Source organism: Pseudomonas sp. XWY-1 (assembly GCF_002953115.1).
Classification (GTDB): Bacteria; Pseudomonadota; Gammaproteobacteria; order Pseudomonadales; family Pseudomonadaceae; genus Aquipseudomonas; species Aquipseudomonas alloputida.
This window is the reverse complement of record NZ_CP026332.1, coordinates 5124905-5181323: the sequence shown is the minus strand read 5'-3', so window position 1 is coordinate 5181323 and position 56419 is coordinate 5124905. Positions and strand designations below refer to the sequence as shown.

47 protein-coding genes, 1 other RNA gene and 2 pseudogenes (2 of these 50 cut by a window edge) are annotated in these 56419 nt (G+C 62.4%); 25 read left to right on the top strand and 25 right to left on the bottom strand.

All coding sequences use genetic code 11. The features are described 5' to 3' along the window. A protein-coding gene (locus tag PRJ_RS24235) for a PhoH family protein (protein ID WP_014592526.1) crosses the window boundary here: on the bottom strand, window positions 1–963 show its 5' portion. It extends 36 nt beyond the left edge of the window; 963 of the gene's 999 nt are visible here — the first part of the coding sequence; its start codon is at window positions 961–963; its stop codon lies beyond the left edge, outside the window. A 256-nt stretch (window positions 964–1219) separates the two neighbouring features. On the opposite strand from PRJ_RS24235, the gene PRJ_RS24230 reads away from it, so the two are divergent. Continuing rightward, a complete protein-coding gene (locus PRJ_RS24230; RefSeq protein WP_003249769.1) occupies window positions 1220–1546 on the top strand; it encodes a DUF1820 family protein in 327 nt (108 codons plus the stop codon). Window positions 1547–1549: 3 nt separating this feature from the next. On the opposite strand, the gene PRJ_RS24225 is transcribed toward PRJ_RS24230, so the two are convergent. The 4 genes from PRJ_RS24225 to PRJ_RS24210 form a co-directional block, all read right to left on the bottom strand. Beyond that, complete coding sequence (locus PRJ_RS24225; protein WP_004576914.1) at window positions 1550–2095, bottom strand: tetratricopeptide repeat protein; 546 nt, start codon at window positions 2093–2095, stop codon at window positions 1550–1552. 244 nt (window positions 2096–2339) lie between these two features. Continuing rightward, the gene (gene hemL / locus PRJ_RS24220) at window positions 2340–3623 is read right to left on the bottom strand and encodes a glutamate-1-semialdehyde 2,1-aminomutase (RefSeq protein ID WP_010955406.1); all 1284 of its coding nucleotides are present in this window, start codon (window positions 3621–3623) and stop codon (window positions 2340–2342) included. Window positions 3624–3639: 16 nt separating this feature from the next. Continuing rightward, entirely contained in the window at window positions 3640–4263 is a 624-nt protein-coding gene (gene thiE, locus PRJ_RS24215; RefSeq protein WP_004576913.1) for a thiamine phosphate synthase, read from the bottom strand. Between the two features lie 13 nt (window positions 4264–4276). After that, a complete protein-coding gene (locus PRJ_RS24210; protein WP_104962613.1) occupies window positions 4277–5074 on the bottom strand; it encodes a hydroxymethylpyrimidine/phosphomethylpyrimidine kinase in 798 nt (265 codons plus the stop codon). Between the two features lie 265 nt (window positions 5075–5339). Between PRJ_RS24210 and PRJ_RS24205 the strand changes: the two genes are divergently transcribed. The 4 genes from PRJ_RS24205 to PRJ_RS24190 all read left to right on the top strand — a co-directional run bounded on the left by PRJ_RS24205 (window position 5340) and on the right by PRJ_RS24190 (window position 11491). Continuing rightward, a complete protein-coding gene (locus PRJ_RS24205) occupies window positions 5340–7328 on the top strand; it encodes a hybrid sensor histidine kinase/response regulator (protein WP_104962612.1) in 1989 nt (662 codons plus the stop codon). A gap of 302 nt (window positions 7329–7630) precedes the next feature. Next, entirely contained in the window at window positions 7631–9283 is a 1653-nt protein-coding gene (locus tag PRJ_RS24200) for an acyl-CoA dehydrogenase family protein (RefSeq protein ID WP_104962611.1), read from the top strand. 105 nt (window positions 9284–9388) lie between these two features. Continuing rightward, window positions 9389–10852 carry an AMP nucleosidase gene (gene amn, locus PRJ_RS24195; RefSeq protein WP_014592520.1) on the top strand — a complete coding sequence of 488 codons (1464 nt, stop codon included), beginning with the start codon at window positions 9389–9391 and terminating at the stop codon, window positions 10850–10852. Between the two features lie 6 nt (window positions 10853–10858). Next, window positions 10859–11491 (top strand): pseudouridine synthase, encoded by a 633-nt coding sequence (locus PRJ_RS24190; RefSeq protein WP_049586600.1) that lies wholly within the window; start codon window positions 10859–10861, stop codon window positions 11489–11491. Between the two features lie 113 nt (window positions 11492–11604). Here PRJ_RS24190 and PRJ_RS24185 read toward each other — a convergent pair whose 3' ends face one another. Beyond that, entirely contained in the window at window positions 11605–11808 is a 204-nt protein-coding gene (locus PRJ_RS24185; protein WP_104962610.1) for a DUF2788 domain-containing protein, read from the bottom strand. 53 nt (window positions 11809–11861) lie between these two features. Then, window positions 11862–12338 (bottom strand): Lrp/AsnC family transcriptional regulator, encoded by a 477-nt coding sequence (locus PRJ_RS24180; protein ID WP_003249795.1) that lies wholly within the window; start codon window positions 12336–12338, stop codon window positions 11862–11864. A 395-nt stretch (window positions 12339–12733) separates the two neighbouring features. On the opposite strand from PRJ_RS24180, the gene PRJ_RS24175 reads away from it, so the two are divergent. Further along, window positions 12734–13570 (top strand): DUF6515 family protein, encoded by an 837-nt coding sequence (locus PRJ_RS24175; protein WP_049586602.1) that lies wholly within the window; start codon window positions 12734–12736, stop codon window positions 13568–13570. 27 nt (window positions 13571–13597) lie between these two features. On the opposite strand, the gene PRJ_RS24170 is transcribed toward PRJ_RS24175, so the two are convergent. Further along, on the bottom strand, window positions 13598–14470 hold the full coding sequence (locus PRJ_RS24170; protein ID WP_104962609.1) for a cation diffusion facilitator family transporter: 873 nt from the start codon (window positions 14468–14470) through the stop codon (window positions 13598–13600). A 22-nt stretch (window positions 14471–14492) separates the two neighbouring features. Continuing rightward, the gene (locus PRJ_RS24165) at window positions 14493–14912 is read right to left on the bottom strand and encodes a hypothetical protein (protein ID WP_014592516.1); all 420 of its coding nucleotides are present in this window, start codon (window positions 14910–14912) and stop codon (window positions 14493–14495) included. 116 nt (window positions 14913–15028) lie between these two features. Between PRJ_RS24165 and hrpB the strand changes: the two genes are divergently transcribed. After that, window positions 15029–17557: an ATP-dependent helicase HrpB gene (hrpB, locus tag PRJ_RS24160; RefSeq protein WP_104962608.1), complete on the top strand. Its 2529-nt coding sequence runs from the start codon at window positions 15029–15031 to the stop codon at window positions 17555–17557. A gap of 69 nt (window positions 17558–17626) precedes the next feature. Here hrpB and PRJ_RS24155 read toward each other — a convergent pair whose 3' ends face one another. Next, window positions 17627–18145 carry a hypothetical protein gene (locus tag PRJ_RS24155; RefSeq protein WP_104962607.1) on the bottom strand — a complete coding sequence of 173 codons (519 nt, stop codon included), beginning with the start codon at window positions 18143–18145 and terminating at the stop codon, window positions 17627–17629. Window positions 18146–18231: 86 nt separating this feature from the next. Further along, window positions 18232–18888 (bottom strand): YciC family protein, encoded by a 657-nt coding sequence (locus tag PRJ_RS24150; protein WP_104962606.1) that lies wholly within the window; start codon window positions 18886–18888, stop codon window positions 18232–18234. Between the two features lie 166 nt (window positions 18889–19054). Between PRJ_RS24150 and PRJ_RS24145 the strand changes: the two genes are divergently transcribed. The 5 genes from PRJ_RS24145 to PRJ_RS24125 all read left to right on the top strand — a co-directional run bounded on the left by PRJ_RS24145 (window position 19055) and on the right by PRJ_RS24125 (window position 23521). After that, window positions 19055–19813, top strand: a complete 759-nt coding sequence (locus PRJ_RS24145; RefSeq protein WP_104962605.1) for a DUF2076 domain-containing protein — start codon at window positions 19055–19057, stop codon at window positions 19811–19813. A gap of 160 nt (window positions 19814–19973) precedes the next feature. Beyond that, a complete protein-coding gene (locus PRJ_RS24140) occupies window positions 19974–20453 on the top strand; it encodes an NYN domain-containing protein (RefSeq protein WP_004576858.1) in 480 nt (159 codons plus the stop codon). A gap of 9 nt (window positions 20454–20462) precedes the next feature. Then, window positions 20463–21074 (top strand): PolC-type DNA polymerase III, encoded by a 612-nt coding sequence (locus PRJ_RS24135; RefSeq protein ID WP_020192908.1) that lies wholly within the window; start codon window positions 20463–20465, stop codon window positions 21072–21074. A 139-nt stretch (window positions 21075–21213) separates the two neighbouring features. Beyond that, window positions 21214–22134 carry a drug/metabolite exporter YedA gene (gene yedA / locus PRJ_RS24130; protein ID WP_014592487.1) on the top strand — a complete coding sequence of 307 codons (921 nt, stop codon included), beginning with the start codon at window positions 21214–21216 and terminating at the stop codon, window positions 22132–22134. Between the two features lie 55 nt (window positions 22135–22189). Continuing rightward, window positions 22190–23521: a DEAD/DEAH box helicase gene (locus PRJ_RS24125; protein WP_003249817.1), complete on the top strand. Its 1332-nt coding sequence runs from the start codon at window positions 22190–22192 to the stop codon at window positions 23519–23521. A 105-nt stretch (window positions 23522–23626) separates the two neighbouring features. Here the strand turns inward: PRJ_RS24125 and PRJ_RS24120 are convergent, their stop codons facing one another. The 5 genes and pseudogenes from PRJ_RS24120 to PRJ_RS24095 all read right to left on the bottom strand — a co-directional run bounded on the left by PRJ_RS24120 (window position 23627) and on the right by PRJ_RS24095 (window position 30094). Beyond that, window positions 23627–24865, bottom strand: a complete 1239-nt coding sequence (locus tag PRJ_RS24120) for a TIGR03862 family flavoprotein (RefSeq protein WP_104962604.1) — start codon at window positions 24863–24865, stop codon at window positions 23627–23629. A gap of 148 nt (window positions 24866–25013) precedes the next feature. After that, a pseudogene (locus tag PRJ_RS24115) lies at window positions 25014–25856 on the bottom strand (histone deacetylase); the annotation flags it as partial. 554 nt (window positions 25857–26410) lie between these two features. Next, entirely contained in the window at window positions 26411–26983 is a 573-nt protein-coding gene (locus PRJ_RS24105; protein ID WP_104962919.1) for a recombinase family protein, read from the bottom strand. Between the two features lie 650 nt (window positions 26984–27633). Next, window positions 27634–29166, bottom strand: a complete 1533-nt coding sequence (locus PRJ_RS24100; RefSeq protein ID WP_104962602.1) for a hypothetical protein — start codon at window positions 29164–29166, stop codon at window positions 27634–27636. A gap of 250 nt (window positions 29167–29416) precedes the next feature. Continuing rightward, window positions 29417–30094 (bottom strand): histidine phosphatase family protein, encoded by a 678-nt coding sequence (locus tag PRJ_RS24095; protein ID WP_104962601.1) that lies wholly within the window; start codon window positions 30092–30094, stop codon window positions 29417–29419. Between the two features lie 180 nt (window positions 30095–30274). On the opposite strand from PRJ_RS24095, the gene PRJ_RS24090 reads away from it, so the two are divergent. From PRJ_RS24090 to PRJ_RS24070, 4 genes are all read left to right on the top strand, one after another. Beyond that, window positions 30275–30844, top strand: a complete 570-nt coding sequence (locus PRJ_RS24090; RefSeq protein ID WP_104962600.1) for a GNAT family N-acetyltransferase — start codon at window positions 30275–30277, stop codon at window positions 30842–30844. A gap of 149 nt (window positions 30845–30993) precedes the next feature. Further along, complete coding sequence (gene tesB / locus PRJ_RS24085; protein WP_014859384.1) at window positions 30994–31863, top strand: acyl-CoA thioesterase II; 870 nt, start codon at window positions 30994–30996, stop codon at window positions 31861–31863. Then, window positions 31860–32450 carry an HAD family hydrolase gene (locus PRJ_RS24080; protein WP_021784364.1) on the top strand — a complete coding sequence of 197 codons (591 nt, stop codon included), beginning with the start codon at window positions 31860–31862 and terminating at the stop codon, window positions 32448–32450. Before tesB ends, PRJ_RS24080 begins: the two co-directional genes overlap by 4 nt. Before the next feature lie 164 nt (window positions 32451–32614). Further along, window positions 32615–33625, top strand: coding sequence for an NAD(P)-dependent alcohol dehydrogenase (locus PRJ_RS24070; protein ID WP_064491234.1), 1011 nt, complete (start codon window positions 32615–32617; stop codon window positions 33623–33625). A gap of 71 nt (window positions 33626–33696) precedes the next feature. On the opposite strand, the gene PRJ_RS24065 is transcribed toward PRJ_RS24070, so the two are convergent. Beyond that, complete coding sequence (locus PRJ_RS24065) at window positions 33697–34398, bottom strand: FadR/GntR family transcriptional regulator (RefSeq protein ID WP_047603370.1); 702 nt, start codon at window positions 34396–34398, stop codon at window positions 33697–33699. Between the two features lie 259 nt (window positions 34399–34657). On the opposite strand from PRJ_RS24065, the gene PRJ_RS24060 reads away from it, so the two are divergent. The 3 genes from PRJ_RS24060 to PRJ_RS24050 all read left to right on the top strand — a co-directional run bounded on the left by PRJ_RS24060 (window position 34658) and on the right by PRJ_RS24050 (window position 39400). Next, a complete protein-coding gene (locus PRJ_RS24060; RefSeq protein WP_104962599.1) occupies window positions 34658–36010 on the top strand; it encodes an MFS transporter in 1353 nt (450 codons plus the stop codon). 19 nt (window positions 36011–36029) lie between these two features. Further along, complete coding sequence (gene gudD, locus PRJ_RS24055; RefSeq protein WP_020190861.1) at window positions 36030–37376, top strand: glucarate dehydratase; 1347 nt, start codon at window positions 36030–36032, stop codon at window positions 37374–37376. 632 nt (window positions 37377–38008) lie between these two features. After that, the gene (locus tag PRJ_RS24050; RefSeq protein WP_104962598.1) at window positions 38009–39400 is read left to right on the top strand and encodes an amino acid permease; all 1392 of its coding nucleotides are present in this window, start codon (window positions 38009–38011) and stop codon (window positions 39398–39400) included. 199 nt (window positions 39401–39599) lie between these two features. Here the strand turns inward: PRJ_RS24050 and PRJ_RS24040 are convergent, their stop codons facing one another. Next, entirely contained in the window at window positions 39600–40469 is an 870-nt protein-coding gene (locus PRJ_RS24040; RefSeq protein WP_104962597.1) for a LysR family transcriptional regulator, read from the bottom strand. A 239-nt stretch (window positions 40470–40708) separates the two neighbouring features. Here PRJ_RS24040 and PRJ_RS24035 point away from each other — a divergent pair, with 239 nt between their 5' ends. The 4 genes from PRJ_RS24035 to PRJ_RS24020 all read left to right on the top strand — a co-directional run bounded on the left by PRJ_RS24035 (window position 40709) and on the right by PRJ_RS24020 (window position 46356). Next, window positions 40709–42250 carry an MFS transporter gene (locus PRJ_RS24035; protein ID WP_104962596.1) on the top strand — a complete coding sequence of 514 codons (1542 nt, stop codon included), beginning with the start codon at window positions 40709–40711 and terminating at the stop codon, window positions 42248–42250. Between the two features lie 189 nt (window positions 42251–42439). Then, on the top strand, window positions 42440–42925 hold the full coding sequence (locus PRJ_RS24030; protein ID WP_104962595.1) for a hypothetical protein: 486 nt from the start codon (window positions 42440–42442) through the stop codon (window positions 42923–42925). Window positions 42926–43063: 138 nt separating this feature from the next. After that, entirely contained in the window at window positions 43064–45457 is a 2394-nt protein-coding gene (locus tag PRJ_RS24025; RefSeq protein WP_104962594.1) for a TonB-dependent siderophore receptor, read from the top strand. Window positions 45458–45618: 161 nt separating this feature from the next. After that, entirely contained in the window at window positions 45619–46356 is a 738-nt protein-coding gene (locus PRJ_RS24020; RefSeq protein ID WP_104962593.1) for a hypothetical protein, read from the top strand. A 99-nt stretch (window positions 46357–46455) separates the two neighbouring features. Here the strand turns inward: PRJ_RS24020 and PRJ_RS24015 are convergent, their stop codons facing one another. Continuing rightward, window positions 46456–47331, bottom strand: a complete 876-nt coding sequence (locus PRJ_RS24015; protein ID WP_104962592.1) for a WYL domain-containing protein — start codon at window positions 47329–47331, stop codon at window positions 46456–46458. Between the two features lie 119 nt (window positions 47332–47450). Between PRJ_RS24015 and PRJ_RS24010 the strand changes: the two genes are divergently transcribed. Further along, window positions 47451–47711, top strand: coding sequence for a hypothetical protein (locus PRJ_RS24010; RefSeq protein WP_070096287.1), 261 nt, complete (start codon window positions 47451–47453; stop codon window positions 47709–47711). Between the two features lie 304 nt (window positions 47712–48015). Beyond that, window positions 48016–48696: an EcsC family protein gene (locus tag PRJ_RS24005; RefSeq protein WP_003249877.1), complete on the top strand. Its 681-nt coding sequence runs from the start codon at window positions 48016–48018 to the stop codon at window positions 48694–48696. A 311-nt stretch (window positions 48697–49007) separates the two neighbouring features. Here PRJ_RS24005 and PRJ_RS24000 read toward each other — a convergent pair. The 6 genes and pseudogenes from PRJ_RS24000 to PRJ_RS23975 all read right to left on the bottom strand — a co-directional run. Further along, a pseudogene (locus PRJ_RS24000) lies at window positions 49008–49925 on the bottom strand (integrase arm-type DNA-binding domain-containing protein); the annotation flags it as partial. Window positions 49926–50112: 187 nt separating this feature from the next. Continuing rightward, window positions 50113–50504: a transfer-messenger RNA gene (gene ssrA, locus PRJ_RS23995) on the bottom strand. Window positions 50505–50603: 99 nt separating this feature from the next. Beyond that, complete coding sequence (locus tag PRJ_RS23990; RefSeq protein WP_104962591.1) at window positions 50604–50894, bottom strand: hypothetical protein; 291 nt, start codon at window positions 50892–50894, stop codon at window positions 50604–50606. A 474-nt stretch (window positions 50895–51368) separates the two neighbouring features. Beyond that, on the bottom strand, window positions 51369–54179 hold the full coding sequence (locus tag PRJ_RS23985) for an FAD-binding and (Fe-S)-binding domain-containing protein (RefSeq protein ID WP_104962590.1): 2811 nt from the start codon (window positions 54177–54179) through the stop codon (window positions 51369–51371). A gap of 75 nt (window positions 54180–54254) precedes the next feature. Beyond that, window positions 54255–55400: an FMN-dependent L-lactate dehydrogenase LldD gene (gene lldD / locus PRJ_RS23980; RefSeq protein ID WP_003249907.1), complete on the bottom strand. Its 1146-nt coding sequence runs from the start codon at window positions 55398–55400 to the stop codon at window positions 54255–54257. A gap of 62 nt (window positions 55401–55462) precedes the next feature. Further along, a protein-coding gene (locus tag PRJ_RS23975) for a lactate permease LctP family transporter (protein ID WP_010955372.1) crosses the window boundary here: on the bottom strand, window positions 55463–56419 show its 3' portion. Its footprint extends 714 nt past the window's final position; only the last 957 of its 1671 coding nucleotides appear in the window; its start codon lies off the right edge, out of view — the gene reads right to left on this strand; its stop codon occupies window positions 55463–55465.

Genomic DNA, 56419 nt, shown 5'->3' with positions numbered 1-56419 from the left:
GCGGGCTTCGAAGCGGTCGTAGGCTTCGACGATACGCTGAACCAGTGGGTGACGAACCACATCCTTGGGTTGGAAATGGGTAAAGCTGATCCCCGGAACGTCCTTCAGCACCTCGATGACGTGCGCCAGGCCCGACTTGGTGCCACGGGGCAGGTCGACCTGGGTGATGTCACCGGTGATCACCGCAGTAGAGCCGAAACCGATGCGGGTCAGGAACATCTTCATCTGCTCGAGCGTGGTGTTCTGGCTTTCGTCGAGGATGATGAAGCTGTTGTTCAGGGTGCGGCCACGCATGTAGGCCAGAGGGGCGATTTCGATCACCTGGCGTTCGATCAGCTTGGCCACGTGTTCGAAGCCGAGCATTTCGTACAGGGCGTCGTACAGCGGGCGCAGGTACGGGTCGATCTTCTGTGCCAGGTCGCCGGGCAGGAAACCGAGCTTCTCACCCGCCTCGACCGCCGGGCGCACCAGCAGGATGCGGCGCACCTGTTCGCGTTCCAGCGCGTCCACGGCGCAGGCTACGGCCAGGTAGGTCTTGCCGGTACCGGCCGGGCCGATGCCGAAATTGATGTCGTTGGCCAGGATTTCCTTGACGTAGCGCTGCTGGTTGAGCCCGCGCGGGCGGATATTGCCCTTGCGCGTGCGCAGCGACACGCTGACCTCGTTGACGGCCGGGTTGTCGATGTTCTCGACAGCCGACTCCTGGAGGTACAAGTGCACGGTTTCCGGTGACAGGTCGGTGGCCTTGGTCTCGCGATAGAGACGGCGCAGCAGCTGTTCTGCAGCGGAGGTGGTCCTGGGTTCGCCGATCAGTTCGAACTGATTGCCGCGGTTGCGGATCTCGATGGCCAGGCGCTGTTCGATCAGGCGCAGGTGCTCGTCGAACTGGCCGCACAAGTTGGCGAAACGGTGGGCCTCGAAGGGTTCGAGGATGAAACGATGGGGTTCTATGGGTGCGTTCAAGGTCGTTTTTAGCCGCTCGACGGCGATGGAGTTGAACTCAAGAATAACCCTTGAATGGCAGTGGCGAAAGCACTGAAACGATCAAGGGTTGGCTCAAGGTATATAGTGCCTGTTCTGGCCTCTTCGCGGGCATGCCCGCTCCCACAGGTACTGCACGGGTTTGAAGGTGGGTGCAATACCTGTGGGGCTTGCCCGCGAAGGGGGCGGTGCAGGTATGATCCCCGTCTTTTCTTACGCATGTGTTATCTGGCCAAACATGAGCAAACGCGAACCCGCCATCTATAAAGTGATCTTCCTGAACCAGGGTCAGGTCTTCGAGATGTACGCCAAGCAGATCTACCAGAGTGACCTGTGGGGCTTTCTGGAAATCGAGGAGTTCGTGTTCGGCGAGCGCTCGCAACTGGTCGTGGACCCGAGTGAGGAGAAGCTCAAGAGCCAGTTCGACGGAGTGGTCCGCAGTTTCGTGCCGATGCACTCGATTGTGCGCATCGATGAGGTGGAGCGCCTGGGCACGGCGAAGATCAGCGAGGCCAAGGGTGGAGGCAATGTGATGCCGTTCCCGATGCCAATGCCGGAAAAGTGACCTTCAGGGAAGCGGCGAGAACGGCGTGCGCCCTTCGGCGTTCTGCAGTTCGAGCAGGTACTTGCGGAAAATCTGGCCGAGCACCTGGGTGGCATGCTCCAGTTCGTCGCGGGGCATTTGCTCGGTCACTTCGTCGGCCATGTCCAGCGCATCTTCGGCGCCATTGACCGCAGCCATTTTCAGCAGGATGTAGGCCTGCACGTTGTTGGCCTTGACCCCTTCGCCATGGAAGAACATGGCGCCCAGACGGTATTGGGCGTCGGCTTGGCCCTGCAGCGATGCCTTCTGGAACCAGTCCAGGGCTTTGCCCAGGTTTTTTGGCGTTTGCGTGTAGTAATACTCGCCCAGTTCGAATTGCGCCTGGGCATCCCCCGCAGTCGCCGTCTGCTCGCAGGCCTTGAGGGCGTTTGCCAGGTCTTCAGGCTGAACGTTCAAGGTGCAGCGGCCCGTCGCCGGAATCAGCAACGAGTTACCGCCCTCCGCCAGGGCCAGCAGGGGCTGAAGAAGCAACAGGCAGCCCAGGGTCAGGGCGCGGCCGGTGCGGTTCATGGGGATCGACTTACCTCTGCAAAGCTGCGGCCAATGTCTCTGGTGGCACATTATGGGATAAGCAGCGCCAACCTTACAAAGTTTTACTCGAATTTCTGCTTGGTTGGGGAAGTCAGCTGATTGTGTGTGCGTAATTATTGCCTGGACCGGCCTCTTCGCGGGTGAACCCGCTCCTACAAAGGGGTGTCGCTTTCATGAGTGTAGGAGTGGGTTGGCTCACGAAGAGGCCGGTACAGGCTGGCCATCACTTCAGGGCAGCAAAGGCTTTCTCAGCCGCATCCAGGGTGATCTGCAGCTCCTTGTCGCCATGGGCGATGGAGGTGAAGCCCGCTTCGAATGCGCTCGGTGCCAGGTACACGCCACCGTCGAGCATCAGGTGGAAGAAGCGCTTGAAGCGCTCGGCATCGCTGGCCATCACGTCTTCGAAGGTGACGATATCGTCGGCGCCGCTGAAGTACAGGCCGAACATGGCACCGGCCTGGGTGGTGACGAAAGGCACACCAGCGGCATCGGCGCGTTGCTGCAGGCCGTCAAGCATGCGGCTGGTGTAGTCGGTCAGCTCGGCGTGGAAGCCTGGGCGGCTGATCAGCTTGAGGGTGGTCAGGCCGGCGGCCATGGCCAGCGGGTTGCCCGACAGGGTGCCGGCCTGGTAGACCGGGCCGAGCGGGGCGATGCAGCCCATGATTTCACGCTTGCCGCCGAAACAGCCGACCGGCATGCCGCCACCGACGATCTTGCCGAAGGTCGACAGGTCCGGCTTGATGCCGTAATGGCCCTGGGCGCCGCCGAGCGAGACGCGGAAACCGGTCATCACTTCGTCGAAGATCAGCACCACGCCATGCTTGTCGCATTGCTCGCGCAGGCCTTCGAGGAAACCCGGTGCCGGTGGTACGCAGTTCATGTTGCCGGCCACTGGCTCCACGATGATGCAGGCCACGGTCTGGCCAACTTCGGCCAGGGTCTTCTCGACGGCGGCGATGTCGTTGAACGGCAGGGTCAGGGTGTGCTTGGCGAAGTCCGCTGGCACGCCTGCCGAGCTTGGCACGCCTTGGGTCAGCAAGCCCGAGCCGGCTTTTACCAGCAGGCTGTCGGAGTGGCCGTGGTAGCAGCCTTCGAACTTGATGATGGCGTCACGGCCAGTGTAGCCCCGGGCCAGACGGATGGCACTCATGGTGGCTTCAGTGCCCGAGCTGACCATGCGCACCATTTCCATCGACGGTACGATCGAGCAGACCAGGTCGGCCATCTCGGTTTCCATGGCGGTCGGCGCGCCGTAGGACAGGCCGTGCTCCAGCTGCCTGCGTACCGAGTCCAGCACGTCCGGGTGGCCGTGGCCGAGGATCATCGGGCCCCAGGAGCCGACGTAGTCGACGTAGCGTTTGTCGTCCTCGTCAACGACATAGGCGCCTTCGGCATGCTTGAAGAACAGCGGCGTGCCGCCAACGCTCTTGAAAGCGCGGACTGGCGAGTTGACGCCGCCAGGGATGTGCTTCTGGGCTTGGGCGAACAGGGCTTCGGAACGGGACATGGAAGTATCTCTCGAATCAGGATGCGAACAAGGCGTTGAAGGCGCGGGCGCGGCGGGTGACTTCCTGCGCGCTGTCGGCACCGAACAAACCGTGGATCACCGCCAGCAGGTCGGCGCCGTGGGCGACCAACGGGGCGGCGTTGTCGAGGGTGATGCCGCCGATCACGGCGATCGGCAGTTTCACCTGGGCGCGGGCCTGCTCGAGCAGGCCGACGTTGGCAGCGGGCGCGCCCGGCTTGGTGACAGAATTGAAGAAGCGGCCAAAGGCCACGTAGCTGGCGCCTTCGCTGGCAGCCTGGGCGGCCAGTTCGAGGCTGGCGTGGCAGGTGGAGCCGATGATTGCCTGACGCCCGAGCAGTGCGCGGGCCGGGGTCAGCGGGCCGTCGGTCTGGCCCAGGTGCACGCCGACACCCAGGCGGGCGGCCAGTTCGGCGTCGTCGTTGATCAGCAACTGGGTGCCGTAACGCTCGCAGAGCTTCATCAGCCCTTCGGCTTCACGCAGGCGGCGCGCAGCATCGTCGCTCTTGTCGCGGTACTGCAGCAGACACACGCCGCCTTCCAGGGCCGCCTCGACATGGGACAGGAAACGGCCGGCGAGCAGCTGGCTGTCGGTGATGGCGTACAGACCGCGTAGCTTCATTGAAGGCCTCGTATCAGGAGCAGAAGTCCAGGGGCAGGCGGCGCGGCACGTATTGGCCCTTGCCCAGTTGCTCGGCGTCACGCAGCGTGCGCCAGGTGTAGTCCAGGGCGGTGCGCACGGCGCTTTCCAACTGCTCGCCGAGTGCCAGGCGGCCGGCCAGGGCACTGGCCAGGGTGCAGCCCGAGCCATGGTAGCTGCCCGGCAGGCGCTGGCAAGTCCAGGTGAAGTGCTGGCCTTCCTGGGTGTACAGGCGGTTGTGAATTTCGTCTTCGTCGCCGTGACCGCCGGTAATCAGCAGGTGTCTACAGAACGGCAACAGTTTCTCGGCACATTCGTCAGCGGTGCCCTCGGGCAGTTCGGCGAGGATGCGTGCTTCGGGCAGGTTCGGCGTGGCGATGGTCGCCAGCGGCAGCAACCGTTCACGCAGGGCGTAGCCCACTTCGTCCTTGCCCAGGCGGCCACCGCCACCGGCACGCAGCACCGGGTCGCAGACCAGTGGCAGGTGAGGGTGGACGGCCAGCAGTTCGGCGACGGTGTCGACCATCTCGATCGAGCCGAGCATGCCCAACTTGACGGCGGCCACCGTGGAGTCGGCCAGCACGGCATTGGCCTGGGCCAGCACCCACTCGCGGTCGAGCACGCGGAAGTCGGAAACGTTGACGGTATCCTGCACGGTCAGGGCGGTCACTGCAGGTGCAGCGTGGCAGCCTTGGGCGATCAGGGCTTCGATATCTGCCTGCAAGCCGGCGCCGCCACTGGGGTCGTGGCCGGAGAGACAGAGGACAACGGGGCGGGAGCTGTAGGTATTCATGGTCGGCGAGCTTACCACCAAACCTGTTTGGGCGGATCGTCCGACAAACGAGTTTTACTGATCGATCGGTCAGGTTGCTGATTGGTTTTCTATTGAAAGCATTGATTTAGAGCCTTTTCTTTGTGTTTTTATGTGGCCGATTGCCAGGTTGTGAGGCTATGCTAGAGTGCTCGGATAACTCGACAAACGGGTTCTGCAGGATCACGTCGTCTCAAACGGATGGGAGGCTACCGCGACGCGACCGGACAGGCCATGCTGGGGCTGTATGCGCTATTTGCTGATTGTGCTTCTGGGTTTGCTGCCCGTGCTGGCCGGAGCGGTCGATTTCGACGACGCTACCCGGCATCTTCCACTGGGCAAGGCCATGCAGGTTTATGAAGACCCCGATGGCAATGCCAGCATCGCTCAGGTCAGTGCCCCCGGTTTCGCCAAACACTTTCAGTCCCACCATGAGGATGTGCTGAACGCCGGTTACTCCACCTCGGTGTTCTGGCTCAAGGTCGAACTGCGCCCCACTGCCGCGCCCAACGCTGCTCCGCGGTCATGGCTGCTGGAGTTGGCCTACCCGCCGCTGGATCACCTCGAACTGTATCTGCCTGACAGCAGCGGCTTGTACCGCCTGGCGCAGCGCACCGGCGATGCCTTGCCCTACGACAGCCGGCAGATCCGGCAGAACAACTACTTGTTCGAACTGCAACTGCCGCCAGGCAAGGTGACCACCGCGTACCTGCGGCTGCACAGCCAGGGTTCGGTGCAAGCGCCGCTGGCGTTATGGTCCCCTGAAGCCTACCTGGAAGAGCAGCCCACGCGCCTGTATGTGCTGGGGATGATCTACGGCGTTTTACTGGTGATGCTGGTGTACAACCTGTTCATCTACCTCAGCGTGCGTGACGTCAGCTACCTCTATTACATCCTTTACATCGCTTCGTTCGGCCTTTACCAGGTCTCGGTGAACGGCGCCGGTGTAGCCTATTTCTGGCCAGACAGCCCTTGGTGGGCGAATGCCTCCACGCCTTTGTTCATTGGTGCAGCCGGCCTGTTCGGTTGCCAGTTCGCCCGGCACTTCCTGCAATTGGGCAGCCTCAACCGTGGCTTCGATCGCCTGTTGCAACTGCTGATGCTGGGGGGGGCGCTGGTCATGGTACTGGCGGTGAGCATGCCTTACGGCATTGCGCTGCGCATGGCCACGCTGCTGGCGCTGCTGTTCACCATAAGCGTCTTCAGCGCCGGCCTGTATGCCTGGTGGCGCGGCTTGCGAGTGGCGCGCTGGTTCATCATCGCCTGGACGGCGTTCCTGCTTGGCGGACTGGTCAACACCTTGATGGTACTGGGCTACCTGCCGAACGTGTTCATCACCATGTATGCCAGCCAGCTGGGTTCGGCCTTGGAAGTGGCCTTGCTGTCGCTGGCGCTGGCCGACCGCATCAACAGCCTGCGCGAGCAGCAGGCACAGACCTTGCGCGACACTGGGCGTACGCTGGAGCAATTGAACCTGCAACTGGCCAGGAGCAATCGCCTGAAGGACGAGTTCCTGGCCAGCGTGACTCATGAACTGCGCACCCCGATGAATGGGGTGATTGGCTCGCTCGAGCTGATGCACACCTTGCCGATGGGGGCTGAAATGGCTCAGTACCATCATACGGCAGTGGGGTCTGCCCAAGGCATGATGGATATGGTCGATGCCATTCTTACCCTGTCCGAATTGCAGGCCGGCCGCCTGCGGGCGCAGCCGGCACCGTTCAGCCTGCGCGCCCTGTTGCAGGGTTTGCGCGCCGGTTATGCCGGGCAGGCGCTGGGCAAAGGCCTGTACCTGAGCCTGGACATTCCGGCCGACCTGCCGGACGGGTTGCTCGGTGACGGGCAGAAGCTGGCGCACTGCCTGGGTTGCCTGGTGGACAACGGTTTGAAGTTCACCCATCAGGGCGGTGTGATGATCCAGGTGCGTGGCCGCCGGGTGGGGCCGGATGATCTGGCGTTGACCTTTACCGTCAGCGACAGCGGTATCGGTTTCGATGATCTGGAGCAGTCGACCCTGTACCAGCGGTTCTTCCAGGTCGACGGTTCGATGACCCGGCGGTATGGCGGATTGGGGATTGGGTTGTCGATTTGCCGGCAGATGGGGGAGTTGCTGGGGGCCAGATTGGCGCATGAATCGACGCGCGGGTTGGGTAGCCGCTTCGAGTTGAGTTTGAACATGGCGATTTCGCAGGCGCAGATGAGCCCGCACATGCTGCAGGCGCGGCGCTCGCTGTAGGAGCGGGTTCACCCGCGAAAGGGCCGGGTCTGCTGGCCGATATCCACCCACCGTTCACCGTTGCCGCCACCACCGTATTCGCGGGTAAACCCGCTCCTACACAGCACAGGTCGTTGTAGGAGCGGGTTCACCCGCGAAAGGGCCGGGTCTGCTGGCCGATATCCACCCGCCGTTCACCGTTGCCGCCACCTACGCGCGCGCACGCCAGCAACCACACGTTTAGTCATTAATACCCCTTTGACTACCCCGCAAGCAGTGCTTCACTGGGACTCTCAAGCCTACCCGGATCCAGGAGCCCCCCGATGAGCCTGCACCAGTACGCTGAAACCCACGAAGTCACCAACCAGCCGCCGCCGCTCGACGGTGCCAACCTGTACCGCCTCGACCTGCCCTTGCAAGAATGGTCAAGGCGTTTTGGCGCGGGCTGGGCCGAGTCGCGGATCGACGCCTATGGTGCCCTGGCCGGCGGCCCGCTGATGCAGGCAGGCTTCCTGGCCAACGCGCACAAACCCGAGTTCAGCAGCCACGACCGCTATGGCCATCGCATCGATCTGGTCGAGTTCCACCCGGCCTACCATGAGTTGATGCGTACCGCCGTCGAACATGGCCTGCCTTCTTTACCATGGGCCGAGCCCCGTGCTGGCGCCCATGTTGCACGGGCTTCGATGACCTACCTGCACAGCCAGGCCGAGGCCGGCACCGGCTGCCCGCTGACCATGACGTTTGCCGCCGTGCCGGCATTGCGCCTGCAGCCTGAGCTGGCTGAATACTGGCTGCCGAAAATCCTTGCCTGCGAATATGACCCGCGCAACATTGGCGACCGGCACAAGGCCGGGGTCACCCTGGGCATGGCGATGACCGAAAAGCAGGGCGGCACCGATGTGCGCGCCAACACTACCCGGGCCTATCCGGTCGGTGCGCCGGGCCCGGGGCAGGCTTATGAGCTGGTTGGCCACAAGTGGTTCTGCTCGGCGCCGATGTGCGACGCTTTCCTGACCTTGGCGCAAACCGAAAAAGGCCTGAGCTGCTTCCTGCTGCCGCGCCACCGCCCCGATGACAACCGCAACCAGTTCTATATCCAGCGCCTGAAGAACAAGCTGGGCAACAGCTCCAACGCCTCCAGCGAGGTGGAGTTCCGCGGTGCGCTGGCGTGGATGATTGGCGAAGAGGGACGCGGCGTGCCGACCATCATCGAGATGGTCGCCATGACCCGGTTCGACTGCATGGTCGGCTCCAGCGCACTGATGCGCCAGGCGTTGACGCAGGCGGCCCACCATTGCGCGCATCGCAAGGTCGGCGGGCGGGTGCTGAACGAGCAGCCATTGATGCAGAACGTGCTGGCCGACCTGGCCCTGGAAAGCGAGGCTGCGCTCGCCTTGAGCTTGCGCATGGGCCAGGCGCTGGAGCAACTGGACGACCCGCAACAGGCGCATTTTGCCCGGCTGGTCACGGCGGTGGGCAAGTACTGGATCTGCAAACGTGCGCCGGCCATGATCAACGAGGCCGCCGAATGCCTGGGTGGCGCGGGTTATGTGGAAGACAGCATTCTGCCACGGCTGTACCGCGAGGCACCGGTCAACTCGACCTGGGAGGGCTCGGGCAACGTGCAGTGCCTGGATGTGCTGCGGGCCTTGTCCAAGGAGCCGGGCGTACTCGATGCACTGTTTGTCGAGCTGGGTGACGGGCATGGCGACCCGCGCCTGGCGGCGCATATCGGCAACCTCAAGGGGGCGTTTGCCGACACCGGCGACATGCAGTACCGCGCGCGGCAACTGACCGAGGATATTGCCCTGGCGTTGCAGGCCAAGCTGCTGCTGGAGGCCGGGAATGCAGACGTCAGTGATGCGTTTATCGGCAGCCGCTTGGCCGGTGGTGGCCGGGTGTACGGGGCGCTGCCGCGAGGTGTGGATGTGATGGCATTGGTCACAAGGGCTACGCCTGCCTGGCCGCTGTAGCAGCGGGCTTGCCCGCGAATGAACCCAACACCGATCAATGGGGGTGTATTTAACCAAGAAGGCAGGCAAGATGGATCACATGCATGTCCAGACAGGAAGCACAGTGTGAGCCACGCTTTTGTAGTCGTTGATACCCCCGAACAGGCCGTCGACCGTCTGGCGGCCTTGCATGAACAGGCCACAGGTGCCCTTAGTCAGGCCCTGAAGCGTTACCTGAAGGACCGTACCGAGCCCGATACCGATGAGCGCGACCTGTTCCGCTACCCGGCACTGCGCCTGACCTACTACAGCCATGGCGAAGTCGCCGCCACCACCCGCGCCTATGCCAAGGTCCAGGTTGCCGGCACCTACAGCGTCACCGTCACCCAGCCCGCTGCGTTCCGTGGCTACCTGCTGGAGCAACTGCGCCCGCTGATGCATGACTACACTGTTACGGTAGAAGTCGGCGTCAGCGAGCAGAACATCCCTTATCCCTATGTGGTCGACCAGGGCGATGAGCTGGCCGGTAGCGGCATTACCGCTGCGCAGCTGGCGCGAGTGTTCCCCAGCACCGACCTGTCGGCGGCCACCGACAACATCGCTGATGGCCTGTACGACTGGGACCGTGCTGAAATCATGCCACTGGCGTTGTTCGATGCCGCGCGCGTCGACTTCTCGCTACGCCGCCTGGTGCACTACACCGGCAGCGACTGGCGCCATGTACAGCCGTGGATCCTGCTGACCAACTACCACCGCTATGTCGACCAGTTCATCAGCCATGGCCTGGAACAACTGCGTGACGACCCGCGCTTCGTGCGTATGGTGCTGCCGGGCAACGTCGTGATCGAAAAGGGCATGGATCATGGCGAAACCCAGGCCCTGGTGGCGAGCGTGGTCTGGCACCGCTACCAGATGCCGGCCTACCACCTGATCGCCGCCGACGGCGATGGCGTTACCTTGGTCAACATTGGTGTGGGCCCGTCCAACGCCAAGAACATCACCGACCACCTGGCCGTGCTGCGCCCGCATTGCTGGCTGATGATCGGCCACTGCGGCGGCCTGCGGCAGTCGCAGACCATCGGCGACTACGTGCTGGCACACGCCTATATGCGCCGTGACGGCATTCTCGACCGGGTCGTGCCGCCGAATATCCCGATCCCGGCCCTGGCCGAAGTGCAGATGGCCTTGCAGGAGGCCGCCGCGCAGGTCACTGGCGAGCGTGGCGAGCAGTTGAAAAAGCGCCTGCGCACCGGCACCGTGCTGACCTACGACGACCGCAACTGGGAGCTGCGCTGGGCTCAGGAACGCCCGCTGATCAACCTGTCGCGTGCCGTGGCGGTGGACATGGAAAGCGGCACCATTGCTGCCCAGGGCTACCGTTTGCGCGTGCCTTACGGCACCTTGCTGTGCGTGTCCGACAAGCCGCTGCACAGCGAGATCAAACTGCCAGGTTCGGCCAACGCCTTCTATAACCGGGCGGTCAGCCAGCACCTGAAGATCGGCATTGCTGCCCTCGACCTGCTGCGCACCGAGCTCAACTCGCTGCACTCGCGTAAACTGCGCAGCTTCGATGAGCCGCCGTTCCGCTGAGGATTCATGTCACTGCCACCCCGTAACAAGCCGCGCCGCCCTCAGGCGCGGCCTGCCGCCGGCCCGCGTCGCCAGGCCAAGGCGCCACCCGCCGAGCCGCGCCTGATCCTGTTCAACAAACCGTTCGACGTGCTGACCCAGTTCAGCGACGGTGAAGGGCGCGCGACGCTCAAGGACTTCATCGACATTCCGGGCGTATACCCGGCCGGGCGGCTGGACCGCGACAGCGAAGGCTTGCTGTTGCTGACCAACGATGGCGGGTTGCAGGCGCGGATTGCCGATCCGAAGCACAAGCTGGCCAAGACCTACTGGGTGCAGGTGGAGGGTGAGCCGAGTGACGAGCAGTTGCAGCGCTTGCGTGATGGCGTGGAGCTGAACGATGGGCCGACCTTGCCGGCTGAGGCGCGGCGCCTGGAAGAACCCGAACTGTGGCCGCGTAACCCGCCGGTACGGTTTCGCAAGAGCGTGCCGACCAGCTGGCTGGAGCTGGTGATTCGCGAAGGGCGTAACCGCCAGGTGCGGCGGATGACGGCAGCAGTGGGCTTGCCGACCTTGCGCCTGGTGCGCGTGCGGATTGGTGACTGGGCGCTGGATGGGCTGGAGCAGGGTTGCTGGCGGGAGGTCCCTGCCAGGCTTTAGTTCAGGTCAGGGCCTGTTCGCGGGCACGCCCGCTCCCAAAGTTACGGTGCAGTACTTGAAGGCAGCGCCCAACCTGTGAGAGCGGGCGTGCCCGCGAATGGCCCTGAAATGTTTTATACGCCTTCCAGAAACCCCACCACCACGCTTTTGATGATGAAGGCCAGCACCCCCAGGCCCAGCACGAAGAACAGGATCAGCGTCCCGAACTTACCCGCCTTGGACTTTTTTGCCAGGTCCCAGACGATGAAGCCCATGAAAACGATCAACACGGTGACCAGGATGATCATCATCCATTCTTCGAATACGGCGGGATCCATCGGTGTTCTCCAGGCGGGTTGAGCGTCCGATTATACGTCGGCTGGGCAAGCAATTAACGCAGGTGGGTCAATGGCAGCTCGGTGCTGGCCAACACCTGGTTGAGCACGAAGCTCGAGCGCACGCTGGTGACGCCTTCGATACGGGTCAGGCTGCCTAGAAGCAGTTTCTGGTAGTGGTCCATGTCCGGCACCACCACTTTCAACTGATAGTCGGCATCCATGCCGGTGACCAGGCTGCACTCGAGCACCTGTGGCAGGTTGCGGATGGCGGCCTCGAATGTTTCAAAGCGCTCCGGGGTGTGGCGGTCCATACCTATCAACACATAGGCGGTCAGGCTCAGGCCCAGCTTCTTGCGGTCGAGCAGGGCCACCTGGCGCGAGATATAGCCGTCGTCCTCCAGTTGCTTGACCCGACGCGAGCATGGCGATGGCGACAGGCCGATGCGTTCGGCCAGTTCCTGGTTGGAAATGCGCGCATCGCGCTGCAATTCGGCGAGGATGCTCAGGTCGTAGCGGTCAAGTTTGCTCATGGCATTTGCCTTTTCTGTTCGGATTGCTGCGAATTATCAATCCAGGGTGAAAAATTGCGCAAGTGCTATTTATCTGAGCAATCTTCGCAATCCTCTGTCGCAACCCGTCCGGTATCTTTATCACCAGAATCACTGCCCGGACATCAGTCCACGGCGACGCGCCCTAGGCGGGCGGTCGCGGCCAGCCATCCAACAGGATCTGCAGGCCCCCGGGCTACACACCCTCCAGAAGACGGTGTGAGGTGAGCCGGCGCCACAAGTGCCGAGCACGGACGACAATTCCTGAAGGGAGGCCCTGTGGCCTCCCTTTTTTCATGTCGGGAATTTTAATTGGCCTGTGTGGTGGGCACGGTAGACTGGCGTTGGTTGCAGTTTTTTCTACCGAGAGGAACACCATGACGTCGCGCATCTGGCAGTTGGCAGGTGTTGGTTTACTGGGTTTGAGCATCAGCCTTGGGGCCTTGGCTGAAGGGCCCGGCGAGGGGCACGGTGAACGTGGCCAGCAGGTGCAAGGTGAGGGTGGACCGGGGCGCTCGCTCAACTCGCGCGACGAAGTGCGCCAGACCCAACCGCCGCGCCAGGGGTATTACCAGGACATTCCTCGCCGTCACGGTGATGATCACCACTGGCAAACCGGTGGCCCGGGGCAACGGCCCGGTGGCGACTGGCAGGGGCGCCCGGATGGCCATGGCAATGGCTGGGGGCCTGGGCCGCAGTATCGCCCAGGGCACACGGTGGATCATTTTCCCGACCGCTACTGGAAAGTACCCTACCGGGGCGCTGACTATTTCTACTCCGGGGGTTACTGGTACCGCCCGCACGGGGGCCGTTACATCGTGGTGACCCCGCCGTACGGCGTGCGGGTCAGTTATCTGCCGCCTTATGCGCGGGAAGTGTGGTTGGGTGGTGCGCTGTTCTTTCTGGTGGCCGATACCTATTACCAGTACCTGGCAGACAGCCAAGAATATGTGGTGGTCAACCCGCCGGTCGGCGTGCCGTCGCCCGTGCCGGTGGCCCCGGCAAATGGCGGGTATGACGTGGTGGCTTATCCGATGTATGGCCAGGGTCAGGAACAGCAGGAGCAGGACCGCTACCAGTGCCATCGCTGGGCGGTGAGCCAATCGGGCTTCGACCCGGCGACGGCGACGTACGCACCGGCGGCCACTGTGCTCAGCCACTACCAGCGGGCGCTGGGGGCCTGTTTCAGTGGTCGGGGTTACAGCATCAACTGAACCCTGCAGGGGTAGGGATTAATTACCTCATACCGGGTCGGCGTGCACCATCACGTCTGCCTGTGGGTAACGCTGGCGGATCACCCGCGAGGCTTCCACGCACAAGCTATGCGCCTCATGCAGCGGCAGTTGCCCCGGCAGTTCCAGGTGCAGTTGCACAAACCACTGGTTGCCCGACACGCGCGTGCGCAGGTCATGCACGCCTTTCACGCCTGCAACGGCCAGCACCAGCGCGGTCATGTCCTCGCCAACATCGCCGGGTAAGGCCTTGTCCATCAGGATCGCCGTACTTTCGCGGGCAATCTGCAACGCACTCCAGAGGATGTAAAAGGCGATGCCCAGGCCGAACAGCGCATCCAGCTGCGGCCAGCCAAAACGCGTCAGCAACAGGGCCAGCAGAATGCTGCCGTTGAGCAACAAGTCAGAACGGTAGTGCAGGGAATCTGCCCGTACCGCAGTGGAGCCGGTGAGCCGGATGACCTTGTACTGCAGCGCCAGCAGGGCGACCGTCAGCACCAGCGACAGCAGCATCACCGCGATACCGATGGAGGTATCACCCAGCGGTTGCGGGGTGTACAGGCGCTCGACCGCCTGCACACCGATCAGCACCGCACTGCCACCGATGAACAGCGCCTGAGCCATACCGGCCAAGGCCTCGGCCTTGCCATGGCCGAACCGGTGATCGTCGTCGGCCGGGCGCAGGGCGTAGTGCACCGCCAGCAGGTTGAGGAACGAGGCCACGGCGTCCAGTGCCGAGTCGGTCAGCCCGGCCAGCAGGCTCACCGACCCGCTCAGCCACCAGGCCAGCGCCTTGCTCAGCACCAGGATGCTGGCCACCGCCAGGGACGCGCGCGTGGCCAGGCGGAGCAGGCGCTGGTGTTCAGCCGGGGTAGTGATCATCCGTGGTCAGTGTCCTTGTGGCTCAGGCTGCCGGGACCAGGCCCAGGCTGGCCAGTTGTTCGATGCTGCCGCGGTGCTGGATCAGCCGTGGGTCGTTCAGCGGCAGGCGCTGGCCCAGTTCGCTTTCCAGAATGGCCTGCAACTTCAGGTTGTCGACCTTGCCATCGGGGCTGACGGCTTCCTGCAGTTTGGCCGGGTCAACCTGGGCAGTGCGGCCACCTGGGTAGTAAATGGCGCCGGTGGCAAAGTCGATGCCGAAGGCAATGAGCCCAGGGATCACGTAGAAAAGGATACCGATGGCATCCATTGCAGCAACCACAGGGTCGATCTTGCCGCCGATCTGGCCGCGCCGGTCCGGGTAGAAAATGGTGCCGCAGGCCGTCAGTTGAGTCAGCAGGGTGGCGATGAGGGCGCCACCGATGACGCGGGTCGAGATGCGCATGTAAATCTCCGAGAAGGTGTTCAGCAGGACAAGCGAAGCGCCTGCACCTGATGTTAAGACCATGATAGAGCAGGCTGGGTTCGCCGTTATACTCGCGACACTGTTCGAGGACCACCATGATTTCATTACCCATTGATGCTGCCTTGCCCGCCCTGCGCCAGGCTCTGGAGAACCGTCACGAAGTGGTGCTTGAAGCGCCGCCCGGCGCTGGCAAGACCACCCGCGTACCACTGGCGCTGCTGCACGAACCGTGGCTGGCCGGGCAGACCATCCTCATGCTCGAGCCTCGGCGCCTGGCTGCGCGGGCTGCGGCCGAGCGGCTGGCCAGTGAGCTGGGCGAGCAGGTTGGGGAAACCGTGGGTTACCGCATCCGCCTGGACAGCAAGGTCGGGCCGAAAACCCGTATCGAAGTGGTGACCGAAGGCATCCTCACACGCCGCCTGCAAGCCGACTCGGCGCTGGAAGGTGTGGGCCTGCTGATCTTCGACGAATTTCACGAACGCAGCCTGGATGCCGATCTCGCACTTGCGCTGAGCCTTAACGGCCGCGAGTTGCTGCGTGACGACCCGCCACTGAAGATTCTGCTGATGTCCGCGACCCTGGAAGGCGAGCGCCTGTCGCGGTTGCTGGACGATGCCCCGGTGGTCAGCAGCGAAGGCCGCATGCATCCGGTGGATATCCGCTGGGGGCGGCCGTTTCAGCCAGGCGAATTCATCGAGCCACGGGTGGTGGACTGCGTGCTGCATGCGCTGGCTGACCAGGCCGGCAGCGTGCTGGTGTTCCTGCCTGGGCAAGCCGAGATCCGCCGGGTTCACCAAAGCCTTCAGGAGGCGCTGGGGACGCGCCCCGAGATTCTGCTGTGCCCGCTGCATGGCGAGCTCGACCTCAATGCCCAGCGCGCCGCTATCGACCCGCCGGCCAAGGGCCTGCGCAAGGTGGTGCTGGCCACCAACATCGCCGAAACCAGCCTGACCATCGATGGCGTGCGCGTGGTGATCGACGCAGGCCTGGCCCGGGTGCCGCGCTTCGACCCCGGCAGCGGCATGACCCGCCTGGACACCCAGCGCATTTCCCGCGCCAGCGCCACCCAGCGCGCGGGGCGTGCCGGCCGCCTGGAGCCCGGCGTGTGCTACCGCCTTTGGTCCGAGGCCCAGCATGACCAGCTGGCCGCCCATGGCAGTGCCGAGATTCTCCAGGCCGACCTGGCCGGGCTGGCCCTGCAGCTGGCGCGCTGGGGTGTAACGCCCGAGCAGTTGCGCTGGCTCGATCAGCCACCGGCTGCAGCGTTCGCCCAGGCACAGGACCTGTTGGCGCGACTCAGCGCCTTCAAGCCGGGCAGCCGCGACACCCTCAGCGAACATGGCCAGGCCATGGCCGAACTGCCGGCTCACCCACGCATCGCGCACTTGTTGCTGCGCGGCCAGGACCTGGGCCTGGCACAGATGGCATGCGATGTGGCTGCACTGCTGGGGGAGCGGGACATTCAGCGTGGCGGTGGTGCCGACTTGCACAGCCGGCTTGCGCTGGTCAGCGGTGAGAGCAAGGCGGCGCGTGGCGGCCAGGGGGGTGTGCAGCGTGCTCGTCAGCTGGCCCGGCAATACCGTGGCCTGTTGCGTGGCAAGGTCGGTGCGCCGGTCGCCGACCCGGACCACCCACGCTGGCTGGGCGCCCTGCTGGCGCTGGCCTACCCTGACCGGGTCGCCCAGCAGCGCCGGGCGGGTGGGGCGGAGTATCGGCTCGCCAACGGCCGTGCGGCCCTGTTTGGCGAAGTCGATGCATTGATGAAGTGCCCATGGCTGGTGATCGCCGACCTGGGTAGCCGCCAGGGGCAGCGTGAGGAGCGGATCTATCTGGCAGCCGAATTCGATCCGGCGTTGCTCGAGGGTGTACTGGCCGAGCAGGTCGAGCGGGTCGATATCCTCGATTGGGACGAGCGCGAGCAGGTGTTGCGCGCCGAGCGCCAGGTGAAGGTTGGCGAACTGGTCCTCAGCCGTGAGCCGCTGCCCAGGCTGGATGACGAAGCCAGGGCCCGGGCGCTGCTTGGCCTGGTCCGGCGCAAAGGTTTGAACCTGCTGACCTGGACGCCGGAACTGCGGCAATGGCAGGCACGTGTGGCGCTGCTGCGTCAGCTCGACCTGCAGAAGGATGGCCACAGCGAATGGCCTGACCTGGGGGACGAGGCCCTGCTGGCCAGCCTGGAAGACTGGTTACAGCCTTACCTGAGCAAAGTATCGCGCCTCAGCCACTTTGCCGCGCTGGACTTGCCGTCGATGCTGCGCAACCTGCTGCCCTGGCCGCTGCCGCAACGCCTGGAAGAACAGGCCCCGGCGCATCTGGCCGTGCCGTCCGGCTCGAACATCCGCCTGGATTACAGCGAAACCCCGCCGATTCTCGCCGTGCGTCTGCAAGAACTGTTCGGCCTTGCCGATACCCCGCGCATCGCCAACGGCCGGCAGCAGGTCAAGCTGCACCTGCTGTCACCGGCACGTCGGCCGGTGCAGGTGACCCAGGACCTGGCCAGCTTCTGGCGCACGACCTATGCCGAGGTGAAGAAAGACCTGAAAGGGCGCTATCCGAAGCATTACTGGCCAGACGACCCTCTGGTGGCCGAGGCTACGGCGCGGGCCAAGCCGAGAGGGAGCTGATGCACAACACCGAGTGCGGCAGGCCGAAAAAATCATGTGCTGGGCACGACGTGTCAGTGGTCGTGCCATTCATCGTATTGCACCCGCCAGTGAAGCTTGATCTGCGTGCCTCAATAGGAAAGTGATCACTTCGCCTTCCTCGACGTTGAGCAAGGCTACCCACTCCCCACTCCTGTGCGGCGTATCCGTGAGGGCGCCGACCCTGTAGCCCCGCTGGTCGCGCAGATGGCAGACAAGGCCTTCATCTGTCAGCGCCAGCGGCTCGATTTTCCAGTATTCGCTAACGTCTGCATGCCAGTAAAAGCCCAGATAACCATTGCGGCTGACCCCTAGTTTCTTGGTCTCCGGGCGCCCAGGCATGCTGATGCGGTAGTGCAGGCGATCGTTGGTCCGCGAGTGGTAATGAAAGTCCATCACCGGCGAGTCCTGCCTTCCCCCCGCCTGCAACCAGTCATCCTCTGGGGTAATGCCCCAGCTGAACTTGTCTGAACTGCGGCTGAGGCGTAGTGGGATGTCCCGGTCGACGGCGCGCATGTACAGCTTGCCGCGAAAAGACCTGGCGTACCTGGCCTGAATGGTTTCGTTCATGGTGCACTCCTAGAACAGCATTGAGGATGTGCACTCTGGCGCCAAGGCTGGGCAGCCCGGCAGGCCGAAAACATTCCCCGGTGGCCTCAGGTGCTGGCTTCGCCTTCCAGCAACATGAACAGGCGATACAGCACCACGGTGCTGAACAGTTGCAGGAAGCCGCTGAGGCTGTCCATGGCCAGTTCCATCCCAGGTGATGGCTCGGGGAAGGCCATCAGCAGCAGCCCGTCGATCAGCCAGATCGGCGCCAGCACGCCTACCACGCAGACCATGATGCGCATGAAATGCCCGGTGGTCATGCTTGCGCTGTCGCGCATCGCCTGTACCACCGGCCGGCCGCGCAGCACCAGCAGGTACTCGGCGAACACCAGGTTGATCATGATCCACACCCCCGGGAAGATGAACAGCGCAAGGCCGGCCATGATCAGTAGCGAGCTGATCAGGATCAGCAGGGCCAGTTGCGGCCACAGTTGAAGGGCGCGGGCGAACAGGTCGCGCTTGGCGATTTCCTGGCCGTTGCTGCGTGTGTCCAGGTACAGGATCAGGGCTGCGCTGTACAGCGGGTAGAACAACAGGCTGACCAGCATGCCGTAGGCCGGTGATGCCTGGTCGCCCAGCTGCCGGTCCAGCAATTGGGTGAGCAGGGCTTCCACCACCACCAGCGGCAGGCACAGCTGGAGGATGTTTGGCAGGTGACGGCGGAAGAAGTACAGGGAGTCACGCAGAACGCTCAGCGGATTCATCAGTCAACATCGCATGGCAGTAAAAACAGGGGCCTAACTTTAGCCCAAAGCAGGCCTGGAGCTGTCACTTGCTGAAAAAAGTTTCACCGCAGCAGTGATTGAATCCCGCGCCTGTACGCCCCATCTTTGACGCTGTCCGATGTCCCGCTACCCCACGAGGTCGCCCATGAACACTGAAGAACAAACCCTGATCGACGGCCTGTTCGGCCGCCTCAAGCAAGCCGAAGACCCAAGCCAGCCGCGTGACGCGCAAGCCCAGGCGTGCATCGAGCAGCACGTGCGTCAGCAACCGGCGGCGCCTTACTACATGGCCCAGGCGATTTTGGTACAGGAGGCCGCGATCAAGCGCCTCGACGAACAGAACAAGCAGCTGCAAGCCGAGCTGCAGCAGGCCCGTGCCCAGGCTCAGGCGGCACAAGCCGCCAGCAGTGCGCCGAGCAATGGCGGGGGTGGTTTCTTGTCCAGCATCTTTGGTTCGGGTGGGCGCAACGCAGCCCCGGCGGTGCAGCCACAGCGTCCTTCGGCGCCCCCTGTAGCGTCCGGTGGTGGCTGGCGCGAGCCGTCGGCACCTGGTTTCGCCCAGCCTCAGGCGCCGCAGCCTGGCTATGGCGCCGCGCCTGCGCGCAGTGGGGCCAGCAGCTTCCTTGGCGGGGCCATGCAGACCGCCGCCGGTGTGGCCGGTGGTGTGCTGCTGGCGCAGGGTATCAGCAGCCTGTTCAACCACAACTCGCAACCGGAAGAAGTGGTCGAGGTCATCAAGGAAGAGCCGGCGCCAGCCAGCGACAGTGGCGGCTGGAACGACCAGGGCGGGCAGCAGCAAGTGGCTGACAACGGTGGCTGGGGCAGTGACCAGGGTGGATACGCCGACGGTGGTTTCGGCAGCGATGACGGCGGGTTCTTCTCGGACGACGATTCTTACGTCTGACAGGTCTGGCATACTGCTGGCATTTCCGGGGTCGCTTTGCGCCCCTTCGCGGGCACGCCCGCTCCCACAGGTGTACGCGCGATACCTGTGGGAGCGGGCGTGCCCGCGAAGGGCTGCGCAGCAGCCCCCCAGCACTCCAGGCCAAAAATGAGGTTCCCAGGTGAAAAAGATCGCGCTGTTCGCCGATGTGCAGAACCTCTACTACACCGTACGCCAGGCCCACGGCTGCCACTTCAACTACACCGCCCTGTGGGCTGATGTCAGCCGCGAAGGCCAGATCGTCGAGGCCGTGGCCTATGCCATCGACCGTGGCGACAGCAAACAGCAGCAGTTCCAGCAGATCTTGCGCAACCTCGGTTTCGATGTGCGCCTCAAACCGTTCATCCAGCGCAGCGATGGCTCGGCCAAAGGCGACTGGGATGTGGGCATTACCCTGGATGTGATCGACGCGGCCAGCCGGGTCGACCAAGTGGTGCTGGCCTCCGGCGACGGTGATTTCGACCTGCTGCTGGAACGGGTAATCCAGCGCCATGGCACCGAAGCGGTGGTGTATGGCGTGCCGGGGCTGACGGCGTTGTCACTGATCCGTGCTGCCACCCGCTACGTGCCCATCGAAGGCGCGCTGTTGCTCAAACACTAAGGTCTTTTCATGGAACGTATCGCTGTCATCGACTTTGAAACCACCGGCATTTCCCCCGGTACCGGCTGCCGTGCCACCGAGGTGGCGGTGGTAATGCTCGAGGGTGGGCGCATTGTCGAGCGCTACCAGAGCCTGATGAACGCTGGCGTGCCGGTGCCGGCCTTCGTCGCGGGGCTGACCGGCATCACCACCGCCATGCTGCGCAGTGCGCCGCCGGTGGAGAAAGTGATGAACGAGGTGGCCGAGTTCGTCGGCGGCACCCCATTGTTGGCGCACAACGCTGCTTTCGACCAGAAGTTCTGGGACTACGAGCTGGGCCGTATTGGCCGCAGCCGCAGCCAGCCCTTCGCGTGTTCCCTGTTGCTGTCACGGCGCCTGCTGCCCGCCGCGCCGAACCACAAGCTGGGCACTTTGACACGCTGGGCTGGGTTGCCGGACACGGGGACTGCGCACCGGGCCATGGCCGATGCCGAAATGGCCGCCAACCTGCTGCAGCATCTGGCGGGTGTGTTGCGCCAGGACCACGGGGTTCAGCAACTGTCGCACGAGCTGCTTTGCCGGCTGCAGAAAACCCCGGCTGCGAAGCTGCGCGAAGCGCTGGCCAAGTACTGCAGGGATTAGCCAGTGAACGTCTGGGGGAGTGTCGCCTACGTCGAATGCACCAGAATTGTGCCGCTCATTTGAACCCGTTCTGTAACGTCCCTTCACCCAGGCAGGCCGTTAAACTGAGGCACCCGTAAACGGATTTCGAGTTTTCCCCATGCCTGCCTCCCGTCGTTTCCCGCTGCTGCTGATTGGCGCCTTCCTGGCCCTGTATCTGGTCTGGGGTTCCACTTACCTGTTCATCCGCATCGGCGTCGAGAGCTGGCCTCCGATGCTCATGGCCGGTGTGCGCTTCCTGATCGCCGGTGGCCTGCTGTACGGCTTCCTGCGTTGGCGCGGCGTGCCGGCACCTACCTGGCCGCAATGGCGGGCGGCAGGAGCGATCGGTTTCTTGTTGCTCAGCTGTGGCAACGGTGGGGTGACCGTGGCCGAGCATGCCGGCGTGGCTTCGGGCGTGGCGGCTTTGGCGGTGGCGACGGTGCCGCTGTTCACTTTGCTGTTCGGCCTGTTGTTCGGGCACCGCAATTCGAAGCTGGAGTGGGCAGGGATAGCCCTTGGGCTGGTGGGCATCGGCCTGCTGAACCTGGGCTCCAACCTGCAGGCAAGCCCGATAGGTGCGGCGCTGATCATCTTCGCGGCGGCGTCCTGGGCGTTCGGCTCGGTGTGGAGCAAGACCTTGCCGCTGCCCCAGGGGCCGATGGCCAGCGCAGCGGAAATGCTGGTCGGGGGTGCGGTGCTGTTGCTGGGCAGTGTGCTATCGGGCGAACGCATGACACAGCTGCCGACCGCCGCTGGCTGGGGGGCGCTGGCCTACCTGGTGTTCTTCGGTTCGATCCTGGCGTTCAGTGCCTACATGTACCTGCTCAAGCACGTGCGCCCGGCAGCGGCCACCAGCTACGCCTATGTCAATCCGGCAGTGGCGGTGCTACTGGGTATCGTCTTTGCCGGTGAGCAGATTGGCGCTGAAGAGTGTGTGGCGATGGCAGTGATCATCGGCGCGGTGGTGCTGATCGGCTTGCCGCAGTGGCGCAAGGCGCCTGAACCTGTGCCACCGTTGAAAGGTGAAATCTGCAAGTAGGCAGGGGCGATGCGGTAAACTTGCCGCCTTCGCTGAACCCCCTGACGGTATTGCCATGAATTTCGCCAAACTCGGCCTGATCGAACCGCTGCTGCGTACGTTGCAGCAACTGGACTACACCACCCCAACCCCGGTGCAGGCCAAAGCCATCCCCGCCGTGCTGGCCGGCCGCGACCTGATGGCCGCAGCCCAGACCGGTACCGGCAAGACCGCAGGCTTTGCCCTGCCTGTGCTGCAGCGCCTGGCGCTGGAGGGCGAGAAGGTGGCCAGCAACTCGATCCGCGCCTTGGTGCTGGTACCCACTCGCGAGCTGGCCGAGCAGGTGCACAACAACGTGCGCGAATACGCCGAGAACCTGCCGCTGAGTACTTACGCGGTGTATGGCGGGGTCAGTATCAACCCACAGATGATGCGCCTGCGCCGGGGTGTCGACCTGCTGGTGGCTACCCCTGGCCGCTTGCTCGACCTGTTCCGGCAGAACGCCGTGAAGTTCAACCAGGTGCAGACCCTGGTGCTGGATGAAGCCGACCGCATGCTTGACCTGGGCTTTGCCGAAGAGCTGCAGTCGGTGTATGCGGCACTGCCGCGCAAGCGCCAGACGCTGCTGTTTTCCGCCACCTTCTCCGATCAGATTCGCATGCTGGCGGGGCTGGCGCTGAATGACCCGCTCAGTATCGAAGTGAGCCCGCGCAACGCCACGGCCACCAGCGTCAAGCAGTGGCTGGTGCCTGTGGACAAGAAGCGCAAGGCCGACCTGTTCTGCCACCTGCTGCGCAAGCAGCGCTGGAAGCAGGTGCTGGTGTTCGCCAAGACCCGCAATGGCGTCGATCAGCTGGTGGAGCGCTTGCTGGCCGAAGGCGTGAATGCCGACGGCATCCACGGTGACCGCCCACAGGCAACCCGCCAGCGTGCGCTGGACAGCTTCAAGGCCCGTGAGGTGCAAGTGCTGGTGGCGACCGATGTGGCGGCCCGTGGCCTGGATATCGATGACTTGCCGCTGGTCGTCAACCTCGACCTGCCGATCGTTGCCGAAGACTACGTGCACCGCATCGGGCGTACCGGGCGGGCGGGCAACAAGGGCGAGGCGATTTCGCTGGTGTGTGCGGATGAAGTGCAACTGCTGGCGGCTATCGAGGTGCTGACCCGGCAGACCCTGCCGCGTCATGAAGAGCCGGATTTCATCCCCGAGCACCGGGTGCCGATGACCGATGCCAGCGGGCAGGTTATCAAGAAACCGAAGAAGCCCAAGAAGCCGAAAGAAAACAGCGCCAAGCGCGGGCTGGGGCGCTGGATGGACAGCAGTGAAGCTGGCAGTGCGGAGCCAGCGGTGAAGGCTGTGCGCAAGGTGCCGAGCTTCAATGGTGGGCCGCGCAAGCGCAAGCCTTGAGGTTTTGGGGCCGCTTTGCGGCCCTTTCGCGACGCAAGGCCGCTCCCACATGGGCTGCACAATCTGGATTGACGCAGTACTTGTGGAAGCCGCCCCGGCAAGCTGTCAGGAAGCCCGCACCCAATCTGCCGCTGCCCGCCCGGCGCGCAAGCCGCTGGCAAAGCACGCCGTGAGCAGATACCCCCCGGTCGGCGCCTCCCAGTCCAGCATCTCGCCGGCACAGAACACCCCCGGCATGCCCTTGACCATCAACCCCTCATCCAGGCCCTCGAAGCGTACTCCGCCGGCGCTGCTGATCGCTTCATCCAGCGGCCGCGTGCGTACCAGGGTGATGGGCAATGCCTTGATGGCCCGAGCCAAAGCATCAACGTCGGCAAAGGTCGCCTGATCGGTCAGTTCGCGCAGCAGTGCGGCCTTGACCCCATCAATCCCCAGCTGGCTGTGCAGGTGCTTGGCCATGGAGCGTGAACCGCGCGGTTTGGCCAATGCCTGGGCAATCTTGTCCACAGGCTTGTCCGGCAGCAGGTCGAGCAACAACACCCCGCGGCCTTCACGGTGGATGGCCTCGCGTACCGGTGCCGACCAGGCATACACCAGGCTGCCTTCCACACCTTGGGCGGTGAGGATGAACTCGCCCTTGCGCGGTGCGCTGCCCGGGACGCTGAGGGCGATGTTCTTCAGCGGTGCGCCCGCGAACTTGTCCTTGAGCAGCGCGCTCCAGCCCTCTACTTCAAAACCGCAGTTGCTCGGCTGCAAAGGCGAGATATCCACAGCCCGTTCTGCCAGCAGCGGTTGCCAGCTGCCGTCAGAACCCAAGCGCGCCCAGCTGGCGCCACCCAGCGCCAGCACCACGACCGAGGCTTTCACCTGCCGTTCGCCCTGTGGATAAGCAATTCGCAAGCTGCCATCGGTGTTCCAGCCCAACCAGCGATGGCGGGTGTGGATAACTACCCCGTTGTCGCGCAGGCGCTTGAGCCAGGCACGCAGCAACGGTGCGGCTTTCATGTCGGTGGGGAACACCCGGCCCGAGGTGCCGACGAAGGTTTCGATGCCCAAACCATGAATCCACTGGCGCAACGCGTCAGCATCGAAGTCGCGTAGCAGTGCCCCGATTTCGCCCTGGCGTTCGGCATAGCGTGCCACGAACGCCGGGTAGGGCTCGGAATGGGTGATGTTCATGCCCCCGACACCCGCCAACAGGAACTTGCGGCCCACTGAAGGCATGGCATCGAACACCTCGACCGCCAGGCCTGCCTTGGCCAGTGCTTCGGCCGCCATCAGGCCGGCGGGGCCGCCACCGATGACGACAGCGGGGGGAGGGGATGCGGGGGTCAGATCGGGCATGGTGGGCAGCAGGCTGTGGAAAAGAGGCGCATTCTACCGCAGCGCTGCCCATGGAAGCACTGGTCAAAAAATAGCCAGTGTTATGCAGGCCTTGCCAGTAAAGGGCTGCAGCGCCTTTCACGCAGGTTATCCACAAGCGGTTCCACAGTCATTGTGAACAACCTATGACACGTGCCGCGCTGTGGTGAAGGATGCCGTGGCGTCTGGCCAAGGCTGTGCGGTCCTTGCTGTAGCCTCCGCCGATCACGCCCATCACCGGGATATCGCGGCCCAGGCAGTGGCGCAGCACGGCTTCGTCACGGGCGGCAACGCCTGCGTCGGTCAACTGCAGGTAGCCCAGGGCGTCGTCCTTGTGCACATCGACACCGGCGTCATACAGCACCAGGTCGGGTTGATAAAGCGGCAGCAGGTAGTTGAGGGCGTCGTCCACCACCTTCAGGTAGGCAGTGTCGCCCATGCCTCGGGGCAGGGGGATGTCCCAGTCGCTTTGTGCCTTGCGGGCGGGGAAGTTCTGCTCGCAGTGCAGCGACACGGTGATGGCCTCGGGCGTGTCGTGCAGGATGCGCGCGGTGCCGTCACCCTGGTGCACGTCGCAGTCGAAGATCAGCACCCGGTGTACCCTGCCTGCTTCCAGCAGGTAGCGGCTGATGACCGCCAGGTCGTTGAAAATGCAGAAGCCGGCGGGGTGGTCGTAATGGGCGTGATGGGTGCCACCGGCGAGGTGACAGGCGATGCCGTGCTGCAACGCCATCTCGGCAGTCAGCAGTGAGCCGCCGACGGCGCGCACGGTACGCCGGGCCAGGGCCTCGCTCCAGGGCAGGCCGAGGCGGCGCTGGTCCTCGCGCGACAGCTCGCCGTTCATGTAGCGCTCAATGTAGCTGCCGTCATGGGCCAGGGCGAGGATGTCGTTGGGGCAGATGTCCGGGCGCAGCAGGGCCTGGTCGGTGGTCAGCCCGCTGCCGACCAGGTGGTCGTGCAGCAGGCTGAATTTAAAGCTATACAGTGATGTGGCTGGCTGCAATGCGACTGCTCTAGGCCATTCCCTGGGCGAGGCTCTCATTCACTTTTGAGATGAAGTCTTGCCACAGCCGCGCCCCCTGAATTTTCAAACGCAACCACTGCCCTTCGTAAGTGGCACTGGCTTCTCTGGGGTGGAAATATAGAACGGGGGCACCGGGCAATCGGCCAGAGTCGGCTAAGTGTGGGTCGGTGCTTAACGCCTCTTGCTTTGGCTTCTGGCTCGCAACTTTCTGAAAACGAAATATAAGCAGGCACTAAAAAGCCGCCCCGAAGGCGGCTATGAGCGTAGGCGTTCTATTGCAGAGGCTATGCTGCTTGCCTGGAGGTCTAGCGCCTCCAGCGTGATCATTACGTTATCGTGGACATTCACGCTCCCACGCTGCCTTATCCACGTACTGACCTCCTCCACCGCTGCTCTCAACGCAATCTGGTTCATATGCAGCCCTTCAAGGGCGTCTGCTATTGCTGCATCCCGGTCTTCCATATGGGGCTCTCGCTATAAGGCGGATACCGCAGCGTAGGGCCTTACAGCGCCTTGTTCCAGTGCCGTTTGACTGTGGCAATGCCAATCTCAAGTTCGGCTGCTACTTCCGCCTGTGTCTTGTCCTGAGCCTTCAGCTTATGCACTGCCTTAGTGGTATCAACGGCCTCGGGGCGCCCCAGCTTCTTACCCTCGGCTTTGGCACGCTTCAGGCCCGACTGCGTACGCTCGATCAACAAGTCCCGTTCAAACTCTGCTACAGCACCGAGCACCTGCATAGTCATCTTCCCTGCTGCACTGGTCAGGTCTACGCCGCCAAGGGCAAGGCAGTGAACACGGATGCCGGTTGCTGCCAGTTGCTCGACCGTCTGCCGTACATCCATAGCGTTGCGTCCAAGGCGATCAAGCTTGGTGACGATCAGTACATCACCTGATTCCATCCGCTCAAGCAGCTTCTGGAAGCCAGGGCGCTCACTGGCAGGCACGCTGCCGGAAATCGTCTCTTCAATTACCCGACTAGCCTGTACATCGAAACCAGCGTTCTTAACGTCCTGTACCTGGTTCTCGGTGAACTGGTTAGACGTGCTTACACGGCAGTAAAGGAAGGTACGAGACATCGGCATCACCAAGGGATCATTTAACGTAGGATCATTGTAATGGTATCATCATTATCCATCAACCCTATTTTGTTGATGCCTAAACGAACCGGATTTTATGGCATCGTTTAACGGTCGTTTAATGATCCCTCTCGCGTTAGGCAATGAGCCGCAGTAACAGCAGAGTGGACGCTATGCCCAGCCCCACTACAGCCACCCCACTAATGACCACGGCAAGGAGTAGGTAGCGATCATTATTCATTACGACCTTCCAAAAATTGCGAACAGGACTAAGGCCAGGCTACCCAGCCTGGGGACAAATGTGTACCCGCATATGGGGCTAGGGCCTGTTCCGCAGGTACATGAAAAGCGCCACTCCATCCACGACTAGCACGGTCGCAATGATGAAGAACAGGAGGCAGTGGTCTATAGGCAGCATTTGCACACTTTTCCTGCTCCCCGATGTGTGAGGCTTCACTCTGACGGAGCAATCTTCGTTCCACTTACGCCGTGTGGTGACATTGGCTTGACCCACCTGTAGCGGAGGCCACGTAAATAGGGGCTTAGGCGGGTATAGCGGTACGCCAGCACCCGGCATTGCCGCCCGAAAGAGAATAGATGGTGGCTAGTTCGCAATAAGTTACCGGGAGATGGCTCAAAGCTGATCCCCCTTAGGCTGCCAGCGGTAACGGCTCTGCTGCTGGTGGGAACTCAAGGTGTGCTGGGTAACCTTTAAAGCCCCACCGGTCGTAGTAGCGGCCTCGATACATTCGCTTGAAGCGAGGTTGTGCCAAGTAGTCTCGACGGCCTCTCTCGATGGCGGCGTGTAGGCAATCAAGTAAGCCAGTACGGGCGGCTTCAACCTGCTCAGTGGTACATAGATCCAGTGCAACCTGTGGCTGCCACACTTGCTCGGCATCTGCGTACAGGGCAGCGATGTAATCAGGCCACGTGCCGAGCTTCTTGAATCGCTGTTCATCAGGTATATGCACCGTTGGCGAAACCGTAGCCACATCCAGCCGCTTCAGTAGGCGGGCACGTAGCAAGCCCCTGGGAATGTCTGCACCTGATAATGCGTGGTAACAATGAACGGTGATGCTCTCGATCAGCAAGCGGTGGTCAGCGTCTACTAGCTGCTTATTAGGCTTGCCCCACGGTTGCTGCCAGTTCAGGTAAGTCAGTGGCTGCCACTTGACACCCTTTTGCGGCAAGAAGCTTCTGTGGCCGCCATCAACTGGACACTCGCCCTGTGCGATGTATATGCCAAGCACCCGTACCAGATCAAGCATAAAGGTGCAGTTATCCCGGTGACGCTGTGATGGTGATGCCGTTGCCATCCGCTCTAGCTCATCTGCATATACGCATAGGGCAGCACGGGTGTGTTTATCAGACTTAAACTTGGTGTACGAATCTTTGCCCCGCTGGTAGGCGTCCATAAGCTCTAGCTGCTCAAGTGGTAGCTGCTCAAGTTGTGTCAGCGTGTAGCGTTCTTCCAGTTCCTGTTCTGATGTGCCTTTCTGCTGCCGGTTATAAATACGCTGGGCAAGGGTGTGTAGCTTATCCAGCTTTAAAGAACGAGACTCAGCTAGATAGCCGGTGAGCGCTTCGCCCAGCAGGCCGCGTACCTTCTTCGCTACCTGTTTGATGGTATCGCCTACGCCTACTTGCCACTTCTTTAGCAGCTTGTGGGCAGGAATGCTCAGCCCCGCATCTGCTGAAATGAACTTGTTACCGGCTTGCTGGTTAAGCAGCGATAGACCGATGAATAGGTTAAGTGGATGCAGCGCCCCCACTGAGCCATCTACACCTTTACGGGCCTGAATATGGCAGCGATGGTATACAGACTTTCGCTCATCCGGGTTGAAGCCATAGCACTTGTAGTAGCGGTTGTGGAACCGCTCTAGCTCGAATAGCGAAGCGGTGGTGTGGCCCATCATGATGCAGACGGTGTTGGCCTTGATGCACTCCCGGATGATCCACTGCCCGAAACTGCTCTTACAGAATCGGGTGAATTGTTCCTCTATACGGGACTGCCGCTTTCCTGCCTTATCGGCGCCTCTGGACTTTGCCTTTCTACAGCTATCTTTGCAGAAGCGTTTACTCTTGTCCGCCTGTTCCCGGCGTCCTGTGTAAGAGGTATTGCAGTTAACGCAGGTGTAGCTGTAGTTACGGGTGCTGCTCTTCTTGGTGTTGCTTGGGGTCATTCGTTCCACTCTCATCTAGGGAATCAAGCCGCATGGCAGCTTCAACAATCAATTGCTCTACCACTCGGGTAGGATTAAGGACGCCTGTGTGTTCCATTAAGCGAAGCAATTTCGCTTGATGCTCAGGCCGGTAAACTGAAATTCGCATGTGGGTTCCTACTGGAATTGTGCAAGGCTGATTGGGCTGAAGCCCTAGTGCCATGCAGGTTTGAGCGATTAAGGCGGACAGAATCTATACTACCTGCCGCCTTCAAGTGCCTACGCAAGAAGAACAGCTAGGCCACCTCGGCAGGCTCCGCGTATGTGCCTTGCCATTGCCATCCACCGATACGAACAGGGCGCTGGCATAGTTGCTTTGACGTTCGCCGCCGGCAACGTGCTGCTGGCGGGCAAAGTGGTCGATGCAGCCGTTGTGAGTCACCAGCACCAGGTTGTGGCCCGCGCGTTTGTGTGCAAGCGCTTCGTCGGCGAACTGGCTGTCGCAGCTTTCGAGCCAGTCCTCGCTGGCCACCGCCTGACCGAGTATGAAATGCGCGGTTTGCCGGGTGCGCAGTTTCGGGCTGCTGAGCAGGTCGGCTTTGTTCAGGCCCAGCTGGTGCAGCCCTTGGCCCACGCGGGCAGCGGCCTGGCTACCGCTCAGGGTGATCCCCGTGGGGTCGTCCAGGCAGGGGCCGGGGGCGCTGTCGCAGCGTTCGGCGTGGCGGATCATCACCATCACCGCACCGTCGGCCCAGTCCTGCAGCAGGCCGCTGTCACTCAGTTGTTGCTCGTTGCCAAGGTCCACGATGTGCGTCCTCGTCACCAGCCAGGTGGTCAACGCCGCCACGACCATGCACAGGCCCAGGGCGGCTCCGACGGCTTTGCGAGTCAGGCGTCGCTTGCGCCGGGCATGAATGGCAGGGTGCCCCAGGGTGTTGCTCGATAGCATGCGTTGCTCCGTTGGCAGTACCGCGGCTGGCGCGGTGGTGGATGGCGGCATCCTGCCAAGTGGCCTGTCGGGGGCCGGTGAAGGGCGTGTGAAAATTGCATTTGGCTAGTGCCGGCTGGGTGAAACCCGCGCCCGCGCCTACGCTGTAAACTGCAACACGGCAAAACCGGAGCAGGCCCGATGACCCCTATTCTTGAACTGGAAAGCGCACGGCTGGTGCTGCGCCAATGGCATGACGACGACCTGCGCGAGTTCGCCGCGCTGTGCGCCGACCCGCAGGTAATGCGTTACTTTCCGGCGCCGTTGACGCGTCTTGAGGCCGCTGCGTTGATCGGCCGGGTGCGTGGGCACTTCAATGAATACGGTTTTGGTTTGTGGGCCCTGGAGCGCAAGGACAGCGGCGTGTTCATCGGCATGACCGGCTTGCTGCACGTGGGCTTTGACGCCGATTTCACCCCCGCCGTAGAGATTGGCTGGCGCCTGGCCCGTCGCCACTGGGGCCTTGGCTTTGCCAGCGAAGCGGCGTGGACCTGCCTGCGTTGTGCTTTTGCCCAATTGCGCCTGGAGGAGGTCGTGTCATTCACTAGCGAATGCAACCTGCCGTCGCAAAAGGTGATGCAAGCCATCGGCATGCAGCAGGACCCACACGGCAGTTTCGAGCACCCCCGCCTGCCCACTGGCCACCCACTGCGCCCGCATGTGTTGTACCGCATTGACCGCGCGCACTGGGAGCGCACCCTGCGCGCCTGAATGCACGGCCATGCCCGGCGCGAATGACAAACGCTGTATCATTTGCCTACTTGGAAGGCGCTTGCCCGTAACACGTTCAGCGCCTGTGAAATCGAGCGCCGCTCGGGCGGCGCATCGCGAGCTAGGCTCGCTCCTACGGAGATCCCCCGATGAGTCATGTGTTGGACGACCTGGTCGACCTGTTGAGCCTCGAATCCATCGAGGAGAACCTGTTCCGTGGACGTAGCCAGGACCTGGGCTTCCGCCAGCTTTACGGTGGGCAGGTGCTGGGCCAGTCGTTGTCGGCTGCCAGTCAGACAGTCGAGGACGCGCGCCATGTGCATTCGTTGCACGGCTACTTCCTGCGCCCGGGCGATGCCAGCCTTCCAGTGGTGTACTCGGTAGACCGCGTGCGCGATGGCGGCAGCTTCAGTACACGGCGGGTGACGGCGATCCAGAAGGGCCAGACCATCTTCACCTGCAGTGCATCGTTCCAGTACGACGAGGAAGGCTTCGAGCACCAGGCGCAGATGCCTGACGTGGTCGGCCCGGAAAACCTGCCTACCGAAGTCGAACTGGCCCGTGCCATGGCCGACCAGTTGCCCGAGCGCATTCGCGACAAGGTGCTGTGCGCCAAGCCGATCGAGATCCGCCCGGTCACCGAGCGCGACCCGTTCAACCCCAAGCCGGGCGACCCGGTGAAGTACGCCTGGTTCCGCGCCGACGGCAACCTGCCTGACGTGCCTGCCCTGCACAAGTACATGCTGGCCTACGCCTCGGACTTCGGCCTGCTGACCACGGCGTTGCTGCCCCATGGCAAATCGGTGTGGCAGCGCGACATGCAGATCGCCAGCCTCGACCATTCGCTGTGGTTTCACGGCAACCTGCGCGCCGACCAGTGGCTACTGTACGCCACCGATAGCCCCTGGGCCGGCAATTCCCGTGGCTTCTGCCGCGGCAGCATTTTCAACCAGGCCGGGCAGCTGGTGGCATCGTCGAGCCAGGAAGGCCTGATTCGCCATCGCAAGGACTGGGCATGAGCCTGGGCGAGGTGCGCAACTGGGTGTTCGACATGGACGGCACCCTGACCGTGGCCGTGCACGACTTCGCCGCCATTCGGGTGGCGCTGGACATCCCGGCCGAACACGACATCCTTACCCACCTGGCGGCCTTGCCGGCGGCAGAAGCGGCGGCCAAGCATGCCTGGTTGCTGGAACACGAAAGGGACCTGGCAACGGCTTCCACGGCGGCCACCGGGGCGGTGGAACTGGTGCGCGAGTTGGCCGAGCGCGGGTGCCGGCTGGGTATTCTGACCCGCAATGCGCGTGAGCTTGCGCATGTAACGCTGGAGGCCATCGGCCTGGCGGACTGCTTCCCGGTGGAACACATTCTCGGGCGTGACGAGGCTGCGCCCAAGCCGAGCCCGGATGGGCTGCTGAAGATTGCCAGCGCCTGGGGCGTGACACCGAGCGAACTGGTGATGGTGGGGGATTACCGCTTTGACCTGGACTGCGGGCGGGCGGCGGGGGCGCGCACGGTGCTGGTGAACCTGCCGGACAATCCCTGGCCGGAACTGGTGGATTGGCATGCGGCGGATTGCCGGGCATTGAAGGTGATGCTGGGCTGATGCTTGTGTTGGCAATACGGGCCTCTTCGCGGGCATGCCCGCTCCCACAGGTATTGCGCAAGTCTCGGGTCCTGTAGTGCCCCTGTGGAAGCGGGCGTGCCCGCGAAAGGGCCGGATCTGTCTATGCTCAACCCCATTCTTTGCTCTGATACGGAGACCCACCCATGAGCAGCAAGGCCATCTACGTACAACCCGGCGGCGGCTACGACAAGGTCGAGGTCGGCACCTGCGAGGCCCAGGCCCCCCAGGCCGGCGAGATTACCGTGCGCCTGCACGCCAGTTCCCTCAACTACCACGATTTCGCCGTGGTCAGCGGCATGTGGGGCCCAAGCGAGCGACGCATCCCCATGGCCGATGGCGCCGGCGAGGTGGTTGCGGTGGGGCCTGGCGTCACTGAGTTCCAGGTCGGCGACAATGTGGTCAGCACCTTCTTCCCCGACTGGCTCGATGGCCAGGCCAATGTCGAGGGCTTCGCCAGGGTGCCCGGCGACGGCATCGATGGCTACGCCCGTGAGCAGGTGACTGCCCGCGCCACCGCCTTCACCCTGGCACCCCAGGGTTTCAGCCATGCCGAGGCTGCCACCCTGACCACCGCCGGCCTTACCGCCTGGCGCGCGCTGATGAGCGATGATCACCTCAAGCCCGGCGACACGGTGCTGGTGCAGGGTACCGGCGGTGTGTCGATTTTCGCCCTGCAGTTCGCCAAGCTGGCGGGCGCGACCGTGATCGCCACCTCGTCCAGCGATGCCAAGCTGGAGCGCCTGAAGGCCTTGGGTGCCGACCACCTGATCAACTACAAGAGCACCCCGGCCTGGGGTGAGAAAGTGCGCGAGCTGACTGGCAACCGTGGTGTCGATCATGTGATTGAAGTGGGCGGCCCGGCCACGCTGGAGCAGTCGATGATTGCCGCGCGCATTGGCGGGCATGTTTCGCTGATCGGCATCCTTACCGGGGTGGCCGGGCAGTTGCCGCTGGTGCAGGCGCTGGTGCGGCAGATTCGGCTGCAAGGGGTGCTGGTTGGCAGCCGAGCGCAGCAGCAGGCGATGGTGCGAGCGATCGATGCCAACGGCCTGCGGCCGGTGGTGGACAAGCATTTCGAACTGGAGCAGATCGTTGAGGCGTTCCGTTACCAGGAGAGCAACCGGCATTTCGGCAAGATCTGCCTGACCTGGTGAAGTGAGGGCAGGGTAGCTGGATGTAACGGCCACCCTGCACGCCAATATACTCGTCTTGCACTGCCTGACAGTCAGTCCGGCAGTAGCCGGTCGCGGCTGTTGGACAGGTGCAGGCATACCGCCGCCCGTGCCGCATCCGGGTCTTGTCGGCGGATGGCATTGAGGATTGCCTCATGCTCCAGGTTGGCCAGGTACGCTTGCCGCGCCAGCTTGGCCCCCGCGCGCTCGGCCAGGGCCATGCGGTTGCGCGGTATCAGGCCGTTACCCAGTTGCAGCAGCATCTCGGTGAAATACAGATTGCCGGTGGCCTCGGCAATCAGCAGGTGAAAGCGCCGGTCGGCTTCGATGCAGCTGTCGCCGGCAGCGGCCAGGTCCTGATAGTCATCCAGCGCCTGGCGCATGCGCGCCAGATGCCCCTCGTCACGACGCAGTGCGGCCAGCGCGGCAGCCTGGCCCTCAAGGCCAATACGCAGTTCCAGCAGATCGCGCACATTCGCCGCGCTCTCCGCCGCAACGCGCAGGCCGGCCTGGGCCTGGCGCTCCATCACGAACGTACCGATCCCGTGGCGCGGCTCCACCAGCCCAGAGGCCTGCAGCTTCGACAAGGCTTCGCGAACCACCGTGCGGCTGACCCCGTGCTCGCGCACCAAGGTGTTTTCCGAAGGCAGTTTGTCGCCTGGTTTGAAGGTGCCCAGCAGAATCTGCTGGGTCAGGCTGGAAACCAGGTCGTGGGCACGGCTATGGCCGCGTTTGCGCGCGTGTTCGGGTTCCATGTGTGATCCGCTTCTTGATTTACTTGTACGACAAGTTAATCGATAGAAATATTTTTTGCCGATTTTTCGCGCATCCAATTCAGCATGTAGTTGAGCTGTTTTTGCACGTTAGGATCAAATTGGCATTATGGCAGCTTGTATTTTGCTGTTTTGCCGACGTTTGTGATCTTGTCGTACAACCTCGCTGCGCATAAGCTCCTCCCCACTGCCATGTCAGACAACCCGACCCGCACAAAAACAATTAGTGGGAGATCCGCAAGTGAACGACACCCTCGCTCCGTCTGCCCGGCATGAAGGCGACGCGTTGGCCAGCGCCGTGGCCAAGGTCAAGCGCCACGTCCTGCCGCTTTTCGTCATCATGTTCATCGTCAACTACCTCGACCGCGTCAACATTGGCTTCGTCCGCCCGCACCTGGAAAGCGACCTGGGCATCAGCGCTGCGGCCTTTGGCTTTGGTGCCGGGCTGTTCTTCATCGGTTATGCGCTGTTCGAAGTCCCTTCGAACATGCTGCTGCAAAAGGTAGGTGCCCGGCTGTGGCTGACCCGTATCATGTTCACCTGGGGGCTGGTGGCCACGGCCATGGCCTTCGTGCAGAACGAAACCCAGTTCTACGTGTTGCGTTTTCTGCTCGGGGTGGCCGAAGCAGGCTTCTTTCCTGGCGTGATCTACTACTTCACCCGCTGGCTGCCGGCGGCAGAGCGCGGCAAGGCGATTGCCATCTTCCTCAGTGGCTCGGCGCTGGCTTCGTTGATTTCCGGGCCGCTGGCCGGGGCGTTGATGCAGATCCAGGGCCTGGGCCTGCATGGTTGGCAGTGGATGCTGTTCATCGAAGGCATGGCCTCAGTGGCGCTGTGCTTCTTCGTGTTCTTCTGGCTCGACTCCAAGCCGCAGGACGCCAAGTGGCTGAGCAAGGTCGAGCAGGACGCGCTGGTCGCCACCATCGACCGCGAGCAGCAAGCGCGTGAGGCCATCGGCGCTGTCAGGCCGTCAGCCTGGAGCCTGCTCAAGGACCGCCAGATCGTGCTGTTCTGCCTGATCTACTTCTGTATCCAGCTGACCATCTACGCTGCGACCTTCTGGCTGCCTAGCATCATCAAGCGTATGGGCGACCTCAGTGACATGCAGGTCGGCTTCTTCAACTCGATCCCTTGGTTGATCTCGATCCTGGCCATGTACGCCTTCGCCGCCGGTTCCGCTCGCTGGAAGTTCCAGCAGGCGTGGGTGGCGGGCGCCCTGCTGGTCGCTGCCACGGGCATGTTCATGTCCACCACGGGTGGGCCGGTGTTCGCCTTCGTCGCCGTGTGCTTCGCCGCGATCGGCTTCAAGTCAGCGTCGTCACTGTTCTGGCCAATCCCCCAGGGCTATCTGGACGCCCGCATCGCTGCGGCGGTGATTGCCCTGATCAACTCGGTCGGCAACCTCGGCGGCTTCGTTGCCCCCACCACCTTCGGCTTGCTGGAGCAGCAGACTGGCTCGATCCAGGGCGGGCTGTACGGCCTGGCGGTGACCTCGGTGCTGGCGGCGATTGCCATCTTCTTCGTACGCATTCGCCCCAAGGGCGTCCCTTCCGATGACCTCAAGGCCCCTTCGGCCCTGGGCCAGACCCACTGATGACTGCGAGACAACCCTCATGAATATGCAGACCCTTCACACCAGCACCCCGGTGGTCACCGACCTGCGCGTGGTCCCCGTGGCCGGCCATGACAGCATGCTGCTCAACCTCAGTGGCGCCCATGGCCCGTACTTCACCCGCAACGTCGTGGTGCTGCGCGACAGCGCCGGCAATACCGGCCTGGGCGAAGTGCCCGGCGGCGAGAAGATTCGCCAGACCCTGGAGGACGCCCGCAGCCTGGTGGTCGGCCAGCCGATCGGCCATTACCAGCGTGTGCTCAATGCCATGCGCCAGACCTTCGCCAACCGCGACTCGGCAGGCCGCGGCCTGCAGACCTTCGACCTGCGCATTACCGTACATGCGGTAACGGCCATCGAGTCGGCGTTGCTCGACCTGCTCGGCCAGCACCTGAATGTGCCGATGGCAGCATTGCTGGGCGAGGGCCAACAACGCGATGCGGTGAAGATGCTCGGCTATCTGTTCTACATCGGCGACCGTCAGCAGACCGACCTGGCCTACCGCAACGAAGCCGACAGCGATGACGACTGGTTCCGCCTGCGCCATGAAAAGGCCCTGACCCCGGAAGCAGTGGTGCGGCTGGCCGAGGCCGCCAAGGCGCGCTATGGCTTCAGCGACTTCAAGCTCAAGGGCGGCGTGCTGCGCGGTGAAGAAGAGATGGAGGCTGTGACAGCGCTGGCCGAACGCTTCCCCGAAGCGCGCATCACGCTCGACCCCAATGGCGCGTGGTCGCTGAAGGAGGCCATCGCCCTGTGCCGTGACAAGCACGATGTGCTGGCCTATGCCGAAGACCCCTGCGGCGCCGAGAACGGTTACTCGGGCCGCGAGGTGATGGCCGAGTTCCGCCGCGCCACCGGGCTGCCTACCGCAACCAACATGATTGCCACCGACTGGCGACAGATGGGCCATGCCATTCAGTTACAGTCGGTGGACATTCCGCTGGCCGACCCTCACTTCTGGACCTTACAGGGTTCGGTACGGGTGGCGCAGATGTGCAACGACTGGGGGCTGACCTGGGGTTCTCATTCCAATAACCACTTCGACATTTCGCTGGCGATGTTCACCCAGGTGGCGGCTGCGGCGCCGGGTGAAATCACGGCGATCGACACCCACTGGATCTGGCAGGATGGCCAGCGCCTGACCCGTGAGCCGCTGCGCATTGTCGACGGGCATGTGCGAGTGCCGGCACGGCCGGGCTTGGGCGTGGAACTGGATGAAGACCAGCTGGCCAAGGCCCATGAGTGCTACCGCAACATGGGGCTGGGTGCGCGCGATGACAGCGTGGCGATGCAGTTCCTGATCCCGGGTTGGAGCTTCGATAACAAACGGCCTTGCCTGGTGCGTTGAGGCTGCGGGCCTCTTCGCGGGCAAGCCCGCTCCTACATCAACCGGTGGTGTCGCTACGCACCCTTGTAGGAGCGGGTTCACCCGCGAATAGGCCAGACCTGCCGGCCAATCCCCCCAGTCATTCACCGCCGCAGCCCCCACCGCATCCACCAATCGGTACCGTCGCCACCTACCCTTGTAGGAGCGGGTTCACCCGCGAATAGGCCAGACCTGCCGGCCAATCCCCCCAGTCATTCACCACCGCCACCGCATCCACCAATCGGTACCGTCGCCACGCACCATCGTAGGAGCGGGTTCACCCGCGAAAGGGCCGGCACAGGCAACACACATTCAAATGAAAAACAAAAGCTCCATTTGGGCCTGTGGCGCGATCGGATATGCCATTCGCGACATCTGGCGTTGATGGAAATGCCCTGTCGTGATCGAACAGTTCCGTGGCGTTCTCGTGTAATTCCCCACAGCCATGCGGGGATTAAATGAACCCCGAACCGCACTGACACCTTGCTCTGTGACGCGTGCCAAATATCAACAACAGCGCGCGAACAACGTGTCGACTTATTGATTTCAAAGGAGATATTTTTCGCCTACGCCTGCCCGTCCTTCCTTGTGTCAGCAAAAAGAGAACAACATCAATGAACACCGTGGGATCTGATGGCAACCTTGCACAAGGTTTCAAGCCACGTCACGTAACGATGCTGTCCATCGCCGGCATCATCGGCGCCGGACTTTTCGTAGGTTCTGGCCATGCCATCGCGGCAGCCGGGCCAGCAACCATAATTTCCTATTTCGTGGCCGGGACCCTGGTGGTACTGGTCATGCGCATGCTCGGCGAAATGGCCGTGGCACACCCCGACACCGGATCGTTTTCCACCTATGCCGACCAGGCCATTGGCCGCTGGGCCGGCTATACCATCGGCTGGTTGTACTGGTGGTTCTGGGTACTGGTCATTCCTATCGAAGCATTGGCCGCCGGGCATGTGCTGAACGCCTGGTTCCCGCAGGTGGACAGCTGGATCTTCGCCCTGGCTTCGGTGTTGCTGCTGGCCGGTACCAACCTGTTCAGCGTGGCCAAGTACGGCGAGTTCGAGTTCTGGTTCGCCATCCTCAAGGTCACCGCCATCCTGGGCTTCATCGGCCTGGGCTTCGCCGCGCTGATGGGCTGGCTGCCCAACCGCGAGGTCAGTGGGTTGAGCGGGTTGATGGCCGAATACGGCGGCTTTGCGCCGAAAGGCTGGTCGGCAGTGGTGGGGGCGTTCATCACCGTGATGTTCAGCTTCATCGGCACCGAGGCGGTGACCATCGCCGCGTCCGAGTCCAGCGACCCGTCGCGCAACATCGCCAAGGCCACTCGCTCGGTGATCTGGCGTATCAGCACCTTCTACATCCTGTCGATCTTCGTGATCATTTCGGTGGTGCCGTGGAACGACCCGCAGCTGGCGGTGGTGGGTTCGTACCAGCGTGCGCTGGAAATCATGAACATCCCCAACGCGGCATTCATGGTCGACCTGGTGGTTCTGGTAGCCGTTACCAGCTGCATGAACTCGTCGATCTACATCGCTTCGCGGATGATGTTTTCGCTGGCCAAGCGCGGTGACGCCCCGGCCTTCCTCAACAAGACCTCCAAGGTCGGTGTACCGCGTGCTGCAGTATTCGGCAGCACCCTGATCGGTGCGGCCATCGCAGTCCTCAACTACTTCGCGCCGAAGGGCGTGTTCGAGTTCCTGCTGGCCAGCTCCGGCGCCATCGCCCTGTTGGTGTACATGGTTATCGCCATCTCCCAGCTGCGCATGCGCCGCCGTCTGGAGCGCGAGAACACCGAACTGAAGTTCCGCATGTGGCTGTTCCCGTACCTGACCTGGGCGGTGATCATCTTCATTGCCGGGGCGCTGGCGGTGATGATGTACACGCCTGAGCATCGGGCGGAAATGAGCTCGACATTGGGCCTGGCGATCGTGATTTCCTTCCTGGGGATCGTGACGTCGAGGGGCCATGCGCAACCGGTGGCAGCGCGATCGATGGGGTGATTCAGTTCACCTGGCTGTAAGGCAAAGGGCACCCGAGGATGGGTGCCCTTTGTTTTTTTGAAACACTTGTCTGGCGGAAGATGCCTACGTGGTCGAATTCCTGGGCCTACCGGGTGGCCATGTCGAAGCGGATCTGCAACGTGCACTGATAGATGTGCTCAAACAGTTCCTGCAGAAGATCAGCGTACTTGAGCGGCCATCAAGTGCCGCCCATCACGCTTTGCACATATCGCATCACAGCCGGCGCTTTCTCGAAGCGCCGGTGAACCAGGCTCAGCCACGAGCTAGCCTGGCAATCGACGACCCGCCGGTAATTCACCTGCGGCAGGTTGATGCGCTGCACCACCGATTCCGGGACTACTGCAATGCCTTGCCCAAGTGATACCAAGGTAATCACGGCCACCAGGCTGCCGGGTTGTGGGCCAAGCATCGGGACGAAGCCACCTTGCGCCGCCACTTCCAGCGTGCCGGAAATCTGTTCGGGCAGAATGAAGGTTTCATTGGCCAGGCGCGAGGCCGGGATCTGCGGCACTTCGTTGATCCGCGAGCTGGCGGGCAGGGCGAGAACGAAACCTTCCTGGTGCAAGGCGATGGCTTCCAGCTGGTCAGGAAGCTCCATCGGTGAGCGCACGTAGGCAAGGTCAAGTAAGCCGTCGCGGACCATGCCGGGTAGTTCGGCCATGGGCAGTTCACGGATATTCAGGCGCACGCCAGGGCAGGTTTCGCTGTAGCGGCTGACTTGCTGCTGGAGCATGCCCGAGTAGGCGGCCGAAGCCACGTAGCCCAGTTCGATACGCCCGCTTTCGCCACGGGCTGCGCGTTGTGCACCCAGCTGCGCGGCGTCGAACTGGCGCACGGCCTGTTCGGCCTCAATCAACAGCGCCTGGCCGGCGGCGGTGAGGTTGACCTCGCGCTGGCTGCGCTCGAACAAGCGCACACCCAGCTCGCGTTCCATGTCCTGGATCTGCCGGCTGAGGGTGGGCGGGGCGATGCCCAACTGCTCGGCGGCCCGGGTGAAATGGCCGTGGCGGGCGACGCAGAGAAAATAGCGGAAATGGCGGATTTCCATCAGGTGTTACCTGCAGGGTAATGACGCGGGCCTCCGGGGCTAACAAGCCTTGGCGCAGGCGGCGGTATGGTAAGGCCAACACTACAAGGCTGGTGGCTTGGCGGCAAAGCCTGCCTGTGCAATTGCAGGGACCGCACAACATTCCAGGGCTATGCATTATCTGGAGCGCGCAGCGGTCCCGGCGATCCTGCAGGTTAAAGGCACTTCAAACCAACCAGCCCAGCTTCTGGAGCCCCACCATGCCCTCTGCACGCTTCACCCTGCTTACCGCCTCCCTGGTCTGCGCCCTGATCATCCTCGACACCAACATTGTCGCGGTCAGCCTGCCCAGTATCGCCCGCGACCTGTCTGGCTCGTTCGCCGATATCGAATGGGTGGTCAGTGCCTACCTGCTGGCCTTCGCCGCTTGCCTGCTGCCCGCCGGCAGCCTCGCCGACCGCTTTGGCCGCCGGCGCATGCTGCTGCTCGGCCTGGCCCTGTTCGGCCTTGCCTCGCTAGCCTGCGGCGCGGCGCCCAGCCTGCTATTGCTCGACCTGGCCAGGGCCGCCAAGGGCATCGGCGCGTCCCTGTTGTTGACCTCGGCACTGGCCGCCATCGGCAACTGCTTCCACCAGCCGCAGGAGCGCATGCGCGCCTGGGCCTTCTGGGGTGCCTGCATGGGCGCCACCATCACCTTTGCGCCGCTGCTCGGCGGGGTGATCGCCAGTACCCTGGGCTGGCGCTGGATCTTCTACATCAACCTGCCGTTGGTGGCGTTGCTGGCAGTGATGGTGCTGCGCAGTGTAGAAGAGTCCCGCGACAGCGCGGCGGCCCGGCTTGACCCATGGGGCAGCCTGACTTTTGCGGGTGCCCTGGGCTATCTGATCTGGGCGATGATCGATGCTAACCAGGTGGGCTGGGGCAGTGCTCAAACCCTGGGCCGGCTGCTAATCAGTGCCTTCCTGTTTGGCCTGTTTATCATGGTCGAGCGCAACCAGGAACGGCCGATGATCGACCTTCAGCTGATGCGCAGCGGGCGGTTCGTGGGTGCTTTGCTGGGCATGTTCGCCTACGCCGCCTGCGCCCAGGTGATGATGACTTTGCTGCCGCTGTACCTGCAAAACGGCCTGCAACTGTCCGCATTGGCAGCCGGGGCCGGCATGCTGCCGTTTGCCGTGGCCATGTTGCTGGCACCGCGCTTGGGCATGCGCCTGGCGGCGCACTTGAGCCCGGCGCAGGTATTCGCCCTGGGCCTAGTGCTGGTGGGGGTGGGCAACCTGCTGTGTGCCTGGGCCGCCGGGTTTGGCGGCTATGCAGCCTTTGCCCTGGCCAGCCTGGTGCTGGGGGCGGGTGCCGGGCTGCTAAATGGCGACACCCAGAAAAACATCATGGCTTGTGTGCCACGCCAGCGTACCGGGATGGCTTCCGGTTTGAGTACAACTACGCGCTTCGGGGCCATCGTCCTGGCTATCGGTTTACTGGGCGGCGTACTGGCCGCCCGCAGCGGGCAATTGCTTCACGAAGCCCTGGTTGCCGTAGCGCCATCGCAAGTGGGCCAGGTTGCTGCGATGGCCACGCGGGTAGCGGCGGGCGACCTGCAGGCGGCCCTGGCGCTGCTTGATCCGGGCTTGCGTGAAGCGGTGGCACCCTTGGCCCGCCAGGCGTTCATGGGTGGCTTCGAGGCCGTGTTGCAGGTTGCGGGCCTTGCAGCGCTGGTGTTCGCGGTGGTGGTTGGCGTGCTGCTGAGCCGCCCGCTGCCCGCTACGCAGGAAACGTTACTGGCGCAAAGCCCACCCCTGTAAAAGGCATGTATCCACACCGGCAAAACCGCTTTGGAGCCGCACTCGGATGAATAGGTAGCTGACCGCAGTTATTTCACCCTTGCGCGCAACTAATACAACCGGAAAATGTCATTTCACTGCGCGCCAGCAATGGCGCGTGGATGATGCTGGCGCTGGCCAGTAAAACTATACCGAGGCAAGGAGCTTCCCGTGCACAACGACGACTATTCCGACCCGCTATCAATCCCGGCGGACCAACTACCGCCAGGCGTTTTCCCGCCGATGCCGGGCTACACCATCGCCGACCTGCTTTATGTTGCCTACCAACCCACTGAAACGCTACTTGAAAAGCTCGATATCGACCCGGGCCTGATTCGCGAAACCAGCATCGCGTTTGCCAGCCATCTGTATCAGGCGCTGGAAAGAGACGATATCCAGTATCAGATCGCGACCTGGTACCAGAAGCCCTATGACCACCCTGAAATGCGTGTGCGCAGTGTGGAAATCATCGCTGAACAATTCGGGATCATAACGATAGAAGCTGTCGCTGACTCATTGGAGGGCTCACCGCTGCGGCAACTGGGTAAAGACTTCTTTGCGGAATACATCGAACTGGCCGGTTGTGCCATCAAGAACCACATCCTGAAGTTGAACGACCCCGAGTTTGACCCGTTTGCGAGCCGCGAAAGTGAATAAGGTTTAAGTGCTGGAGGCGCCCGCGATGTGGTGCCTCCAGCTACCCGAAAAATAAATGAGGTGTTTTCTCATTCTCGTTCGGCTTGTAGAGAAGGCCGGAATACAGGCCAGCCCGCCGACACTCTACGGAGCGAGAAAATGAGTTTGACCCCGGTTCCACAGCGCCATCCATTGAGCCGTGCCGTGCGCGGCGCGTTTTTGGGTATGGTTGTCAGCAGCTACGCGCTGCCATCGCTTGCACAACCCGTAAACGCTGAGCACACCAACCCGCTGCAGCAGTGGAACATTCCGGGTGGCCCTTTGGAACCGGCGCTCGACCGCTTTGCTCGCCAGGCGGGTATCAGCCTGTCCTTCGATGCCCAAAACGTCGCTAACCGCAGCACCCAGGGCGTACAGGGCAACCTGGAAACGTCGGCAGCGTTGTCGTCGCTGTTGCAAGGCACCGAATTACAAGTCGAGCAGCAAGGCCCCAACGCCTACCTGGTGATTCCACAACCAAAGCCTGCCGGCCCGCTGGAGCTGGGCGCGACCGAGGACTACCGCCTGGCGCCTGTCATCATCAATGCCAAGGTCAAGGCCAGCGCCGACGATGACGCCAACTCGGTGGTTGCCAAGGAGCTGTGGGTTGGGGGCAAGGTGGCGACCAGCATCCTCAACACGCCCGCGTCCGTGTCGGTGGTGACCAACAAGGAAATGCAGCAGCGCAGCGTCAGCACCACCGAAGAGGCGCTGCAGTACACCCCCGGCGTGGTCAGCGACTACTACGGTTCGGACGACCGCAACGACTACTTCCTGATCCGCGGCTTCCAGGCCACCACCTACCGAGACGGCCTGACCCTCAGCTCGATGCGCGGTGTGCGCGAAGACCCTTACGCCTACGAGCGTATCGAAATTCTGCGGGGTGCCAACTCCACCCTGTTCGGCCCGGCAGACCCGGGTGGCTCGGTCAACTTTGTGACCAAGCAACCACGCTTCGAGAAGTTTGGCCAAGGCTACGTGACCTATGGCTCCTATGACCATGCCGAAACCGGGATCGATGTAGGCGATGCGCTGAACGACGAACAAACCCTGGCCGGCCGCTTCACGGCCAAGATGCAGAACAGCGACCGCGAGTACGACCACTCCCAGGACGACAACCGCTTCGTGATGGGCGGCCTGACCTGGGCGCCGACCGACTACACCTCGGCTACCATGATTCTCGACTACCTGAAAACCAACAGCTCGCCGAACAGCGGTGGCTACCCGCTGGACAATGAGTACGACCGCAGCGACTTCTACGGCGAGCCCGGCTACAACTTCCACGATGTCGAGCGCACCAGCCTGAGCGGCAACATTACCCACGACTTCGACAACGGCTTCGTGCTGCGCAGCAACCTGCGCTACAGCGAGCTGACCGATGACTTTGGCTACGCCTACCTGAGCGACAACGCCTCGCGTGTTGGCACCACCATTCCACGCTACGTCTTCGGCACCGACAGCGATGCCGATCAGCTCAATGGCAACTTGATGCTGCAGTACGATGCCCAGTTCGAGCACATCGACAGCAGCACGCTGGTGGGCGTCGAGTACCTCGACTCGACGACCAAACAGAGCTCGGTCTACGGCCTGGCGCCCTCCATCGACATCGCCAACCCGGTATTCACCGGCGTGCCTGGCGGCATCACGCCCTATACCCGCAAAAAGAATGACGCCACCACCAAGGCGGTTTTCCTGCAGCAGAACCTGTCGTTCTTTGACCGCGTCATCGCGACCGCAGGCGTGCGCAATGACTCGATGGACCTGTCGAGCAAGGAATACATCGGTGGCGAGCAGACCGAAAAGGACAACTTCTCCGAAACCTCCTACCGCGCGGCACTGACCTATATCGTCAACGATGAAGTGTCGACCTACGTGAGCATGGTGGAGTCCGTCTCGCCCCCGCAGGTTGGCGTTACACCGCAGACCGGCAAGCAATACGAAGTGGGCATCAAGTATTCGCCCATGGGCATGGACGCACTCTTCTCCGCCGCTGTTTACGACCTGACCCAGGAGAACGTCACCATTGCCGTGGTGTTGCCAAGCGGCATCATCGAGCAGCAGACGGTGGGCGAGTCACGCGTGCGTGGCCTTGACCTGGAAGCCAAGGCACAAGTCACGCAAGACATCAGCGTGATTGGTGCTTACTCCTACATGGAGTCCGAGGTGCTGCGCGGGTCGCTGTATGACGGCTCTTCCTTGAAGGGCAATGAATTCACCACTGCGCCCAAACACACCGCATCGCTGTGGAGCTATTACGACATACCTGGCACTGACGTGAGTGTCGGCCTGGGCGCGCGGTATGTGGGGGCGTACTACATGGATGCTGCCAATACCAAGAAGAGCGATGGGACCACGTTGTTCGATGCGGCGCTGAACTACAAGATCGCCAAAGGGACCGACCTGGCGCTGAATGTGAGCAACCTGTTTGACGAGCAGCATGTGGTGGGGTCGGGGACGGCGAATTACTACAACCCGGGGCGTGAGGTGACGGCGAAGGTGAGTTATAGCTGGTAGGGGAAATGTGTACCGGGTGGACGCTGGGCATTCGGCCAGCCTCCACCGTATTCTGATCAGCTAAATGAGGTAGGATAAAGGCTATTTGCCATTATCTGCCTGGCGTGTCCTGGGCATTGATAACGCGGCGCAAGCCATCAACAACTCCCAGGAAGGAATAAATGCGCACACAGGTAATTATTGAGGATCATGTCCTGCCGCAGTTGCTTACTTCGGCGATCGAAGCGTACGAGGTGTCACACAGGGCGCACGCGCGGGGACGAAGCAACAAGAAGCTCGAAACATTCGGCTTGCTGTGGGGGTATGCCTTACCCGTGCGCAACAACCTTCCTGCCCGCCTGGTTGCCGTGCTCGCCACGGTCGAAACTTCGGCACTCAGGCACTCGGAATGGGTAGAGCCTGATTTTGAATCCATCGCGATGAAGCGCGACTTCTTTGCAGAGTACTGGCCGCAGTTGGAGCTCATCGGCACGTTCCATTCGCACCCCTACGAAGACCTGAGCGAGGTCAACGATGCGAAAGGTTGGCGCGCTTCTGACGCCGATGTGAAGTTTTGGCCAGCGTTTCATGAGTCCGTATGCCCAGACATGGATGAACTAGCGCATCTGGTCATCGCCATTACCGCCCTTGGCCGTAAAGGCTCTGCGGAGCCCCAGCGCCTGCCGGGTAGTGAGTATTCTTCCGGCTATGTGGTCAGTGCAGAAAAGCGCAAGCTTTGGATCAAGGGCTACACCTCGTCGCTCTACGAGGAAATCGATGATGATGCGCCTTTCGATGAAGATTTCATGGCCGGAAACATTGAGATGGAACGCTCCTACGATGTGTGGGAAGACGATGATGTACTGCTTGAAATTCCCTCGCTGGAAGCACGTTTCAGGCACGAATTGCTGCGCAAATGAGCCCAGATAACCAGCCAGCGCTGTAAGAGGTGGTCGTAGCTGAGAGCGTGTGCCGGGCTGAGACTTGCGGCAGCAATTCCCGGTCCCGGCATTCAGCTATTAGTCATTCATCAACCACTGTTTCAATTCCTTGAGATTGCTCACCACCAGTTGCTGGGCCTCGGGCAGTATTGCCATGTTGCGGTGGTCGATCTGATACCGCTGCAACACATACTTCACTAACGCCCTGCGGCTGGGTACCACCAATTGCCCATCCGTCATGCCGAAGTCGGTTTCGATGATTGCCTTCTGCGCCGCGTTCAACCGCCCATCAGGCTCGAAGATGACGGGCACTTCCACATTCCAGTCTTCATCCTGCTCACGCGTGTTTGGCGATGCGTCGAGCAAGTCCGGCTGCCCGCGCAAGCGGCTCAGCACGAAGTCGCGGTACTGGCCGTTCTTTTCGCAGTAAGCCCGTACGTGCCAGCGCATGCCGGTGTACACCAGCGTGTGCGGGGCGATCAGGCGTACGTCGACGTTGGGGGTGTTGAAGGACACGTATTCGGTTTCCAGGCGCAGGCCTTCACGGCAGGCCTTGAGCAAGGGGCGCAGCACCTCTGGCCGAATTGGGCGATCGGGTACTTCCAGCACACGGGTGTGTGCATAGGCCAGTGCCAGCCCGTCGATGTGCGGGGCGCGCTCATTGTTCTGGTACAGCAGGTGCAGATAGGCGCTGGCGCTGTTGTCGATGAACCGTGGCTCGAACTGCTCGCTCGGTACATAGCCCTTTATCTGCTTGTCATACGTCAAGTTTTCGGGCGCATGCTCGGTGATGTAGGTATTGATGTCCTTCGAAGCCTGCTGGCGGCTGATGCCAAAGCTCTGCATCAGGTGCCCCGTGGTCAGCCGGCCTTCCCACCAGGCAACGGTCTCGATCAAACGATAGCGAAGTGCCAGGTCCCAGCGTACCTGCTCGATGGATTGCTTGCGTTTCATACCCTCTCCATGTGCGCGATTACTTTACCTGTATAAGTCTACATTCTAGACGTGTAGTTTTTCATTACATAACTTTGGCTCGCCTTCGGAATGCATCGGAGGCATCAAAGGACATGAACATGACGATGCCGGAAGTGATTGCGACGGGGGCCTTGGTGGCAATGGGGATCATCCTGCTGGTGCTGATCCAGCAAGGGTTGAAGCTGGGGGAGCTTGGCAAGAAGGTGGAGCACTGCCAGCGGGATTTGCGTTGGCTGCAAATTTGGGAGATGGAAAACCGCGAGCTGCGGTCAGCGTTGCGGGCGGAGCGAGAGCATGTTGCACAGTTGCAGCGCAAGGTGGTCATTTTGCAGGACATGGCTGTGACACAAGGCCGTTAAGGGAGGCTTTTGAATAGGCCGCTGCTTGGGCAGGTGCAGTGCTGAATGCCTACGGAACGGTTTAAAACCGATTTCACCTGGCCCGGTGGAGACTTACAATCAAATGATGGCATTATGCCTCATCAGCCATGCGGCTTCTTGAGCGCTAAGGGCTGCTGCAACCCTGCGCGGGGCACGGACCTTTAGCGGCGCAGCCAGTATCGGGTCGTGTGAGACCCTGCGCCAGACGCCATGTTGACCGCCTTGATACCCATGCTTCGCTTTTGCGGGCAGTTGGCAAACCATTTTACGAACGGAATCCGGCATGACCACTGAAGTAGTAGAAAGCAGCTCGTCGTTGATGAAGATGGTGGAAGCCATCGCCATTAGTCCCCAAGATGCGCGGGAGCTGGTCGCCCAGTACCAGGCGCAGGCGCGCAAGGCCTCGCCGTCTGCCTCGGAGCAGAAAATCGAGGACACGGTGGTCGACAAGATTATCAGCCGCTACTCAAAATTGGCCGCCACCTCTGGTGCTGCCACTGCACTGCCGGGTGTTATCCCGGGTATCGGAACCGCGGTGAGTGCTGTGGGCGGCGGGCTGGCGGACATTTCGGTGTGCATGAAGCTTCAGATTGATATGACGATGTGCCTGGCGGTGGCGATCAACGGGAAAATGTCCAATGAGGACGCCAAGCACATGTCGTACATCATCGCCCTCTATGGTTCGCTGGAGCAGATGGGGACTACGGGAACGACCCGGATCGCCAGCAAAGCCGGGGTGCGGATGGTCAAGAAGTACCTCACGGGTCCGGTTTTGCAAGTGATCAAGGATTTGTTCAAGAAGATCGGGATTACGTTCACCCAGAAGGCTGCCGCTAAAGTGATTCCTTTTGGGATTGGGGTTGTAGTGGGTGGCACGGCGAATTATGCGTTGACGAAGTATGTGGGGAAGACTGCTCGGGATACGTTTCGGCTGAGCCTTAAAGAAGAGGGTGTTATGGAGTGAGGGTTGGGGTTTGGGTGAACGGTTAGAGGCGTGCTTGTGGGGGGGGCAGGCTGAAGGCTGGGGTGTCGGCTTGTGCTGTATTTTGTGGGCCGGGGTAATCTGAAACCAGTCGGTATCTATCTGTTTTGGCGCGTAAATAATTTTTTGGTGAGCTTGCTTGGAATACCATTTGGAACGTTGCGTGGTCTGGATTCCCATGGACGGTGCATTTTGAGGCCTGCCCCAAAAACGAATCGTGGCCAACTCTATCAAGTAAGCGCGATAAAAGGGGACAGATTTATATTTTGCGTTCCGGTATTCAATCAACACCGGAAGACGTATTCGCGATGGCCGCTGTGAGTCTTCAGTGATTCCAACAGGGCGATAGCGTGATTACTCAACGGGATGCTGTGTGGGCGGCGCTTCTTCATCCGCTCCGGTGGGATAGTCCAGACACGCCTTTCAAAGTCGATGTCTGCCCAGCGAGTAGTTGCCGCCTCGGCGGGGCGAGTCATCGTGTGCAACTGCCATTCGATCAGGCAGCGGGTCGTGCGTTTGATGCTGGCGTTCGCGATCTCCAGCATGAGCTCGGGGAGTTCTTCGGGCGGAAGCGCAGCCATGTTCTCTTTCTTGGGCTTCTTGAATACTGCCCTGATGCCGGTGAGTGGGTTGGCGAAGATCAAGCCGGAGTTCACCCCGTAAGTCATGATTTCGTTCAGTCGCTGGCTAAGGCGCTTCACCGTCTCCAGGCTGCCTTTCGCTTCGATTGGACGAAGCAATGCGATCACCATCGGCGCGGTGATTTTTGCGAGTGGTGTCGTCTTCAAGTCAGGGAATACATGCAGCGTGAGCGACCGCCAAATGTCCTCGGCGTAGGCCGGGGTAACCGAGTCTTTTTTCAGCTCGAACCAGGCGGTGGCCACATTCTCGAAGGTGTGTTCCGTTTCTGCGCGCTTGGCTTCATTCAACGTATTGCGCTGTACCTTCGGATCGATGCCTTGGGCGAGCAGCTCGCGCGCTTCGACTGCCTTCTTTCGTGCGTTCGCCAGTGACAGTTCGGGGTAGGTCCCGAAGCCGATGTTGATGCGCTTCTTGGTCACCGGTTCGCGGTAGTTGAAATTCCACAGCAACGAGCCGTTGCTGCGTACTCGGAGCTGCAAACCGTCACCGTCAGTAAGGACGTAATCCTTGGACGCCGGTTTGACTCCCTTGAGCTGTCGATCGGAGAGGCGGAGGTTTTGAGCAGGCATGAGATTGTCCTCAAGCACTGATTCGGTATTCCAAAGATTAGCACCGGGTGAGCTGGAATACCGCCTGGAATACCCGAATGGCTGGAACTCAAAAACTCTCAAAAGACCGCAAAAGCGCTGGAGGCCGCGTATTTACTGGATCGCAGGCACAAAAAAAGACGTCCGTGGACGTCTTTGTTTGATCATTTGGTGGAGCCGGGGGGATTTGAACCCCCGTCCGCCAGTACTCCGCTGTCGGTACTACATGCTTAGCCGTGTCTACTGATTTAATCCGCAGCCGCCCGACGGGCAGGGTGCTTTGGATGAGTTGTGTAAGTTTTAGTCACTTCGCCCACAACGTGCTACGCGACGATCCTGTTCTGTATGACAATCATTTCGGGTTTACAGGCATCCCCTAGTGATTGCTGGAGCCGAAGCTACCAGAAGCAAAGGTCACTTACGCTGCGAGAGCGTAGGATTCCTCGCCGTAGGTTTCGTCATTGGCAACTATAGAAGTTGCAACAGTGGATTTACGAGTTCTGTTACCAACTCGGCATGCACCTAGAGTTTCGCTACCGGCGTCGAATCCTAATCGGCCCCGCACTAGCTCTTGGCTAACGCACCTTACGGCGCGTAGGACGGAGTATACGCCATTGCGCGGGCGACGTCGACAGCCGGTCCAGTCGCCCGCTTTGGGGCTCACGCGCCGCCGCCGCTGCTGCTGCTGCCTTTCTCGGTTTTTTCCAGGCGTTCCAGGACTTTGCTGGTAATGGCAATGCATTCCTTGGTGTCGCCCGAGGCCTGGGCGGCCTTGGCTTTGTCGACGTGCTCGGTGATGGCTTTGTCCAGGCCCTCGGAGGTGGCGCCGGCGGTGGCCATGCTGTCGTCGATCTTTTGCAGGTTGGCGGTGCAGAGGTCATCGGCGGCGAACACCGGCGAAGCCAGCAGGGTGGCGGCCGCGAACAGGGCCGAAAGTGCGGTACCTTTCATGGGTGTCTCCTCTGGGGCCTCTGGAAGGTGGGCCTGTAAGGTGGACTGCGGGGGATTGGCGGGGGTTCAATCGGGATGTGGCGGGGCGATATTGAGGTGGGGATGGCACCGGCGTTGCCGGTGTTCGCGGGTGAACCCGCGGATACGGCGGGCTGTGTATGACCACCGATGTGTGGGCACCACCAATCGGTGTAGGGGCGGGTTTACCCGCGAATGCGGTGGTGGCTGCGACGGTGGACGATGGGGAGAGATTGGCCAGCAGGGCTGGCCTCTTCGCGGGTAAACCCGCTCCTACGGGGGGGGGCTGTGTACAACCACCGATGTGTGGGCACCACCAATCTTCGTAGGAGCGGGTTTACCCGCGAATGCGGTGGTGGCTGCGACGGTGAACGGCGGGTGGGGATTGGCCAGCAGGGCCGGCCTCTTCGCGGGTAAACCCGCTCCTACACAGCGCTCCCCACCTATATCAACGCGTTAGAGGCTGCGTGGCCGGGTGACGCGGTCTACCAGGTACACCAGGCCGTGATAGTCGATGCCGCTGTGGCTCGACAGGCCTATCTCGCAGGTGCGGCTGGTGGAAATACCTTCGCTGCAATACTGCACGGCGTCCTTCAGGCTGCGCAGCGAGTGGGCGTTCAACTCGGGGGTGGTAAAGCCTTTGTCACCGGCAAACCCGCAGCAGTGAATGCCTTCCGGGATCACCACTTGTTTGCTGCAACGCCGCGCCAGGTCGATCAAGGCCTGGCTTTCGCCCAGGTGCTGGGTGCTGCAGGTCACGTGCACGGCTACCGGTTCGTCCTGGGGGGTGAACTCCAGTCGGTCAAGCAGGTGGGTGCGGATGAAGCGCACCGGGTCGTACAGGTCCAGCCGGGTGTCGCCCAAGTCCTGCACCAGGCGCAGGGTGCAGGGGCTGGTGTCGCAATAGATCGGGTCGAGGCCGCCGCGGCTGGCGTGCAGCAGGGCGGTGATCAGCTCCTGGCGCTTGTGTTCGGCCTGCTCGGGGTAGCCCTTGGAGGCGAACGGTTGGCCGCAGCACAGGCTGTCGGCGTTGTCGGGGAACACCACCTGGTAACCGGCCTTTTCCAGCAGGGCGCGGGTTTTGTCCAGCAGCGAGCTTTGCTCGCGGTCGGCATAGGCCGGGCCCATTACCCGGGAGACGCAGGCGGCCAGGTACACCACGCGGGGGCGGGCGTCGTTGCTGGTCGCGCCGAAGGGCAGCGGGCGCAGCGGTTGCGGCATGGCCGGGGTCCATTGGGGCAGGCGGCCTTTGCTGGCTTTGCTCAGCGAGGCGCTCAGGCGGCCCAGGCGCGGGGCGCCTAGCAGCTTGCGTGCGGTGTTGGCGGCGGTCAGGGTCAGGCGCGCACCGCTTAGGGCAGTGTGGAAATGCTCGGCCAGCCAGTCGGCGGTTTTAGCGTGGTCGGCGGCCTGGCTGCGCAGTTTCTTCACCAGCTCGCCGGTGTTGATGCCGACCGGGCAGCGCTGGGCGCACAGGCCGGTAGCGGCGCAGGTGTCGATGCCCTGGTACTGGTAGCTTTGCATCAGTTCACGGGTATCGATGCCGGCGCGCTGCTTGGCCTGGATGTCACGCCACATGACGATGCGCTGGCGCGGGCTGAGGGTCAGGCCCTTGGACGGGCACACCGGTTCGCAGAAGCCGCACTCGATGCACTTGTCGACGATTTCGTCGGCGGCAGGCAGCGGCTTGAGGTTTTTCAGGTGGATATCCGGGTCGTCGCTCAACACCACGTCGGGGTTGAGGATGCCGTTGGGGTCGAGCAGGCGCTTGAGCTTCCACATCAGCTGGTAGGCGTCGTGGCCCCACTCCAGCTCCACGAAGGGCGCCATGTTGCGCCCGGTACCGTGTTCGGCCTTGAGCGAGCCACCAAACTCCACCGCCACCAGTTGCGCCACGTCGTCCATGAACGCCTGGTAACGGGCGACTTCTTCGGCGCTGTTGAAACCTTGGGTAAAGACGAAGTGCAGGTTGCCTTCCAGCGCGTGGCCGAAAATGATCGCTTCGTCATAGTGATGCTTGTCGAACAGCTGGATCAGGCGGTTGACGCCTTCGGCCAGTTGCTCGACGGGGAAGGTCACGTCTTCGATGATGACCGTGGTGCCGGTCTGGCGCACGGCACCGACGGCGGGGAAGGTGTCCTTGCGGATTTTCCACAGCTGGTTGTACACGGCCGGGTCTTCGCTGAAGTCCACCTGCTGTTCCAGCGGGAAGTCGGCGATCGAGGCCATGATCTGCTGCAGTTGCTCGTGCAGCAGGCTCTGGCTGGCGGCGCGGGATTCGATGAGCAGGGCGCAGGCATTGTCCGACAGGCCTTTTACCCACAGCGGCATGCCGGGCATGTTCTGCACCGAGCGCAGGCTGCGGCGGTCGAGCAGTTCCACGGCTGAGACCGGCTGCTGCTTGAGCACGGGTACCGCGCGGCAGCAGCTTTCGACGCTGGGGAACACCAGCAGGGCGCTGGCCTTGTGCGGGTGGTCGGGCACGGTGTCGTACGTGACGGCGCTGATGAAGCCCAGGGTGCCTTCGGAGCCGACCAGCAGGTGCTGCAGGATGTCCAGCGGCTGGTCGTAGTCCACCAGTGCGTTCAGTGACAGGCCTGTGGTGTTCTTCAGCCGGTATTTGTGCCGGATGCGTTCAGCCAGCGCCGTGTTGGCGCGGGTTTCGCGGCCCAGGTGGGCCAGTGCTTCCAGCAGTTCGGCGTGGCTGCTTTCGAAGGCGGCGACGCTGGCCGGGTCTTCGCTGTCCAGGCGGGTGCCGTCGGCCAGCACCAGGCGCAGGCCCGCTAGGGTGTGGTAGGTGTTCTGAGCGGTGCCGCAGCACATGCCACTGGCGTTGTTGGCGACGATGCCGCCGATCTTGCAGGCGTTGATCGAGGCCGGGTCGGGGCCAATCTTGCGCCCGAAGGGGGCCAGCCAGGCGTTGGCCTGGGCGCCGATCACGCCGGGTTGCAGGCGAATCTGCTCGCCCTGGCGACGGATTTCGCGGCCGTTCCAGTTATCGCCGAGCACGATCAGCACCGAGTCGCTGATGGCCTGGCCAGACAGGCTGGTGCCGGCAGCGCGGAAGGTGACCGGCACCCGCTCGCGTTGGGCCAGTTTGATCAGGCCGACCACTTCGTCCTCGGACTCGACGCGCACCACCAGCTTGGGGATCAAGCGGTAGAAGCTGGCGTCGGTGCCGAAGGCCAGGGTGGAGGTGGGGTCGTCGAAGCGGCGTTCGGCGGGGATCAGGCGCTCGGCATCACGCAGGAACGCGGCGGGCAGGCTCATGCAGTCTCCTCGCGGGGCTGTGGCGTCTGTGCGCTACATGCCCCGGGTCATTCAGGCGGTGGTTCTTGCAGGCGTTCAGGCGCCCAGTTCGCGTACCAGCGAGTCGCGGGTGATCTCGCTGATCGACTTGGCACCGGTCAGCACCATGGCCACGCGCATTTCCTTTTCGAACAGCTCAAGCAGGTTTTTCACGCCGGCCTGGCCATGCACGGCAAGGGCGTAGAGGAAGGCGCGGCCGATCAGTACGGTGTCGGCACCCAGGGCAATCATGCGCACCACGTCCAGGCCACTGCGAATGCCCGAGTCGGCCAGAATCTTCAAGTCGCCTTTGACCGCGTCGGCAATCGCCGGCAGGGCGCGGGCGCTGGACAGCACGCCGTCGAGCTGGCGGCCGCCGTGGTTGGACACCACGATACCGTCGGCACCGAACTTGACCGCATCGCGGGCGTCATCGGCATCGAGAATGCCTTTGATGATCATCGGGCCGTCCCAGAACTCGCGGATCCACTCCAGGTCTTTCCAGGAAATGGACGGGTCGAAGTTGTTGCCCAGCCAGCCGATGTAGTCGGCAAGGCCGGTGGGGTTGCCACGGTATTTGGAGATGTTGCCCAGGTCATGCGGGCGCCCCATCACGCCCACGTCCCATGCCCACTCGGGGTGGGTCATGGCTTGCAGCACGCGGCGCAGCGGGCCGTTCTTGCCGCTCATGCCAGAGTGGGCGTCGCGGTAGCGGGCACCGGGTACGGGCATGTCCACGGTGAACACCAGGGTCTTGACGCCGGCGGCCTTGGCCCGCTCCAGGGCATTACGCATGAAGCCGCGGTCTTTGAGTACATACAGCTGGAACCACATCGGCCGGTTGATGGCGGGCGCCACTTCTTCGATCGGGCACACCGACACAGTCGACATGGTGAACGGGATGCCATGGGCGGCCGCCGCGCGTGCGGCCTGCACCTCGCCACGGCGGGCGTACATGCCGGTGAGGCCGACCGGGGCCAGGGCTACCGGCATGCTCAGGGTTTCGTCGAACAGCTTGGTTTCCAGGCTGAGCTCGGACATGTTGTTCAGCACGCGCTGGCGCAGGGCGATGCCGGCCAGGTCCGAGACGTTGTGGCGCAGGGTGTGCTCGGCGTAGGCGCCGCCGTCAGCGTAGTGGAACAGGAAGGGGGGCAGCTTGCGTTGGGCCGCGGCGCGATAGTCGGTAGAGGCAGAAATGATCATGGATTCTCGCAGCGTTGCTTGTGGGAGTGCCGGGCGCGCGACGGCGCCCGGCCCCTTTCACTTTAGTGATGAACCAGCATGCCGGTCAGCCAGTAAGCCTGGACCAGGGTGATCAGGCCGACGATGGTGGCAAAGAACAGGCTGTGCTTGACGGTGAAGCGGAACAGGTCGGATTCCTTGCCGACCAGGCCGGTAGCGGCGCAGGCCACGGCGATCGATTGCGGCGAGATCATCTTGCCGGTTACGCCGCCGCTGGTGTTGGCCGCCACCAGCAGGGTGTCGTTGACCCCGATCTGGTGCGCGGTGGTGGCCTGCAACGAGCTGAACAGGGCGTTGGACGAGGTGTCCGAGCCGGTCAGGAACACGCCCAGCCAGCCGAGGAACGGCGAGAAGAACGGGAACGCGGCGCCGGTACCGGCCAGCACCAGGGCCATGGTCGAAGACATGCCCGAGTAGTTGGTGACGAAGGCGAAGGCCAACACCATGCCGATCGACAGAATCGGCCAGCGCAGTTCCCAGAAGGTTTCTTTGAAAGTGGTAAGACCAGTTTTGAAGTTGATCTTCAGCACCGCCATCGAGATCAGCGCCGAGAGGAAGATCGCGGTGCCGGTGGCGGAGATCGGGTCCAGCTTGAACACCGCCGGCATGGCGGTCGGCGCGGCAACGATCGGTGCGGTCTTGATCACCAGCTGGTCGAGGTGCGGGATGGCGAAGTTGAACACGAAGTTGTACATCGCGCCGCCCGGAGCGAAAGCCGCCTTGAACGGCTTCAGGGTCCAGATGGTGACCAGCACGGTGAGGATCAGGAACGGCGACCAGGCCTTGAAGATCTCGCCAAAGCTGTACGGGCTAGGCTGGCTGCCGCTTGGCTGCACAACGGCTGCGCCGACACTGCCTTTGGCCTCGCTGAACGCACGCTTGGGCTGCCAGACTTTCAGGAACAGGGTAAGGCAGATCAGGCTGGCCAGTGCCGAGGTGATGTCTGGCAGTTCCGGGCCGATGAAGTTCGAGGTGAAGTA

What these genes read in the sequence shown, in the direction of transcription:
- PRJ_RS24230 (WP_003249769.1), top strand. Translation starts at nt 1,220, where the DNA reads ATGAGCAAACGCGAACCCGCCATCTATAAAGTGATCTTCCTGAACCAG.
- PRJ_RS24225 (WP_004576914.1), bottom strand. Translation starts at nt 2,095, where the DNA reads ATGAACCGCACCGGCCGCGCCCTGACCCTGGGCTGCCTGTTGCTTCTT.
- hemL (WP_010955406.1), bottom strand. Translation starts at nt 3,623, where the DNA reads ATGTCCCGTTCCGAAGCCCTGTTCGCCCAAGCCCAGAAGCACATCCCT.
- thiE (WP_004576913.1), bottom strand. Translation starts at nt 4,263, where the DNA reads ATGAAGCTACGCGGTCTGTACGCCATCACCGACAGCCAGCTGCTCGCC.
- PRJ_RS24210 (WP_104962613.1), bottom strand. Translation starts at nt 5,074, where the DNA reads ATGAATACCTACAGCTCCCGCCCCGTTGTCCTCTGTCTCTCCGGCCAC.
- PRJ_RS24205 (WP_104962612.1), top strand. Translation starts at nt 5,340, where the DNA reads ATGCGCTATTTGCTGATTGTGCTTCTGGGTTTGCTGCCCGTGCTGGCC.
- PRJ_RS24200 (WP_104962611.1), top strand. Translation starts at nt 7,631, where the DNA reads ATGAGCCTGCACCAGTACGCTGAAACCCACGAAGTCACCAACCAGCCG.
- PRJ_RS24190 (WP_049586600.1), top strand. Translation starts at nt 10,859, where the DNA reads ATGTCACTGCCACCCCGTAACAAGCCGCGCCGCCCTCAGGCGCGGCCT.
- PRJ_RS24185 (WP_104962610.1), bottom strand. Translation starts at nt 11,808, where the DNA reads ATGGATCCCGCCGTATTCGAAGAATGGATGATGATCATCCTGGTCACC.
- PRJ_RS24180 (WP_003249795.1), bottom strand. Translation starts at nt 12,338, where the DNA reads ATGAGCAAACTTGACCGCTACGACCTGAGCATCCTCGCCGAATTGCAG.
- PRJ_RS24175 (WP_049586602.1), top strand. Translation starts at nt 12,734, where the DNA reads ATGACGTCGCGCATCTGGCAGTTGGCAGGTGTTGGTTTACTGGGTTTG.
- PRJ_RS24170 (WP_104962609.1), bottom strand. Translation starts at nt 14,470, where the DNA reads ATGATCACTACCCCGGCTGAACACCAGCGCCTGCTCCGCCTGGCCACG.
- PRJ_RS24165 (WP_014592516.1), bottom strand. Translation starts at nt 14,912, where the DNA reads ATGCGCATCTCGACCCGCGTCATCGGTGGCGCCCTCATCGCCACCCTG.
- hrpB (WP_104962608.1), top strand. Translation starts at nt 15,029, where the DNA reads ATGATTTCATTACCCATTGATGCTGCCTTGCCCGCCCTGCGCCAGGCT.
- PRJ_RS24155 (WP_104962607.1), bottom strand. Translation starts at nt 18,145, where the DNA reads ATGAACGAAACCATTCAGGCCAGGTACGCCAGGTCTTTTCGCGGCAAG.
- PRJ_RS24150 (WP_104962606.1), bottom strand. Translation starts at nt 18,888, where the DNA reads ATGAATCCGCTGAGCGTTCTGCGTGACTCCCTGTACTTCTTCCGCCGT.
- PRJ_RS24145 (WP_104962605.1), top strand. Translation starts at nt 19,055, where the DNA reads ATGAACACTGAAGAACAAACCCTGATCGACGGCCTGTTCGGCCGCCTC.
- PRJ_RS24135 (WP_020192908.1), top strand. Translation starts at nt 20,463, where the DNA reads ATGGAACGTATCGCTGTCATCGACTTTGAAACCACCGGCATTTCCCCC.
- yedA (WP_014592487.1), top strand. Translation starts at nt 21,214, where the DNA reads ATGCCTGCCTCCCGTCGTTTCCCGCTGCTGCTGATTGGCGCCTTCCTG.
- PRJ_RS24125 (WP_003249817.1), top strand. Translation starts at nt 22,190, where the DNA reads ATGAATTTCGCCAAACTCGGCCTGATCGAACCGCTGCTGCGTACGTTG.
- PRJ_RS24120 (WP_104962604.1), bottom strand. Translation starts at nt 24,865, where the DNA reads ATGCCCGATCTGACCCCCGCATCCCCTCCCCCCGCTGTCGTCATCGGT.
- PRJ_RS24105 (WP_104962919.1), bottom strand. Translation starts at nt 26,983, where the DNA reads ATGTCTCGTACCTTCCTTTACTGCCGTGTAAGCACGTCTAACCAGTTC.
- PRJ_RS24100 (WP_104962602.1), bottom strand. Translation starts at nt 29,166, where the DNA reads ATGACCCCAAGCAACACCAAGAAGAGCAGCACCCGTAACTACAGCTAC.
- PRJ_RS24095 (WP_104962601.1), bottom strand. Translation starts at nt 30,094, where the DNA reads ATGCTATCGAGCAACACCCTGGGGCACCCTGCCATTCATGCCCGGCGC.
- PRJ_RS24090 (WP_104962600.1), top strand. Translation starts at nt 30,275, where the DNA reads ATGACCCCTATTCTTGAACTGGAAAGCGCACGGCTGGTGCTGCGCCAA.
- tesB (WP_014859384.1), top strand. Translation starts at nt 30,994, where the DNA reads ATGAGTCATGTGTTGGACGACCTGGTCGACCTGTTGAGCCTCGAATCC.
- PRJ_RS24080 (WP_021784364.1), top strand. Translation starts at nt 31,860, where the DNA reads ATGAGCCTGGGCGAGGTGCGCAACTGGGTGTTCGACATGGACGGCACC.
- PRJ_RS24070 (WP_064491234.1), top strand. Translation starts at nt 32,615, where the DNA reads ATGAGCAGCAAGGCCATCTACGTACAACCCGGCGGCGGCTACGACAAG.
- PRJ_RS24065 (WP_047603370.1), bottom strand. Translation starts at nt 34,398, where the DNA reads ATGGAACCCGAACACGCGCGCAAACGCGGCCATAGCCGTGCCCACGAC.
- gudD (WP_020190861.1), top strand. Translation starts at nt 36,030, where the DNA reads ATGAATATGCAGACCCTTCACACCAGCACCCCGGTGGTCACCGACCTG.
- PRJ_RS24050 (WP_104962598.1), top strand. Translation starts at nt 38,009, where the DNA reads ATGAACACCGTGGGATCTGATGGCAACCTTGCACAAGGTTTCAAGCCA.
- PRJ_RS24040 (WP_104962597.1), bottom strand. Translation starts at nt 40,469, where the DNA reads ATGGAAATCCGCCATTTCCGCTATTTTCTCTGCGTCGCCCGCCACGGC.
- PRJ_RS24035 (WP_104962596.1), top strand. Translation starts at nt 40,709, where the DNA reads ATGCCCTCTGCACGCTTCACCCTGCTTACCGCCTCCCTGGTCTGCGCC.
- PRJ_RS24025 (WP_104962594.1), top strand. Translation starts at nt 43,064, where the DNA reads ATGAGTTTGACCCCGGTTCCACAGCGCCATCCATTGAGCCGTGCCGTG.
- PRJ_RS24020 (WP_104962593.1), top strand. Translation starts at nt 45,619, where the DNA reads ATGCGCACACAGGTAATTATTGAGGATCATGTCCTGCCGCAGTTGCTT.
- PRJ_RS24015 (WP_104962592.1), bottom strand. Translation starts at nt 47,331, where the DNA reads ATGAAACGCAAGCAATCCATCGAGCAGGTACGCTGGGACCTGGCACTT.
- PRJ_RS24010 (WP_070096287.1), top strand. Translation starts at nt 47,451, where the DNA reads ATGACGATGCCGGAAGTGATTGCGACGGGGGCCTTGGTGGCAATGGGG.
- PRJ_RS24005 (WP_003249877.1), top strand. Translation starts at nt 48,016, where the DNA reads ATGACCACTGAAGTAGTAGAAAGCAGCTCGTCGTTGATGAAGATGGTG.
- PRJ_RS23990 (WP_104962591.1), bottom strand. Translation starts at nt 50,894, where the DNA reads ATGAAAGGTACCGCACTTTCGGCCCTGTTCGCGGCCGCCACCCTGCTG.
- PRJ_RS23985 (WP_104962590.1), bottom strand. Translation starts at nt 54,179, where the DNA reads ATGAGCCTGCCCGCCGCGTTCCTGCGTGATGCCGAGCGCCTGATCCCC.
- lldD (WP_003249907.1), bottom strand. Translation starts at nt 55,400, where the DNA reads ATGATCATTTCTGCCTCTACCGACTATCGCGCCGCGGCCCAACGCAAG.